The sequence below is a fragment of the Gordonia polyisoprenivorans NBRC 16320 = JCM 10675 genome, from assembly GCF_000241325.1.
GTDB classification, from domain to species: Bacteria; Actinomycetota; Actinomycetes; order Mycobacteriales; family Mycobacteriaceae; genus Gordonia; species Gordonia polyisoprenivorans.
The window spans coordinates 1-57,671 of sequence record NZ_BAEI01000060.1; the positions used below are offsets into that span (position 1 = coordinate 1).

The window sequence follows — 57,671 nt, forward strand, 5'->3', positions numbered from 1 at the left end:
TGGGTGCGCCCGGCGATGCGCAGCAACTGCTCGCGGGGGGAGAGGCCGTCCGCGGACCGCACCGACAAACCGGTCTCGTCGCGGCGTTTGAGCCCGGCGACCCGCACCATGAAGAACTCGTCGAGATTCGAGGCGAAGATCGCGAGGAACTTCGCGCGCTCGAGCAACGGCAGCGACGTGTCCTCGGCGAGTGCGAGCACACGCGAATTGAAGTCGAGCCAACTGAGTTCGCGATTCAGATAGCGGTCCTCTGGCAGATCGGCCGATTCGTCTGGTGCCAGGGTGGCCGCCGGCGGGGCGCCGGGGATCGCGGTGAGTGGCTGGGTCGAGGTGTCGTCTGCGGGGCTCACCGCTCAATCATGACGCATCGGTCCGGCGAGCCGCAGCCTCACCGCCCGGCCCGGGTCCACCACGACGCCCGACGTCGCGTCATCGGTCCGTCGAGACCGAGAACAGCTCGCGTGTGCGCTCCCACTCCCAGAGCGACCGCGGCCTCGAGGTCGGCAGCGGTGTCGACATCGGTGCGCAGATCCGGCCAGCGCCGGTGCGCCGGATCGATCTCGAGTGCTCCGTCGGCGCGATGCGCGGCGGCCGAACCGATTCCGAAGCGCGGCAGTCGAACATCGTCGGCGGGACGCAGGAGAAGCGCGGTCCCGTCGCCGCCGGCGTCGGTGACCAATGCGTACGGGATCTCGGCGCATTCGTCGAGTACGGTGCGGATGCTGGCGGCGTCTGCGGCCGGGAGATCGGCCTGCACCATCAGCACGCCTCGGATGTCGCGCCGGTGGGCGCGTATCCACTCCGCCCCCTGCGCGTAGGCATGATTCAGTGACGAGTCCGGGCGTGCGACCTCCGGCAAGGCCAGGGCCCCGGCGGCGGCGACCGCACGCAGAACGTCGTCGTCGGGGCTGACCACGACGATCGGGCCCAGTCCCGCCGACCGCACCGCCGCCAGGGTGTCGAGCAGCATCGAGAGCACCAGCTCGCCGTGCTCACCGATCCGTGTCACCGGCGATGCCGGGGCTGCTGGTCCGGGTGCCGTGCTCGGTGGGTTGCGGGACGCGGCGAGACGGGTCTTGGCGGCACGGAGGTGTTTGACGACCAGAACGGCGGCCACCGCCGGCGTCTGCACGTGATCGTTGCTGTTCTCGCCTCCCACGCTCCCATGATGGACGACGCGGCGCAGTCGGCGCCGACCGCGTGCCCACCGGACACCCCAATCACGGTGGATGGGCATCGGCCGCGGGCTAGGGTGAAGGCCACAATCGATCGGTGAAGGGGAGTGGACGTGCGCGCGGTGGTCATGGGTGCCGGGTCGTGGGGGACCGCGACGGCGAAGGTTCTGGTCGACGCGGGAACCGACACCGTGTTGTGGGCCCGCCGGCCCGAGCTCGCCGAGACGATCAACGCCGAGCACACCAACCCCGACTATCTCACCGGCATCGCCCTGCCCGAGCAACTCCGTGCCTCCAGTGACCTCGAGGAGGTATTGCCCGAGGCCGACATCGTCGTGTGCGCGGTGCCGTCGCAGTCGTTGCGCGACAACCTGACCGCGTGGAGGCCGCATCTCGGCTCGGACGCGACGCTGGTGTCGCTGGCCAAGGGGATCGAGACGCATTCGTTGATGCGGATGAGCGAGGTGATCGCCGAGGTCGGCGAGGTGTCAGAGGATCGGATCGCGGTACTGACCGGGCCCAACCTCGCGCGGGAGATCGCCGAGGGACAGCCGGCGGCAACGGTGATAGCCTGCCGCGATGAGCAACGCGCAGAAGCGTTGCAGAGCGCCTTCAACACCGGTTACTTCCGTCCGTACACCAACACCGACGTCGTCGGTTGTGAGATCGGTGGCGCGGTGAAGAACGTGATCGCCCTGGCATGTGGGATGGCCAGCGGTGTCGGATTCGGACAGAACACCCTGGCAACCATCATCACCCGAGGCCTGGCCGAGACGATCCGGCTCGGTGTCGCCGTCGGCGCGCACATCGAGACCCTCGCCGGTCTGGCCGGCATCGGTGATCTGGTGGCGACGTGCTCATCTCCGTTGTCGCGCAACCGAACCTTCGGTGCGCGACTCGGCGAGGGGGCGACAATGGAACAGGCGCAGGCCGCCACCAACGGGCAGGTCGCCGAAGGCGTGAAGTCGTGTACGTCGGTGCGTGCGCTCGCCGAACGTCACGAGGTGTCGATGCCGCTGACCGATGCAGTCCACGGAGTGTGCCATTCCGGGATGTCGGTCGCCGACGCGGTCGCGTCGTTGCTCGGCCGTACCACCAAGCCCGAGGTCTACCGGGACTGATCCGGGTACGGCTCGCCGATCACCCGAAATCCAAAGGCCCGGTGGGTAATACGCGACCGATCGCGGCCGAGACGTCGGTGATCGAGGAGTTTCCGCCACTGACCGGAACCCACAGCGCCACATAGGGTCGGTGATCGACACACACATAGGCCTGCCCACGGTTCTCGATCGTGTCGGTGATGAACCACTGCACACCGTTGACCGTCTGCAGTCGGCTCGACGGGGCGAGTTCGCTCGGTCGGTCCACACCACAGCGCACGGTCACCGGGTCGCCGCCGTCGGAACCCTTCCACGTTGCGGTGTCACCGTCGACCTGTTTGGTGCCGAACCCCTCGAACGACTCCGGTAGCGCGGCCATCAGCGTCGCGCACCGGCCGGCATCGGCGGACGTGGCCGCCGTGTACGAATCGACCGGGGTCTGCTGCTGATCCGACGACTTGAGTGCCGCATAGGTGATGAATCCGACGATGACCATGATCGGGATGGTGACGAGCGTGGCGATCAGCGCCGGGCTCAATCGCGGCCCCGAGCCGCCCTCGTATCGAGCGTGATCGGGCTCGCCGGTGGTCGTCTCGGTGGGCTCGGATTTGTCGCGCCCATCGCCGGCGGAGTCTTCGGGGCTACTCACACGCCTCACCCTAACCGTGCCGGGACCTGCACCCCGCGCTGCCCGTGCCGAGTCGTCTCAGTGCGCGGTGGTCACCACCGGGCAGGTGAGGGTTCGGGTGATGCCGTCGACCTTCTGGATCTGCGGGACCACATCGTTGCGCAGATGCGCGGCGTCGGCGGCGTCCACCCGGACGATCACGTCGTACGGTCCGCTGACCTCTTCGGACGAGGCGACCCCCGAGATCTCTGCGATGGTCGCTGCGGCCAGAGCCGCACGTCCGACCTCGGTCTGGATCAGTATGTAAGCCTGAACCACGGCCATCCTCTCCACATCTGCCACGTCGCGGGAATCGGGCTGATGACCCCGCAGGCGGTGCCGCGGCGACCGGGCTCACAACGCCCGAACCACTACACTGCTGGGACACATTGTCGCTGACAACCCCGTGGGTGGCGAGTCGGCACCGCGAGGGAGGGGAGTCGAGGTGGGCACCGAGCCCCTCGGTGGTCGGCCCGATCACGGTGTTGACCACGGCCGGCACGACGTCGGCCGGCACGAGGTCGACAGGTCGGCGGGCGACAGGTCGGCGGTAGACAGGTCTGGGACGCTCGGCGAGGTGGGGGAGCGAGCGATCATCGCGATGTTCACCTCAGCGGTTGCGCACCGGCCCGAATCGTCGTCCGGCAGCGACATCGTGATCGGGTCCGGTGACGACGCGGCGGTCTTCGACGTCGGGCCGACCGTCATCAGTACCGACACCGCGGTGCAGGACCGCCACTTTCGGCTCGAATGGTCCGGTGCCGCACAGATCGGTGCGCGTACCGTCGTGCAGAGTGCCGCCGACATCGCCGCGATGGGCGGCCGGACGACCGGAGTGGTTGTGGCGCTGGCCTGTCCGCCGCAGACCACGGTCGGTTGGCTGGCCGATCTGAACACCGGCATCGTCGATGCCGCGCACCGCCTCGGGGCGCGGGTGCTCGGCGGTGATCTCGTGGCCGCCGACGAGATCGTGGTGAGCATCACCTCGGTCGGCGCCCTCGACGGTCTCGCGCCGGTGACATTGTCCGGGGCGCGTGCCGGCGATCTGCTGGCGGTCAGTGGTCCGCTGGGATCGGCGGCGGCCGGGTTCGCGGTGGTCTCCCGATCCGGTGTCGCGCCGATGGCGCGGTGGCAGCGCGACGCCGATCCGCGTGCGACGGTGGTCTCGGCGTTCCTGTTGCCGGCGCCGGATCTCTCCCAGGGTGTCCTCGCCGCACGCGCGGGGGCCCACGCCATGACCGACATCTCCGACGGCCTGGTCGAAGAACTCCGCACGATGGCCGCCTCCTCCGGGGTGTCGCTGGCCGTCACCGGAGATGCGGTGCCCAGATGCGCGGAGGTCGACCAGGTCGCCGCCCTGCTGGGTGCCGACGCACGGACCTGGGCGCTGACCGGTGGGGAGGACCACGAACTGTTGGCGTCGTTCGCGCCCGGCGCGGTACCGCCCGGGTGGACCGAGATCGGCGAGGTGCGACCGGGACCGGCCCGCGTCACCATCGACGGCGCCGACATCGCCGGGCTCAGCGGGTGGCGCGCATTCGATCGGTGAGGCACCCGGCGGTCGGTGCTCGACGGTCGGTGCTCGACGGTCGGTGCTCGCCACGGGCATTTGCGGGGTGGCGGACCGCGACGAGTCCCGGCGGTGATTAGATCACCACCATGGCGATCTATGCGCTCGACGACCGAGAACCGGAACTGGGGGAGGACGTCTACGTTCATCCCGATGCGACCGTCATCGGCGCGGTGACACTGGCCGACGGCGTCTCGGTGTGGCCCGGCGCAGTGCTGCGCGGTGACTACGGCACGATCACCATCGGTCGGCGCACCAACATCCAGGACGGCACCGTCATCCATTGCACGCCGATCCATCCGACCGTCATCGGTGCGGGCTGCGTCGTCGGCCACAATGCCCACATCGAGGGCTCGACCATCGGTGACGATGTGCTGATCGCGTCGGGGTCGGTGGTGCTCAATGGCTCCACGGTCGGAGCGGGTGCGATCGTCGGTGCCGGCGCGGTGGTCCCCTTCGATGCCGAGGTGCCCGCACACCGGATGGTGCTCGGCATCCCCGCGAAGTTGCGTGAGGGATACGAGGTGCCGCCCGGACATCTCGAGATGAACGTCGAGATGTATTTCCAGAACGCCCAGCACTACCGGACATCGCTACGGAGGCTCGACTGATCATGGCGCCCAAGCCACTTGCCGAACTCCTCGATCCCGGTTGGGCACACGCACTGGAACCGGTGGCCGACGTCATCACCGAGATGGGGCAGTTCCTGCGTGCCGAGAACGAGTCCGGGCGCGGTTACCTGCCCGCCGGACAGAATGTGTTGCGCGCCTTCACCAGTCCTTTCGACGATGTTCGGGTACTCATCGTCGGTCAGGACCCCTATCCCACACCGGGGCACGCGGTGGGTCTGAGTTTCTCGGTGGCGCCGGAGGTTTCGCCGATTCCGCGGTCGCTGGCCAACATCTACACCGAGTACTGCGAGGACCTCGGCTATCCGCGCCCGGCCAACGGTGACCTGACACCGTGGGCCCGCAATGGTGTCCTGCTGCTCAACCGCGTGCTGACCGTGACGCCCGGAGAACCGGCCTCACACCGCGGAAAGGGTTGGGAGAAGGTCACCGAATGTGCCATCAAGGCGCTCGTCGACCGGGACGAACCGCTGGTGGCCATTCTGTGGGGGCGTGATGCCGCGGGCCTGCAGCAGTGGATGCCCGACGTGCCGGCCATCGTCTCGGCGCACCCCTCACCGTTATCGGCGAGTCGCGGGTTCTTCGGGTCACGGCCCTTCAGTCGCGCCAATGCCGAACTCGAGGATCTCGGCGGCGAGCCGGTCGACTGGCGCTTGCCGTCCTGAGCGTCTGAATCCCTGAGCCCCCGCGCCTGAGACCTCACCGACGGCGCCCTTCATTTCGCCGACGGCGCCCGATATTTCGCCGACGGCGCCTGCCGGGGTGCCGATGGCGCCCGCTGCCGTCGGTGCCGAGCGCGGTCGGCGTCGGGGAGAGCGCTGTCGGCGGAAATCCGAGCGCTGTCGGCGGGGTCGAGGCTGTTGCCCGACGCCGGCAACTCAGCGGGAGAAGCGCCGCGCACCCGGATCGGTACGTTCCTGCCAGCCGACTCGCTCGAGTTCGGGGACGTCCGTGGTGGTTTCGGGGTATCCCAGGCACAGGTAGGCGGTGAGCGACCAGGTGTCGGGCACCTCGAGAGTGCGGTGCGCCGCCGCGGCGTCGAGGATCGAGACCCATCCGAGGCCGACGCCGTGTGACCGCGCGGCGAGCCACAGCGCGGTGACGGCCGCCACCGTCGAATAGTCGAGCGTCTCCGGCATGGTCGCTCGCCCGAGACCGTGCCCTTGGGGCAGTTCATGATCGGTGAACACCGCGAGGTGGACCGGGGCGTCGTCGAGCCCGGCGAGCTTGAGCCCGGAGTAGAGCCGGGCACGTTCGCCGTCGTAGCCGTCGAGGGCGTCGGCGTTGCACCGCGCGAAGTTCTCCCGGATCTGTCCACGACACCGCGGTGATCGCACCTCGACCCATCGCCACGGCTGCGAGTTGCCCACCGACGGAGACAATTCGGCGCGATGCAGAATCGTGTCCAACAGGTCCGCATCGATCGGGTCGGTGCGAAACCGGCGTACATCACGCCGCAGGGCGAACAATCGATCGAGCTCGTCGCGGAAGTCCGGGCCGAACTCGGCTGCGATGTCAGTTGTCGCGTGCGGCAACGAAATCCGGGCTTCGCTTGGCGATGAAGGCGTCGACTCCCTCGATCCCCTCGGGCTCACCACTGCGCTCGGAGATCGACCGGGCCTCGGCGAGAAGGTGTTCCGGCAGTGACGTGGTCGCCGACGCGGTGAGCAGGTGTCGGGCCGCCGAGAGCGCAGCGCGCGAACCGGAGGCGAGGGTCTGCGCCACCGCTTCGGCCTCGGTGACGATCGCGTCGTCGTCGACGACCCGGGACAGGATGCCGATCGAGAGCGCCTCCTCGGCGCGGATCACGCGGTTGGTGAGGATGATCTCGCGAGCACGGGCCGCGCCAACCGCCCTCGGCAGGGTCCAGGACATGCCGCCGTCGGGGGTCAGACCGATTCCGCCGTAGGCGGGTCGCAGAGCCGTCGAGGTTCCGCCGATCGCGATGTCGGCGTGGAGCACGATGCTCATGCCGGCACCGGCGGCCCAGCCCTTCACGGCCGCGACGACCGGGCGGTCGGCGCCGGCGAGTGCGAGTACGAAGGCATGGAAGTTGTCGGCGACCTCGCGGAGGTAGGCCGGACGGTCCGACGCGTCGGCGAAGGCGCGGACGTTGCCGCCGGCACAGAAATTGGCGCCGGGACCGGTGAGGAGGATCGCACCGACCTCGCGCTCGCCGCGGGAGATCTCGTTGAGTGCCGCGGTGGCCTCGCGCAGTGCGGTGTCGTCGAGGGGGTTACCGGCCGAGGGGCTCGACACGGCGATGGTCAGGATGGCGCCGTCCTGGGTCACGGGAGAGCGGCCTGCGGCGTCAAGGGTGGCAGTCATGACCGTCACCTTAGCCGGGACACGAAAAAGACCCGACCCCGGCCCGAGCGTTCGCTCGGTGGGTCGGGTCTGCTCGCCGACGGTCGCAGGTCGTACGACCCGAGGGTCGGTCAGACCAGGGAGGTCTTGCCGGCCTTCAGGCAGGAGGTGCAGACGTTCTTGCGCTTCCGGTTACCCGGGGCGACCTCGACGCGGACCGACTGAATATTCGGATTCCACCGGCGGTTGGTGCGGCGGTGCGAGTGCGAAACGGACTTGCCGAAGCCCGGACCCTTGCCGCAGACGTCACAGACGGCAGCCATAACGAACTCCTCGGGGGTGAGTGGTGTGTGGTTCTCGGTCAGCCCGCCGTCACAAGCTCCGAACGGGCGCGACGACAGCGCGCGCCGTATACCGGAGCCACGTTGGCGGCAAGGCAACCGTGCAAGGATAGCGGGCCCGGCGGCCGCCGACCAAATCCGTGCCGAACCCCATGTCGGCGATCCGGGGAAGTCCCCAGCCCTGCGGAGTCCGATCCGACACCGTCGGTCCTCGCGAGTAACCTCGACCACAGTTGTCGGCGACGCCGGCAGCGGCGGTGATTCGGTGCTCTCGCGGGTCGAGGAAGCGCGTTGTCGGTGGGAGGTGGTCGTGGCGGCATTCGATGGTGGCATGACCGATGGTGTGGGCAGCGAGGGGGCTGCGACACACGGGGGTACGACACACGGGGGTACGACACAGACGATGAGCCCGGCGCTGCTGCGTGACTGGGCTGCGGCGAGCGCCGACGGGCTCGAGGCGGCGCGCGGAGAGATCAACGACCTCAACGTGTTCCCGATCCCCGATTCCGACACCGGCAGCAACATGGCCTACACGATGCGCGCCGCCGCCGATGCCGCCGCGGCACTGCCCCACGATGCCGACATCGCCGCGGTGGCCCGCACACTCGCCGACGCCGCGGTGGCCGCCGCGCGGGGCAATTCCGGGATCATCCTCTCGCAGGTTCTCGTCGGGGTGGCCGACGCCGTCGAGGTCGCGGCCCCCGGGGAGTTGTCGCTGTCCTATCTCGCGAGCGCAGGCCTGCGTCTGGCCGGGCTCGCCGCCCGCCGCGCGGTCAGTGAGCCGCGCGAGGGCACGGTCCTGACCGTCATCTCCGTGGCGGCGACGACCGCGGCCGCCCATGCCGACGACCTGCCGGGCGATCTGGTGCGTGCCGTGGCCGACCGCGCCGCCGAAGCCCTCGACCGGACCACCGATCAACTGCCCGAGCTCGCCTCTGCCGGTGTGGTCGATGCAGGTGCGCGCGGCTTCCTGGTGTTGCTCGATTCGCTGGTCGCGGTGATCACCGGGGTATCGGCGCGGCGTCGGCGCTACCGGGGTTCGCTGATGGGCGGCGGACGACCGGGCCATCCCGATGATGCGACGTGCTCGGGGTCCTCGGAGATGGATTTCGAGGTGATGTACCTGCTCGACGGCGCCGCGGGCGAACACATCGGTGCCCTGCGCGACGAACTCGACCGGATCGGCGACGCCGTCGTCATCGTCGGCGACAGCTCCAGCGGCGACGGCGAGCGGTTCTCGGTGCACGTCCACACGTGCGAACCGGGCAAGGCGGTACAGGCAGGGCTGGCCGCAGGGCAGATGTCGGACATCCGGATCAGCTGTTTCGCCCTCGACGCCATCCGGTCGCAGGTCGACTCGGCCGAACCGCCGCCCCGATACAAGCGGGCCATCGTCGCCGTGGTCAAGGGGCAGGGAGCCGCCGCCCTGTTCGCCGACGCGGGCGCCGCGGTGGTGCGCGCCGACGACGGGGTGAGCACCGACGCGCTGGCGCAGGCGATCCGCGACACCGACGCCGCGCACGTCATCGTCATGGCCAACGGCGCGATGACCAGCCAGGATCTCGTGTCCGTCGCCGCCGACGTCCGATCACAGCAGCGGTCGGTGGTGTCGTTGCCGACCCTGTCGATGGCCCAGTGCCTGGCCGCGCTGGCCGTACACGACCCGGGGGAGTCCGCCGACGCCGACGCCTACGCGATGGCCGAGGCGGCCGCCGGCGCCCGATGGGGATCCCTGCGCCGCGCCGAGGGCCGCATGATGACCCTGGCCGGCACCTGCGAGGTCGGCGACATCCTCGGACTCATCGGTTCGGACGTGCTGGTGATCGCCCCGGATCAGACCGAGGCCGCGACCGCACTTCTCGACCTCATGTTGGCCACAGGTGGCGAGATGGTGACGGTGCTCGCCGGTTCCGAGGTCGACGATGCCGCGCTGGACGCGCTGGCCGAACATGTGCGGCGCAACTATGCGGGCATCGAGTTGAGCGTGTACGCCACCGGTCAGGGCGACGACCTGATCCAGGTCGGGATCGAGTAGTGGCGGCCAGGCGCACCTCGACCGGTCGGTCCGGACGTACCCCGGCGGCGGACGACGCCGTCACGGTTCCGTCGATGACCCCCGGGACGGTCACGCTGTCCGGCGAATTGGCCGGTGTCCTCGGCCCGAAGACGGCCGCGGGTCTGGCGACCATCGGGATCTCGACCGTCGGCGAACTGCTCCGGTATCCGCCGCGCCGCTACGTGCGGCGTGGCCAGCCATCGGCGTCGGAGGAACTCGAGGAGGGCGAATGGGTCACCATCGTCGGGCGGGTCACCAAGGCGAACATGACGTCCATGAAGTCGCGCCCGGGAAAGATCCTCCGGCTGTCGGTCATGGACGAGAAACGAACCTTCGAGGTGAGTTTCTTCAATCCCTACAGCGTCGCGCGCGTGCTCACCACCGGGCGGAAAGTGATGCTGGCCGGCACGGTGAAGTTCTTCCGGAGTCAGCCGCAGCTGACCCATCCGCAGTGGCTGGTGCTGCCCGAAACCGGTGAGGACCTGGAGAAGGTCGTCGGCAGCCCGATGATGATGGAGATGTACGAGATCGAGCGCGCCGCAAGCGAATCCGATCCCTCGGCACCCAATCCGCTGCTCGCACTCTTCGATCGGTCGATCATCCCGATGTATCCGGCGACGAGTACCTGCCAGTCGTGGGAGATCTGGAGCGCCGCGCGTCGTGTCCTCGACCTCGTCGGGCCCCTGCCCGATGCCCTCGACGACGCGCAGCGTCGGGAACGGTCCCTCATCCGCATCGACAACGCGGTCCGCTCGGTCCACCTCCCGGAGTCCGACGGCGAGATCGGTCCCGCGCGTGAACGTATGAAATTCGATGAGGCACTGGCGATCCAGCTGGTCCTCGCGCAGCGGCGACTCGCCGGGCGCACCGACACCGCACCGGTCTGCCCGCACGTACCGGGCGGCCTCGAAGACCAACTGCTCGCCCGGCTGCCGTTCACTCTGACGACCGGACAGCAGGCCGTCGCCGAGGAGATCGGTACCGACCTCGGTCGCGACGAGCCGATGAGCCGGCTCCTGCAGGGCGAAGTCGGCTCGGGCAAGACATTGGTGGCGTTGCTCGCGATGCTGCGCATCGTCGACAACGGCCACCAGTGCGCACTGCTGGCGCCCACCGAAGTGCTTGCCGCGCAGCACTATCGAACGATCTCGACGATGCTGGGTGACCTGGCCTCGGCCGGCCGGCTCGGCGCCGCCGACGGTGCCACCCAGCTCGCCCTGGTGACCGGATCGATGAAGACCAAGGACAAACGCGAGACCCTCCTCGACGTCGTCACCGGGCAGGCCGGCATCGTGATCGGCACCCATGCCCTGCTCGAGGAGAACGTCAGCTTCTTCGATCTGGGCATGTTCGTCGTCGACGAGCAACACCGGTTCGGTGTCGAGCAGCGCGACACCCTCCGCGGACGTGGCCGCGACGGCATCGCACCGCACGTGTTGGTCATGACGGCAACGCCGATCCCGCGCACCGTTGCGATGACCGCATTCGGTGATCTCGACACCTCGGTGCTGACCGAACTGCCCGCCGGTCGCCAGCCGATCACCACCAACGTCGTGCCCATGGGTAAGCAACGGTGGGTCGATCGGGCCTGGGAGCGCGTCGACGAGGAGGTTGCCGCGCACCGTCAGGTCTACGTGGTGTGCTCACGCATCGGGGACGATCCCGACTCGCCGGCGCCGAAGAAGGCAGCGCCGAAAAAAGCGACAGTGCGCAAGGGCCGCACGCCCGCACGAGGTGCCGACGCCGATGGTGACGGGCCCGAGGAGGAAACCGTCGCGGTGATCGACCAGTTCCACGAACTGCTCGCGGGACCGCTCGGCAAACACCGGATCGCGATGTTGCACGGGCGCATGCCGGCAGACGAGAAGGCCGAGACGATGGATGCGTTCGGCCGCGGCGAGATCGACATCCTGGTGTCGACGACGGTCATCGAGGTCGGTGTCGACGTGAAGAATGCGACGACGATGGTGATCGTCGACGCCGACCGGTTCGGCGTCAGTCAGCTCCATCAGTTGCGCGGACGTGTGGGCCGCGGCGGACTACCCGGCTTGTGTCTGTTGATGACCAGGGTGTCACCGGGTTCGAAGTCGATGGAACGACTCGAGGCGGTCGCTGCGTCCAATGATGGATTCGAGCTCGCCCAGATCGATCTCCAACAGCGAAGGGAGGGTGATGTCCTCGGTTCGCTGCAGTCCGGCGGCAAGACGTCACTGCACTTCCTGTCGCTGCTCGACGACGCCGAGATCATCGCCGACGCGCGGGATCTCGCGCAGGACATCGTCGCTGCGGACCGGACACTGGCCGACCACCCTACGATGGGTGCTCTGGTGGACGCGATCCTGGTACCGGACAAGATCGCATACCTGGAGAAGTCGTAGCGGCCGAGCCGGTCTCGGTCGGCTCGTCGCGCCCGCAGGGATCACCTGGCCGCGGCGGCGGTGGGTGTTGCTTCTGGCGGTGGTGGCCACGGCAGTGACCGTCGCGGTGACCGTCCATCTCGACGGACCGGCGCCCGATGCGGCCCTGCACGCCGATGCCCGCCGCGCGCTGCAGTCGCTGAGCCGGATGACTGTGGTACCTCACCGACCCGATCGTGACGACTATCAACGGTCGGCGTTCGGTGTGGCATGGACCGACGCGGTCTCGGTCACCGGCGGACACAACGGTTGCGACACCCGAAACGACATCCTGATGCGTGATCTGTCGGATGTCACCGTCGGGTCGGTACGCAGTTGCCTGACGGCCGTGCTGACCGGCGAGTTCCGTAGCCCGTACACCGGTGCGACCGTCGTCTTTCGCCGGGACCGGTCCGCGATCGGCGTGCAGATCGATCACATTGTGCCGCTGTCACTGTCGTGGGATCTGGGTGCATGGTCGTGGCCGGCGCAGCGTCGCGTCGAGTTCGCCAATGACCCCGCCAATCTGGTTGCGGTCGATGCCGCATCGAATCAGGCCAAGAGTGACGGAGAGCCGGCCGTGTGGATGCCGCCGCTGCGTGCGTTCCACTGCCGGTATTCAATTCAGTTCGTCGCGGTCGCCGACACCTACCGGCTGGCCGTCGATGCGGCCAGCCGGCAGGTGCTCACCGACGTACTCGATTCCTGTTGAGGACCGATCCTGTTGGGAGTCAGTGGTTTCGATGCCGAAGCGGCGTCAGCTCGGGGGCATCAGCACCGAATCGACAAGGTAGACCGTCGCATTGGCGGTCTTGATGCCACCGCAGACGACCGAGGTGTTGTCGTTGACCTTGATGTCGTTGCCGGACCCGGTGACCGTCACCGTGCCACCTTCCAGCGACTTGTGCTGGCCGTCGATGTCGGCGGGCGGAATCTGGCCGGACACAACGTGATAGGTGAGGATCTTGGTCAGCATCGCCGAGTCGGTCTTGAGCTGATCGACGGTCGCGGCGGGGAGCTTGGCGAAGGCGGCGTCGGTCGGCGCGAAGACGGTGTACTGCCCGTTGTTCAGCGTGTCCACCAGGTTGACCTGTGGATTGAGCTTGCCGGAGATGGCCTGCGTCAGTGTCTTGAGTTCGGGGTTGGCTGCCGCTGCGGTAGCCACCGGTGCCATGGCCATCCCGTTCACCGAGGCCGGACCACTGGGGTTGGCCTGTGCGTATGCGGCGCAACCGCTTCCGACGAGATCCGCCGCCGGGGCGGCGCTTTCGCTCATGCTGGTCATGCCGCTCATCCCGGACATGCTGCTCGTCGCGGTCGACGTCGACGAGCCGGAGTCGTCACTACTGGAACATCCGGTCACCAGGCCGGCTGCGAGTACGAAACCCGATGCGGCCAGGGTGATTCGGGTTGCTGCGGTGGTTCGCATGTTCTTCCTCACTGTGGACGGAATGAGCCTGCCCGAGTGGGCGTGCTCACACAGTCATTCGCTTCCCCCGGCGCCACGGATGGGTCGCGCACCGAGAAAACTTTCCGGCGCGTCCCGCGGTGCGTGCGGCGCGGAGGCGTTGGAGATCCGTTGAGGCACGGACCCATCCGCTGGGTGACACCGTGCGAACCCTTGACGAGGCAGCCGGCTGATCGGTCGGCATGTCACCACGGCGAGAGGTCGATCAATGCGTCGAACCGCAGGACGATACCTACGGGCGATGACGGTGGGGGTGCTGTCGGTGGGGGTGGGTCTTGTCGCCGGAGAACTCATCGCGGCCCTGGCCGTCGCGCCCGCATCGCCGGTGGGTGTGGTCGGTGCGCAACTGATCGACCACACGCCGTCGGCGATCCGTGAGTGGGCCATCACCACCTTCGGCACCTCCGACAAGACCGCGTTGCTGAGCGGAATCTCGGTGGCCGTCGTCGTCCTCGCTGCGATCGCCGGAGTCCTGCAGGTCATCAGACCCCCGATGGGTGCGGCGGTGATCGGCGCCTTCGGTGTCGTGGGTGCCGTCTGTGCGGTGACCCGACCGACCGGCACCGCGCTCTACGCGGTGCCGTCGCTGTGCGCAGGCGTGATCGGCATTGTCGTGCTCGTCGTCCTGTGTCGGCGTGCCATCGGTACCCGTGGCCAGCCCGAGCACACCGAACCTGGGCAGCCCGGACCCGAACACCCGGACCCCGACGACGCCCGACCTGTCGCCACCGTCGGGTGGTCGCGCCGTCGCTTCGTCGCGGTCTCCGGTGGGGTCGCCGTCCTGATCGCGGTATCCGGCTATGCCGCCCGCCGGATCGCCGCGACCGGGGGCGCCGTCGCCGAACGCATGGGACTTCGCCTGCCCGCGGTTCGTGAGGCCGCACCGCCCATCGCTGCCTCGATGAACCTGCAAGTCCCCGGTGCCACCCCGTTCCTGACGTCCGCGGCCGACTTCTACCGCATCGACACCGCACTAGCGGTTCCGCAACTCACCACCCGGCAGTGGCGATTGCGCATCCACGGCATGGTGGCCCGTGAACTCACCCTCGACTGGGAGGATCTGATGGCGATGCCCGCGCGGGAACGCGTGGTGACGCTGACATGCGTGTCCAACGAGGTGGGCGGCGACCTCGCGGGCAACGCCCGATGGCTCGGCTACCCGATGGCCGAGATCCTCGCCCGGGTCGGTGCCGAGGCCGACGCGGACATGTTGTTGTCGACGAGCGTCGACGGGTGGACCTCGGGTACGCCGTTGTCGGCGATCACCGATGGCCGCGACGCGATGCTGGTGATCGGGATGAACGGGGCGCCCCTACCGCTCGAGCACGGCTACCCGGTACGCCAGGTGATCCCCGGACTGTACGGCTTCGTCTCGGCCTGCAAATGGGTGATCGACTGGGAGATCACGCGATTCGACCGAGCGCAGTCGTATTGGACCAAGCGTGGTTGGGGCGAGAAGGCGCCGATCAAGACGGCGTCGCGCATCGATCGGCCCGCGCCCTTCGCCTCGCTGCCGGTGGGGCCCGTGGTGGTCGCGGGAACCGCCTGGGCCCAACATCGCGGCGTGCGTTCGGTGCAGGTCCGTGTCGACGACGGGCCGTGGCAGGAGGCGACACTCGCACCGGAGTACTCCATCGACACCTGGCGGCAATGGACCTGGACCTGGGACGCGCAACCGGGCCAGCACACGCTCTACTGCCGGGCCACCGACGCCACCGGTGCCACCCAGCCCGACACACGCGTGCCACCCATTCCCGACGGCGCGACGGGCTGGCACAGCCGGGTGATGACCGTGCAGCGCTGAGGCATCGTCGGCGGGTGGGCCCGACGTGGGGAGCCGTCGGTGGCCGCACGTACTCTGGTGGTCGGCCTCTGCTGGTCGTCATAGCCGACCAGGAGGCGTGCCGACCAGGAGACATCACCGAACACGCACCGCCGCACAGCACCGGGAGAATCCATGAGCGCACCCGCCGTCAGCCCCACCGACAGCGGTGTCGAGCAGACCGTCACCGATCTGGCCACGGCCGCCAAGAGCGCATCCCGCGCTCTGGGCCGGCTGACCACCGCCGCCAAGAACGAGGTGCTCATCGCAGCCGCCGAGCAGATCGAGGCCGCGACCGAGTCGATCATCGCCGCCAACGCCGAGGATCTCGCCCGCGCCGAGGAATCGGGGATCGAGGGCAGCCTGCTCGACCGGCTGAGGCTGACACCCGAGCGGGTGGCCGGAATCGCCGCAGGTCTGCGCCAGGTCGCCGCACTGCCCGATCCGATCGGGGAGGTCGTCGCGGGCAAGACACTGCCCAATGGACTGCGACTGCGTCAGGAACGTGTCCCGCTCGGGGTGGTCGGCATCGTCTACGAGGCGCGGCCCAACGTCACCGTCGATGCCTTCGGAATCGCCTTCAAATCCGGCAACGCCGTGCTGTTGCGCGGCTCGTCGTCGGCGGCGGCGTCGAACGCCGAATTGGTGCGGGTCCTGCGGGACACCCTGCGCGCCAACGGCGTCACCGCGGATGCGGTCGCATTGCTGCCCAGTGAGGACCGGGCCAGCGTGACGGCCCTCATCCGGGCGCGGGGACTGGTCGACGTGGTCATCCCGCGCGGCGGAGCCGGGCTGATCAACGCCGTCGTCGCCAACGCCACCGTGCCGACCATCGAGACCGGCACCGGCAACTGCCACGTCTACGTGCACGCGCTCGCCGACGTCGACGTCGCCACCCGCATCGTCCTCAACGCCAAGACGCGGCGGCCCAGCGTGTGCAACGCCGCCGAGACGGTGCTCATCGACAAGGCGATCGCCGCCGAGGCGATGCCCAAGATCAGCCAGGCCCTCCGGTCGCAGGGAGTCGTCATCCACGGCGACGAGGCCGACATGGAACCCGCCAGTGACGCCGACTGGGCCGACGAGTACCTCTCACTCGACATCGCGATGAAGATCGTCGACGATCTCGACGCCGCCGTCGCCCACATCGACACCTACGGCACCGGACACACCGAGGCCATCATCACCACCGATCTGGCCGCGGCCCAGGAGTTCACCGACCGGGTCGACGCCGCCGCGGTGATGGTCAACGCCTCCACCGCATTCACCGACGGTGAGCAGTTCGGATTCGGTGCCGAGCTCGGCATCTCGACGCAGAAACTGCACGCGCGCGGTCCGATGGGTCTGCCCGAACTGACCTCCACCAAGTGGGTCGTCTGGGGCGACGGCCACATCCGCCAGGCGTGAGAGGAGTCCCTGTGAGCACAACACCCACCGACACCAACTCGACGGTGCACCCGTCCTTCACCGATGTTCCCGACGTGGCCGCCCGTCTGCGCGGCACCGGCTATCTCCCCGACGACGCCACCGCGACCGCCACCTTCCTGGCCGACCGGCTCGGCAAACCGCTTCTCGTCGAGGGTCCCGCCGGGGTCGGCAAGACCGAGCTGGCCCGGGCCATCGCCGCCGCCACCGACGCCGAACTCGTGCGGCTGCAGTGCTACGAAGGCATCGACGAGGCGCGGGCGCTCTACGAGTGGAACCACGCCAAGCAGATCCTGCACATCCAGGCGACCGGAACCCGGGACTGGGCGGAGGCCAAGACCGACATCTTCTCCGAGGAGTTCCTGCTGCCGCGGCCGCTGTTGACCGCGATCTCGCGGCCCGGTGCCACGGTGCTGCTCATCGACGAGATCGACAAGGCCGACGTCGACATGGAGGGTCTGCTGCTGGAGGTGCTCAGCGACTTCGCCGTCACCATCCCCGAGATGGGCACCGTCGTCGCCGCCCGTCGCCCGATCGTGCTGTTGACCTCCAACGCCACCCGCGAACTGTCCGAGGCGCTCAAGCGGCGGTGCCTCTACCTGTACATCGATTTCCCGGACGCCAAGCGGGAGAAGGACATCCTCGCCTCCCGGGTGCCCGCGCTCACCGAGTCGCTGGCCGCCGAACTCGTCCGGGTGGTCGGCGTCCTGCGCACCCTCGACATCCGCAAGAAGCCGTCGGTGGCCGAGACCATCGATTGGGCGAACACCCTGCTCGCCCTCGGCGCCGGGGAACCCACCTCCGTGTCGTCGGGACGTGGGCTCGACAACGGACTGATCGCGCGCACCCTCGGCGTCGTGCTCAAACATCGGCCGGATCTCACCACAGCCATCAAAGAACTCAAACTCGGCTGATGTCGGCCGTGCCGGAAACCGCGCCGCTCGTCGCACACCTCACCGACTTCGTCGACGAGTTGCGCCGACGCGGAGTGGTGGTCGGGCCGTCGAACCTGATCGACGCCGCACGTGCCGTCGAGGTCCTCGACCTGCTCGACCGCAGCAGTCTGCGGGAGGGACTCGCGGCGACACTGCTCGACGACCACCTGCACCGGCCGGCCTTCGATCGGCTCTTCGACCTGTGGTTCCCGGCCGCACCCGGAGCGCGCACCAGCACCGAGGAACTGCCGCGCACCGCCGACGGTGAGGTGGACATCGCCGCCACCCGCGACGCGCTGGCCACCCTGCTGGCCGACCCCGACTCGGAGTCCGACGGCCGTCTCGACGCGATGGTCGCCGAGATCGTCGAAATGCTCGGGCGGTACGAATCCGCCCGCGGCGAGGCGTATTCGGCGTATCAGGCGCTGTCCTCGATCGACCCGCAGACCCTGATCGCCCGGATCGCGGCGGCGATGGCCGGCGGGTCGCCGTCGGATCTCGATCTGGGTACCGAACCGATGTTCCGCCGCGCCGCCGGTGATCGGGCCGCAGCGGTCCGTGCGGCGATCGAACGCGAAACCCAACGTCGGATGTCGGCGCGCAACGGCCGCGAACGCGTCGGCGAGTACGCGGTGCCCAACCTGCCGGAGAACATCAACTTCCTCACCGCGGGCGCCAGGGAACAGGCCGAACTGCGCCGCACCATCGACCCGCTGGCCCGATTGTTGGCCTCGCGGTTGGAGATCCGCCGCCGACGCGCCCACCGCGGGCCGGTCGACGTGCGGACCACGCTGCGCGCATCGATGTCGACCGGCGGGGTGCCCATCGAACTCCGCCACCGCAAACCCCGACCCGGACGGCCCGAACTGATCGTCATCTGTGACGTCTCCGGCTCGGTCGCCGGGTTCTCCCAATTCACCCTCAACCTCGTCTACGCACTGCGCCAGCAGTTCTCGAAGGTCCGGGTGTTCGCGTTCATCGACACCGTCGACGAGGTGACCGATCTGTTCGACCCGCGCAACGACGCCGACGCCGGCTTCGGCGGTGACGCCCGGGCGGCGATGCACCGGATGATCTCGACCGCCCGGCTCATCACCCGCGACGGGCACTCCGACTACGGCAACATGTTGCGCGGCTTCGTCGACGAGTACGCCGAGACGCTCACCCACCGCGGCGCACTGCTGATCCTCGGCGACGCCCGGACCAACTTCGGCTTCCCCCGCACCGAACTGCTCGCCCAACTCGTCGAACGCGCGCGCCACGCCTACTGGCTCAACCCCGAGGCCGGCGCCGAATGGGGTACCGGTGACTCCGCCGCCGACGACTATGCGGAGGTCATCGACATGTTCGAGTGCCGCAACGCCCGTCAGCTCGCCACCGTCATCGCCGACCTGCTACCGGTGTGACGATGCGCCCGCCCGCCGTCGCGACCGGCTCGCCGGGTCCCACCGCGTAGACTCACCCTTCATGTCCACCGACCGCCCGCAGGCGCGCCGCCGCATCGGCGTGATGGGTGGCACGTTCGACCCGATCCACAACGGTCACCTGGTGGCGGCCAGTGAGGTCGCACACCGGTTCTCGCTACACGAGGTCATCTTCGTACCCACCGGCCGGCCCTGGCAGAAACTCGGCGAGGACGAAGGATCGGGGACCGACGGCGTTGATGAGCTCCACAGTGTCGATCAGCGCCGCAAGAACGACCAGCGCAGCAAAGAGGTCTCACCCGCCGAGGACCGCTATCTGATGACGGTGATCGCGACCGCATCCAACCCGCGCTTCTCGGTGAGCCGCGTCGACATCGACCGCGAGGGAAACACCTACACCGTCGACACGTTGCGTGATCTGCACGCGATCCTGCCCGACGCCGAACTGTTCTTCATCACCGGTGCCGACGCGCTCGAATCGATCCTGTCCTGGCAGAACTGGGAAGAGCTGTTCGAGCTGGCCAACTTCATCGGCGTCAGCCGGCCCGGTTACGAACTCAATGCGAGTCACCTCGCCCAGCATCTGCAGGATCTGCCGCCGGAAACACTGCAGATGCTCGAGATCCCGGCCCTGGCGATCTCCTCGACCGAATGCCGGGCGCGCGCCGCGCAGGGACGTCCGGTCTGGTACCTCGTTCCCGACGGCGTCGTGCAGTACATCGCCAAGCGCCGGCTCTATCGACCGCTGCGCAACAACTCCGCCCGGGTGTCGGCGCCGTGACCGACCCCGCCGATCGACATCCCGCCCCGCTCGGGGTGGCCGCCGTAATGAAAGGACTTGTGTGACTGCATCAGCCGAGGCATTGGCGATGGCGCGGGTGGCTGCGCTGGCGGCCGAGGACAAACTCGGTCACGACGTCGCCGTCATCGACGTCTCCGAACAATTGGTGATCACCGACCTGTTCGTCATCGCATCCGCCGACAACGAGCGTCAGGTCAATGCGATCACCGACGAGGTCGAGGACAAGATGCGCGAGGCCGGATACAAGCCGGTGCGCCGAGAAGGTACTCGCGAAGGCCGTTGGGCGCTCCTGGATTACATCGACATCGTGATCCACATCCAGCATGCCGACGAGCGCGCCTTCTATGCGCTGGAGAGCTTGTGGAAGGACTGCCCGACCGTCGACGTCACCAGCGATCAGGAGTCCGAGTGAGCGGCGGTCCCGACAGCGGCGACACCTCCGTCGAACGCCTCACGCCGATCGTGCGCCGGTTGATCCTGTTGCGGCACGGACAGACCGGCTACAACGCGACCAGCCGGATGCAGGGACAGCTCGATACCGATCTCTCCGAACTCGGTGTGCAACAGGCGAAGTCGGCTGCAGCAGCGCTGGCGGACAAGAATCCCATGGTGATCCGGTCGTCGGATCTGCGTCGCGCCCGCGACACCGCGGAGGCGTTGGCGTTGGCGACCGGACTGTCGGTCGAGACCGATGAGCGGCTGCGCGAAACACACCTGGGGCAGTGGCAGGGCTTGACCCATCTGGAGGTCGACGCGCAGGCACCCGGTGCCCGGGTGATCTGGCGCGACGACGCCACCTGGGCGCCGCCGGGTGGCGAGAGCCGCACCGACGTCGCCGCTCGGGCGGTGCCGGTCGTCACCGAACTCGTTGCCACACTGGAGGACTGGGGGACGGGCGCATCACCGGAGTCGCCGGTGGTGTTGGTCGCGCACGGCGGGGTCATCGCCGCGATGACCGCCGCCCTGCTGGATCTGCCGGTGGCGCGGTGGCCGATTCTCGGTGGCCTGGCCAACACCAGCTGGGTGCAGTTGTCCGGGCATGCGGCTCCCGGTGAGAATCCGCGATGGCGCCTGGACGTGTGGAACGCCTCGGCCGAGGTGGCCGACGCGGCAATCCAGTGAGGGTGCCTGATCCCACGGGGCCCGATCCCATACCGGCCGCGGGTGACGACGGTTGCCTGCTCGTACTGTCGGATTCACTCGCGTACTACGGTCCCGGCGGCGGACTGCCCGCCGACGATCCGCGGATCTGGCCGAACCTTCTCGGCGCACATGTTGGCCTGCCGACCCGGCTGTTCGGCCGGGTGGGCTGGACCAGCCGTGACGTGTGGTGGGCGCTGACCCAGGACCCCAACATCTGGTCGGTGGTCCCGTCGGCGCGCGCGGTCGTCCTCGCGATCGGCGGGATGGACAGCCTGCCGTCGCCACTGCCGACGGCGCTGCGCGAACAGATCCGGTACCTGCGTCCGCCCCGGCTGCGGCAGGCGGTGCGCACCGGATATCAGTGGTGGCAACCACGCGCGTCGCGCCTCGGCTGGCCGGTGGCGCTCCCGCCGAAGGTGACCGTCGAGCATCTGGACAAGGTGGCCGACGCGCTCACCCGGCTACGTCCCGATCTGCCGATCGTGGTGTGTTTGCCACCGACACACCGCAGTCCCTACTACGGGAACGTCCATTCCGGTCGCATCCCGACGACGGCGGCCATGCAACGGTGGGCGTCATCGGCGGGTCTGCCGACCGTCGAGTTCTACTCGATCACCCGGGCGCACTTCGACGACCCCGCCGCCGAGATGAACCCGGACGGGATTCACTGGGGGTTCGACTGTCACCGGCAGATCGCCGATGCGGTCGCCGGGGTCCTCGACCCGATCCTGACCGACTGAGCGCGTGGCCGACACCACCCCGGAGTGACCCGCACCGGCGTGGGACACCCGGATGCAACGGCTAACGTAGACCCGTGCCTGTCGTCGTCGTCACCGATTCCTCGGCCCGCCTCCCACCGGCGATCGCCGAGCACTATCGGATCTCGGTGGTCCCGTTGCACCTGGCCCTCGACGGTGTCGATTACCGCGAGGGCATCGACGACATCCCCGACGATCTGATCACCCGATCGGGTGTGACGACCTCGGGCGCCAATCCGCAGGAACTCGCCGCGGCATTCGATACCGCAGTCGCGGCCAGCGACGGTGCCGGCGTGGTCGCGGTGATGATGTCGAGGCGACTGTCCGGGACGTGGGGTGCGGCGCGACTGGCCGCCGAGAATCATCCCGGCCTGATCCGGGTCGTCGACAGCCGCTCGGTGGGGCTGGGCCTGGGCTTCGCGGCGATCGCCGCCGCGCAGGCCGCGGCCGCCGGAGCCGACCGCGACCGGGTCTACGAGTCGGCGATCCGGCAGGCCTCCACCGCCGAATCGCTGATCTGCGTGCAGAGTCTGGACAACCTGCGCAACAGCGGACGCATCAGTGCGGCGGGCAAACTGCTCGGGTCGGCGTTGTCGATCAAACCCATCCTCGCCATCGACGACGGCATCCTGACCCTGCGCGAGCGACAACGGACGTTCTCGCGGGCCGTGGCGAAGATGACCGACACCGCGGTCGACTTCGCCGACGGCCGGGCGGTGACCCTGGGCGTGCAGCACTGCCAGATCCCGGACGCCGCACACGATCTCGCCATCACGGTCCGCGAACGGCTGCGTGTGGTGACCTCAGCGCTGACCGTCGATCTCGGTCCCATCCTCGGCAGTCACATCGGACCGGGCGCACTCGGCCTGACCGTGACCACCCATCTGGATCCGATCGAGGGCGCCGACCAGATCGACTGACCCGCCGGCATTTCCCGATCCGCAGTCCACAGAACCGCGATACTGCACAGATCGCCGGTGACGACGGCGCAGGCGGCCGCACGGGTCTGTGCGTCGCCTTAGGCTCGCCGCCATGAGTGACACCTCACGAACACCGCGTCGGGCCGGCGCCGAGGACTCTCACGCCCGCTCCCGGCGCCGCTCGGCACTCGACCGACTCTCCGGGCTCGAGCGCGTCACCGACGGTGCGCTCGCACCCGTCGAACTCGATGATCCGGCGCCGCAGGGCAATTCCGACGCACACCCCGGCGGCGACCCGTCGCCGATGCGGACCGCGGTCGACGACGGGTGGGGTGCGGTGGCACTGCCGGGTTGGCTCGATCCGGTCGCCACCGATCCCGCCCCGGTCCGCTCCAAGCCCGCCGGGACCGTTTCCGCCCGTGTGGGCAACCCTGGGGTGGGCGGCGACCCGCACTCCGACGATGACCCAGGTGCCCATCCCGACGACCCCCATCTCGACGACCCCCATCTCGACGACGACGTCGAGGACGGACTCGACGACCGGCCGCGCCGCCGCTTCGCCGTCGCCCCGCCGGCCGCGATCGCCATCATTCTCGTCGGCGTCGTGGCATGTGTGATCGCCGGATTCGGCCTGTTCGGCGATTCCGGAGAGGCACCCGCGGTGGACTTCGGCGCACCGGGCGGGCCGGCCACGTCGTCGAACCCCTCGGATGTCACGTCCGCACCGTCGCGCGCATCCGCCGCGGGTGCGGGGCAGCCACCTGCCGCCAATGCACAGGTGGTGGTCAGTGTCGTCGGACTGGTGCACCGGCCAGGTCTGGTCCGACTCCACAGCGACGCCCGGATCGCCGACGCACTCGCCGCCGCCGGCGGCACGCGTGAGGGCGCCGACACGGTCTCGTTGAACCTGGCGCAGCCCGTTCGCGACGGTGACCAGATCCTCGTGGGTTACGCGGCGCAGGAGGGCAGGCTCGCATTGCGCAGCGCGGTCGTGGCCTCGGGCGGCGCATCCGCCGCCGGAACCCCGGTCCCGTCGGGGACCGGTGCCCCCGGAGGATCGGCCTCGGCAGGTGGGGGCTCGCCGGCCCCGGCCGCCGGCGCCGCCGGGAATCCGGGCGGTCTGGTCAATCTGAACACCGCATCGGAGTCCGAACTCGACGCGCTACCCGGCGTCGGTCCGGTCACCGCGCAGGCGATCATCGACTACCGCACGCGCAACGGCACTTTCAGCTCCGTCGATCAGCTCGGCGAGGTCGACGGGATCGGTCCGTCCCGGTTGGCCAAGCTGCGCGGCCTGGTGACGGTGTGAATGCGTGATCAGGATCTGCGCCTGCTGTCGCCGGCGGTGGTGGTGTGGATCATCACGGCGGTATGCCTCGGCGCCACGGTGCGCGTGGCGGTGATGATCGCGGTGTCCTCGACGGTGGTCGCGGTCGTCGTCGTGCTGATGTGGCGGACGCGTCGCCTGGGATGGAAGATCGCCGGCCCGGCAGTGGTGTGTGCGGTGCTCGCTGCCACGTGTGCGACGGCGATGGCGTTGCGGCTGGAAATCCGTGACCGTCATCCGGTGCACGAGATGCACGGCAAGGCGACGATGTGGCTGACGCTGCGTGAGGACCCGGTGGCGTTCGGTCCCGCCGCGGCGGGGATGGTGCGGGCCCGGGTCGAGATCGACGCCGTCGCACGGCGATCGGTGTCCACGGCAGGGGCCGAACTCGTTGGTCGGGCACAGTCATGGGCGGGTGTGCTTCCGGGGCAACGTGTGCGGGTCCTGGTGACCGTACGTCCGCCGCCGCCGGGAGAACTCGTCGTCGCGCGGGTGACGGAGTCGGGGGCACCGACGTTGCTGGGACGGCCCCCGCCGCACCAGCGGGTCGCCGGTCACATCCGGGAACGGTTGCAGCGCAGCGCCGTACGGGCGTTGTCGCCGGAGGCGTCGGGATTGTTCCCGGGTCTGGTCCTCGGAGACGAGAGCGCGCTGTCGTCGGAGGTTCGCGACGACTTCCGGGCTGCCGGTCTGCTCCATCTGACCGCGGTCTCCGGCGCCAACTTCGCGGTGGTGTGCGGCGCGGTGATCTTCGCGTTCCGGTTGGCCGGCGCGTCACCGAAGGTCGTGGCCGTCGCCGGTGCCCTGACGATCGTCGGCTTCGTCATCCTCGTGCGTCCGTCACCGAGCGTGCTGCGCGCGGCGATGATGGGTGGGGTGGGCCTGCTGGCATTGCTGAGTTCGCGGCGTTCGCAGGCGTTGCCCGCGCTCGGCGCGGCCGTCATCGGGGGCGTGTTGTGGTGGCCGGAGCTGGCCCGAGAACCGGGATTCGTGCTGTCGGTCGTTGCCACGGCGGGCCTCGTGATGGTCGCCCCGGGTATCCGGGATGCGCTGCGCGCGGTCCGGGTGCCCGCCGGGATCGCCGAGGTGACGGCGATGGCCGTTGCCGCCGCGGTGACCACCTCCCCGATGATCGCGTACCTGTCCGGCACCCTCAGTCTGGTCACCGTGCTGGCGAACGTGGCGGTTGCGCCCGTGGTGGCCGTCGTCGGGATCGTCGGCACCGCGGCAGCGCTGATCGGGGCGTTCGGAAGGGTGGACGGAATCCCGATGATGGTGTCGGAGTTGCTGATCCGCGCCATGGCACCGGAGGTGTGGTGGATGATCACGTGTGCCGATCGCCTCGGGTCGTGGCGGTGGGCGGTGATCGGGATACCGGAGGGCTGGCCCGGGGTGATGGTGTCGCTGATGTGCTCGGCCGTGATCGTCGCCGTCGCTGCGGCGGTCCGCCACATCGACGCCGACTCGGTGCGGATCGCGGTGCTGCGGTGTCGGCGGGGTCTGGCACGATGGGGCCCGTGACCGAACGTCTGCATCTGCTCCTCGGGGACGACGACTTCCTCACCGGCCGTGTCATCGACGATGTGGTGGCGCAGCGGTCGGCGGCCGCCGGGACCGACGTCCCGGTGACCAGGGTGCGTGCCGGTGACGTCACCGGCCCGGAACTCGCGGAATTGCTGAGCCCGTCGTTGTTCGCCGACGAGCGGGTGGTGGTCGTCGAGTCGGCTGCCGATGCCGGTAAGCAGCCGGCGGCGCTGATCTCCGAGACGGCACGGACGCTGCCCGAGGGCATCACCCTGCTGGTGATCCACACGGGGGGAGGCCGCGCGAAGTCGCTTGCCACGGATCTTCGCAAGGCCGACGCCACGGTGCACGAGTGTGTGGCGCCGCGGTGGCCGTCGGAGCGTATGACGTTTGTCCGCAACGAGTTCCGGACCCTGGGAGTGCGGGTCTCCAACGATGTGGTGGAGGTGATCGTCGAATCCGTCGGCGCCCAGTTGCGTGAACTGGCGGCCGCGTGCAGCCAGCTCGTCGCCGATACCGGCGGCAAGGTCGACGAGGAGTCGGTGCGGCTGTACTACCAGGGCCGCCCGGAGGTGAGTGGCTTCGAGGTCGCCGACAAGGCGGTTGCCGGAGACCGCGCGGGTGCACTCGAGTCACTGGCGTGGGCGTTGCACCACGGTGTCCCGCGGGTGCTGCTGGCCGATGCCTTGGCCGAGGCGGTGCATGCGATCGCGCGTGTGCGTGCCCTCGGGAACGTCGATGCCTCCGCGGCAGCCGAATTGGGCATGTCGCCGCGCCGGGTGAAGAACGCCCAGGCCCAGGGGCGGGCGTGGGATTCGGAGTCGATTGCCGCGGCGGTGGTGGTCGTCGCCGCACTCAACGGGGATGTCAAGGGACAGGCCGCGGACGCGGATTTCGCGTTGACCGATGCGGTGGTCCGGGTCGCGGGACTGCGACCCGCGGGTCGCCGACGCGCGGGGTAGGGGATGGGTGACGACCCACGCACTTCACCCCGGTGACCGCGTGGGGATCACCGGGGTGAAGTGCAGGAGAAGAAACGCCTCGAATCCCTCCGGGCCGCAGCAGCCGTTTCAGGCGCTCGCAGTCGGGAAGGCGTGCCGGCGAATCAGATCGCGCTGACCAGTCAGGGTTGCAGACGGTTCAGGGCTTGCTGACGGTTCAGAGCTTGTTGAGGGCGAGTGCCATCGCCGACTTCTTGTTGGCGGCCTGGTTGGCGTGGATGACGCCCTTGCTGGCGGCCTTGTCGAGCTTGCGGCTGGTGGTCACCAGCAGCTCGCCGGCCTTGTCCTTGTCGCCGGCGTCCACGGCCTCACGGAAACCGCGGATCGCGGTGCGCAGGGACGACTTGACCGACTGGTTGCGCTGCCGACGGATCTCGTTGGTGCGGTTGCGCTTGACCTGGGACTTGATGTTTGCCACGCGTGTGTACCTCGTCTGTGTAGTTCGTGTGTCTGGTGTTCGTGCTTTTCGGTCGTGTCTCGTCGGGTTGCGATGAACCCGACGAACCCCGATCGGTGATCGATGGGCTCGGGCCGGATCTCCAGACGCTCCCGAGCAGGCCGGACCCGATTCCGATGGTCGGGGTCGGGCGACACTGCGACAGCGATCGAGTTTACCAGCCGGACACCTGCCCCCAAAATCGCGGCGGGCGATCGGTTGGCGTGGCCTCGTGGACAGCTCACCGGCGAGCCGAACCGGCAGCCGATACCCAGCATCGCTTCAGCGGCATCGGAGATATCGGGCACTATCCTGACGGTCATCATGTCCGTCGTCTACATCCACATCGGGTTGCCCAAGACCGGTACCACGCACCTACAGGATCGGCTCTGGCACAACCGTGACCTCGCCCTGCAGGAGTCGGGGCTGCTGTACCCGGGCAACGAGATCTCCGACCACTTCCACGCCGCCGCACATCTGCAGCCCGACCGCTACCTCGACTGGGTCGATCCGGCCCATGCGCGGACGTGGGCGTCGATGGTCGGGCAGATGCGACCGTGGCCCCAGACCTCGTTGGTCTCCCACGAACTGTTCGCCACCGCCACCGTCGATCAGGCGCGGCGCCTCGTCGCGGAGCTGTCTTTCGCCGACGAGGTCCATGTCATCGCGACCGTCCGAGATCTGGCGCGTCAGTTGCCGTCGGTCTGGCAGGAGAACGTCAAGAACCAGCGTCGTGCCTCGTTCGACGAGTTCGTGACCTCGGTGCGGGCACACGCGGCGTCGCCGGACGGTGGGGGCGGTGAGCCCGGTGACGTGCCGGAGGAGGAGCCGTTCTGGGAGTTCCAGGATCATGTGCGCATCCTGGCCCGCTGGTCGGAGGTGGTCGGCGCCGAGCGGGTGCACGTGGTGACCGTGCCACGCATCCGTGGTGACGGCGACGGTCTGTGGGAGCGATTCCTGTCGGTGCTCGGTGTCGACCCGGCACCGTTGACGGTTCCGGTCCCGAACCTCAACACGTCTCTGTCGGCGGCCCAGACCGAGATGCTGCGCCTGCTCAACACCCGGTTGCAGCCCGACGTCGTGGAGTGGCAGCGATACGAGCGGGTCCTCAAGGAGCAGGTCGTCGCCCACATCATGTCGGGCCGGTCCGACGGTGCTCCGCACGGCCTGTCAGCCGAACAGCGGGCATGGGCTGCGGATCGGTCCGCCGAGATGATCACCGGGCTGCGATCTGCGGGCTATCCGGTGGTCGGCTCGCTCGACGACCTGCAGGTGCCGCGCGAGCGCGACGACGCCGCGGCGGCACCGCAGGCCGAGGAGGTCCTCACCGCGGCACTCGACACATTGGCCGAGATGATCATCCGGGCGCCGATGCCGGTGACACGCCCGGCCGCGCAAACGCGTGCAATGAATCTGGTGCGGCGCGCGCGCCGACGGGTCCTGGCCCTACGGCGCACGATCGGCGGCTGAGTCGCGCGTCGGCCGATCGCTCGGGTCGGCGGGGGTGTCGGGGTCCGCGGACCACCATGCCGAATCGTTGAATCTGAGGCAACATGTCAGGTTATGAGCCCTGCACCGACGGACACGCCCGCGAAGAAGGCGCGTAAGACCTCTTCGGCGAAGACGGCCGCGAATCGGACGTCGACCGCGAAACCGGACGGCAAGCCGGCGTCGAATGGGCGGACGGGCCGGGCGAAGACCGCCACCACCTCCGTAAAGCCCACGGAAACAGGGATTTTCGCGGATTACGAGGCGGCGAAGTCCTTCGGTGTGGCCTACGACGAGATGTTCGATCACCAGGGTGAGGTCCGATCGGCCTACCGGGGGATCTTCAAGGTGATGGCCGAATCCGAGCGCGCCGACATCGAGGGCCGTATCGACGCGCTCGGTCGCGCCTTCATCGACCAGGGCATCACCTTCTCCCTCTCGGGCAAGGAGCGACCGTTCCCGTTGGACGTTGTGCCGCGGGTGATTTCGGCATCGGAGTGGTCCAAACTCGAGGCCGGTATCACCCAGCGCGTGCAGGCGCTCGAGTTGTTTCTCGACGACGTCTACGGCGAGCAGGAGATCCTGCGCGACGGGGTTCTGCCCAAGCGGCTCGTGCATTCCTGTGAGCACTTCCACCGGCAGGCCGCAAACATCCGGCCGCCCAACGGCGTCCGGATCCACGTCGCCGGAATCGACCTGGTCCGTGACGCCAACGGCGATTTCCGGGTGCTCGAGGACAATCTGCGCTCACCGTCGGGTGTGTCCTATGTGATGGAGAACCGGCGCACCATGGCCCGGGTGTTCCCGGACCTGTTCTCCTCGCACAAGGTCCGCGCGGTCGCCGATTATCCGAGCCATCTGCTGCGCGCGCTACGGGCCTCGGCGGCCTTCAACGAGGCCGACCCGAACATCGTGGTCCTCACCCCGGGCGTGGCCAACTCGGCCTACTTCGAGCACTCACTGCTCGCTCGACTGATGGGCGTCGAACTCGTCGAGGGACGAGACCTGTTCTGCCGCGACAACGTCGTCTACATGCGCACCACCGAGGGCGAGCAGCGTGTCGACGTCATCTACCGGCGCATCGACGACGACTTCCTCGATCCGATGCAGTTCCGGCCGGATTCGATGCTCGGGGTCGCCGGCCTGCTCAATGCGGCGCGCGCGGGCAACGTGGTGATCTCCTCGGCGGTGGGCAACGGCGTCGGCGACGACAAGTTGATCTACACCTACGTGCCGGAGATCATCGACTACTACCTCGGCGAGAAACCGATCATCGCCAATGTCGACACGCTGCGGTGCTGGCTTCCCGAGGAATGCGAGGAGGTCCTCGATCGCATCGACGAGCTGGTGGTGAAACCCGTTGAGGGATCAGGCGGTTACGGGATCGTCTTCGGTCCCGACGCTACCCGGGCCGAACTCGACACGTTGGCCCGAAAGGTGCGTAACGATCCGCGCGGATGGATCGCACAGCCCGTGGTGCAACTGTCGACCGTGCCGACCAAGGCGGGCGACAACCTGAGCCCGCGTCACGTCGACCTGCGCCCGTTCGCGGTCAACGACGGTGAGTCGGTGTGGGTCCTGCCCGGCGGGCTGACCCGGGTGGCGTTGCCGGAGGGATCGCTGGTCGTCAACTCCAGTCAGGGCGGCGGGTCGAAGGACACCTGGGTGCTCGCGACCCGCAGCTCCGAGGGCGAACGAGAACTCGCCGGCGCCAAGGTCGTCACCAAGAGCGGTGTCGCCGCGGCCCGGCCCGCCGAGAGCGCGCCGGACCCGTTGGTGGCGCAAACCCAACAGCAGCAACAACAGCAAGGTGCCGGCATGTGCTCGGCCACACAGACACAAACTCTGGGTTCGATGACCCAGACCCAGATGACCCAGACCCAGATGACCCAGACCCAGCCGTCACCAGTGGTGCCGACCCAGGACGGTGATGCCCGATGATGTTGGCCCGCAACGCCGAATCGCTCTACTGGATCGGGCGATACGTCGAGCGTGCCGACGACATGGCACGTCTGCTCGATGTCGCGATCCACCAATTGCTCGAGGACGCCACCGCCGACGTCGACTCGTCGGTGCGGCTGGTCATTCAGGTCCTGGGACTCGACGCGCCCGCCAGTGAAACCGATCTCGATGTCTGGTCGCTGACCGAGCGTGTCGCCTACGCCAAGGAGTCGACCGGATCGATCGTCGACCTGATCCGCTCGGCCCGCGAGAATGCCAGGGGCGCACGCGAAGTCACCTCGAGCGAGATGTGGGAGTGTCTCAACACCACCTATAACGGTCTGGCCGACGCCGAGCGCCGATCCCGCCGCCTGGGTCCCCATGAATTCTTGTCGTATGTGAAGAATCGCGCCGCGATGTTCGCCGGACTCGCCGACGCCACGCTCAGCCACGACGACGGCTACCGCTATCTGCTGCTGGGTCGGTCGGTGGAGCGGGTCGACATGACCATCCGCATGCTGCTCGCGCGTGCCGGGGACCGCGCCGGTTCGCCCGCGTGGGTCAACGTGCTGGTGTCCGCCGGTGCGCACGACACCTTCCTGCGCACGTACCGTGGCGTCATCAACGCCGAGAACATCGTCGAATTCATGTTGCTGGACCGGCTTTTCCCGCGGTCGGTGTTCCATGCACTCAGCGTCGCCGAACACAATCTGGCCGATCTGGAGAAGGGCCCGAGCCGCACCGGCGCCCAGGCCGAGGCGCTGCTCCTGCTCGGGCGGGCGCGCAGCTCGCTGGAGTTTCTGGAGCCGGGTGATCTGCTCGACGGATTGCAGGAGCGGCTGCTCGATCTGCAGGACACCTGTCGTGCGGTCAACGAGGCGGTCACCGCCCAGTACTTCCATGTGTCGCCGTACGTGTCGTGGGCCGATGCCCGCGTCAGCGACGGTGAGGAACATGTCATCGAGGAGAGTGAACTGTGAGCTGGCGACTGAGGGTCGTGCATTCGACGGGCTTCGCCTACCAGAGCCCGGTCACCTCGTCCTACAACGAGGCCCGGCTGACACCGCGCAGCGACAGCAGGCAGAACGTCATCGTCAACCGTGTGGAGACCGTCCCGGCGACCCGCTCGTACCGCTATACCGACTATTGGGGAACCGCGGTCACCGCCTTCGATCTGCATGCGCCGCACGAGGAACTCGAGGTTTCGGGGATGTCGGTGGTGGAGACCGAACCCGGCGAACGCCCGGAGGACGACCGCAAACGTGAGTGGGACGGTATCCGCAACGAGGAGGTCGAGGACCGCTATGACGAGGCGCTCTCGAACACGCCGTATGTGCCCCGCAACCGCAGTCTGGTGGCGACCGCCAAGCGGCTGACCAAGGGCCTCGATCCCGAAGAGGCCGTCGAGGCGGTGTGCCGCTACGTCTACGACGAGATGCAGTATGTCCCGGGTACCACCGGTGTGCACACCACCGCGGTCGACGCGTGGAACGAGCGCAAGGGCGTGTGCCAGGACTACGCCCACCTGACCCTGCTGATGTTGCGCGGTCTGGGTATCCCGTCCCGCTATGTCTCGGGGTACTTGCATCCGAAACCCAATGCGGCCGTGGACAAGACGGTCGAAGGTCAGAGCCATGCATGGATCGAGGCCTGGACCGGTGGGTGGTGGGGATTCGACCCGACCAACTTCACCGAGATCACCGAACAGCACGTGTCGGTGGGCGTGGGTCGCGACTACTCCGACGTCTCGCCGCTCAAGGGCATCTACACCGGGGGTCAGGCCACCGACCTCGACGTCGTCGTGGAGATCACACGACTGGCGTGATCACCGCCAGCCGAACCGATCGCGCAGTTGCGTTGCGACCCTGTCGAATCGGGCTCGGTCCAGGATCGCGCCCTCGCGTCGGATGCCATCGGCGTCGACGACGAGCACGCGGTCGAGGCGGATGAAGCTCTCGCGATGGTCGGAGTCCCAGCCGCCCGCGCCGATCGAGAGCCAGTTGTCGTCGTCGCGGTGATGATCCTTGCTGGACAGCATGAGCGCGAGGACGTGCTCCGCCGTGCCGCTGCCGGCGGGGCCGGCATCGGCTGTAGGGTTCTCGGCCGGGTCGCGGCCGACGACGAGTACCGGCCGATCCTTGCCCTGTGACGGATCTTCCTCGAATTCGACCCAGGTCCAGACGATCTCACCGGGATCGGCATCCCCGTCGAGGTCGGGGGAGTAGCTGATGGATCGGGCCACCTCGGCGGTGGGACGCACGGCGCGGCGGCTCATGCGCGGATCTCCCATCATGCGCCGATCTCCCGGAGCAGGAAGTGCTCGACCGCGTCGGCGGCGAGGGGAGCCGTCGGTTTCTTCGTCGGATCGAGGCTGTGGCCCGCCTTGGCGATCTCCACCAGCCGGGTCGGGGCGGGGATCAGGTCGATCGCCGCACCGATTTCGTCGGTCGTGGCGAACGGATCGGTGCTGCCGTGCACGACGAGCGTCGGGACGGTGATCGACGGCAGATGCTCGGTGCGGGCCTTCTCGGGTTTTCCCGGCGGGTGCAACGGGTAGGAGCTCAACAACAGGCCGTCGGCCACCTGGGCGCCGTCCTCGGCGAGCACCATCGAGGCCTGCCGACCGCCGTAGGAATGGCCGCCGACGACCAGCGGGCCCGCCGACAACGACCGAAAGGCCGCGCAGGCGGCACGTATACCGTCGCGGTCGGCGGCCGCGGTCGAGGGGCTCGGCGGTCCCTTGGGGCGGCGCTGGCGGTAGGGCAGGTCGATCCGCGCCACCGCGAATCCGCGGCCGGCGAGTTCATTCGCGTAGGCCAGCAGTATCGCGGTGTCCCGGTTGCCCCCGGCGCCGTGTGCCAGGACGACGCTCGCCCGCGGCGTCTGCTCGGGATGATGGATGGTCGCCACGACCGAGCCCTCGTCGTAGGGTTCGATTCCGGTGTTCGCCGCCACAGCGACACGGTATCGCGCGGCACGCGCCGGGCGCTGTCGGCGGTCAGAAGAGCGCTGTCGAGGGTGGAGCGGGCGCTGTCGGGGGTTCCGGGGTGATCGGGTCGGGTCCGCACCGAGGTCGTGTGGAACCGAGGTCATGAGAAACTGGTACGACGCAGCACCGTGTTACCACCGAGGAGTAGTCCGATTCCCACCTTCGCCGACACCACGTTCACCGATCCCGCGCAGATCAGGAACTTCTGCATCATCGCGCACATCGACCACGGGAAGTCCACCCTCGCCGATCGGATGTTGCAGCTCACCGGGGTGGTATCGGATCGGGACATGCGGGCGCAGTACCTCGACCGGATGGACATCGAGCGCGAACGCGGCATCACCATCAAGGCACAGAACGTCCGGCTGCCGTGGACGGTGACCGGTGCCGACGGCACCGACGAGAACTTCGTGCTGCACCTCATCGACACCCCCGGCCACGTCGACTTCACCTACGAGGTGTCGCGCGCGCTCGAGGCCTGCGAGGGTGCCGTGCTGTTGGTCGATGCCGCACAGGGCATCGAGGCGCAGACCCTGGCCAATCTCTACCTCGCGATGGACAACGACCTGACCATCATCCCGGTGCTCAACAAGATCGACCTGCCCGCGGCCGATCCCGATCGCTACGCCGCCGAGATCGCCCACATCATCGGGTGCGAGGCCGACGAGGTGCTGCGGGTCTCGGGTAAGACCGGCGCGGGTGTGCCCGCGCTGCTCGACGAGGTGATCCGCCAGGTCCCGGCGCCGCAGGGCGACCCGGACGCACCGGCGCGCGCGATGATCTTCGACTCCGTCTACGACACCTATCGCGGCGTCGTCACCTATGTGCGTGTGGTCGACGGCGCGATCGTGCCGCGCGAGAAGATCGCGATGATGTCCACCGGCGCCACCCACGAACTGCTCGAGGTCGGCATCGTCTCCCCCGAGCCCAAGCCGTCCAAGGGGCTCGGCGTCGGTGAGGTCGGTTACCTGATCACCGGTGTGAAAGATGTGCGGCAGTCCAAGGTCGGCGACACCGTGACCACGGCCCGGCACGGTGCCGAAGAGCCGCTCACCGGATATCGCGAGCCTCGACCGATGGTCTACTCCGGCCTGTATCCGGTGGACGGATCCGACTACCCGGTGCTCCGCGATGCGCTGGACAAACTGCAGCTCAACGACGCTGCGCTCACCTATGACCCGGAGACCTCGGTCGCCCTCGGGTTCGGGTTCCGCTGCGGGTTCCTCGGCCTGCTGCACATGGAGATCACCCGTGAGCGACTCGAGCGCGAATTCGATCTCGACCTCATCTCGACGGCACCCAACGTGGTGTACCGGGTGGTCATGGAAGACGGCGCCGAGCACATCGTCACCAACCCGTCGGATTGGCCGGAAGGTAAGGCGCGCAACATCTTCGAGCCCATCGTCAAGACCACGATCATCGCGCCGAGTGAGTTCATCGGCGCCATCATGGAGTTGTGCCAGTCGCGGCGCGGCGAACTCGGCGGCATGGACTATCTCTCGGAGACCCGGGTGGAGATGCGCTACACCATGCCGATGGCCGAAATCATCTTCGACTTCTTCGATTCGTTGAAATCCCGGACCCGCGGATACGCGAGTCTCGACTACGAGGAGGCCGGTGAGCAGGAGGCCGATCTGGTCAAGGTGGACATCTTGTTGCAGGGCGAGGCGGTCGACGCCTTCAGTGCGATTGTGCACCGCGATGCCGCCTACACCTACGGCAACAAGATGGCGATCAAACTCAAGGAGCTCATCCCGCGCCAGCAGTACGAGGTGCCGATCCAGGCCGCCATCGGGTCGAAGATCATTGCGCGCGAGAACATTCGAGCGATCCGTAAGGACGTGCTGGCCAAATGCTACGGCGGCGACATCAGCCGTAAACGCAAACTGCTCGAGAAGCAGAAAGAAGGCAAGAAGCGCATGAAAACCATCGGGCGGGTCGACGTGCCGCAGGAGGCTTTCGTGGCGGCGTTGTCCACCGATTCGCAGGGCGACAAGCCGAAGGGGAAATGATGACCGCCGGTGGACCGAGTATGAATCCCGTTCTCGCGGAAAGCGATTTACCGCACGGACTGCCGGACTTCGCGTCGATCACCGACGAGGACTTCCTGCCCGCCTTCACCGAGGCCATGGGCACCCACCTCGACGAGGTCGCGGCGATCGCCGACAACCCGCAACCGCCGACCTTCGCCAACACCGTTGAGGCGCTCGAGTTGTCGGGCCGCGATCTGGCCCGCGCCGCGGGTGTCTTCTTCAACCTCGTCGGCCCCGACACCAATCCGCGGCGCAACGAGATCTCCCAGGAGTTGTCCACGCGGCTGACCGATCACGCGAACACCATCGCGATGAACCCGGCGCTGTTCGCCCGGATCTCGGACCTGCACGGGCGCGCCGAGGAACTCGGACTGACCGAGCCGCAGCGCCGTCTCCTCGACAAGAGTTACCGCGATGCCGTACGCGCGGGTGCGGGTCTCGATGCGTCCGGGCAGACCCAGATGCGTGAGATCTCTTCGCGCCTGGCGTATCTGACGACCACGTTCTCACAGAAGATCCTCGACGACACCAATGCCTCGGCGGTGCTCGTCGACGACGTCTCCCAGCTCGACGGGCTCGGTGCCGGCCAGATCGCCTCGGCGCGGCGTGCCGCGGCCGAGGCCGGTCACGAGTCCGGCTACCTGATCAGCCTGGAACTGCCCACGAGTCAGTCCGTGCTGACCGAACTGTCCGATCCGCGGACCCGGCAGCGGGTCTTCGACGCCTCGATCTCCCGATGCGCGCGCGACAACGAGTTCGACACGCGGGAGTTGCTGCGCGAGATCGTCGTGCTGCGTGCCCGGCGCGCACAACTGCTCGGCTATCGCGATCACGCCGACTATGTGATCGCCGAGCAGACCGCGCCCGATGCGACGGCCGTGGAGCAGTTGCTGACCGAGTTGATCGGCTCGGCGAGCACCGCGGGGGAGCGGGAGATCGCCGCGCTGACCGAGTTCGCACGCGGCGTCGACCCGGACGTCCGGATCGGTGCCGCCGACCTCACCTATTGGCTTGCGCGGCAACGTCGTTCACGTTCCGAGGTGGATCTCGACGCATTCGCCGACTACTGCGAGCTCGACACCGTGATCACGCGCGGTGTGTTCTACGCGGCGGGTGTCCTCTACGGGTTGAGCTTCACCGAGCGCCCGGATCTGCGCGCCTACCACCCCGATGTGCGCATCTGGGAGGTCTTCGACGAGTCCGGCGCCGGCATCGGACTGTTCCTGGGTGACTATTTCGCGCGGCCGTCCAAGCGGGGCGGGGCGTGGATGAACAACATCGTCGATCAGTCGTCTCTGCTCGCGACCCAACCCGTCATCGTCAACGTGTTGAACATCCCCAAACCCGATGCGGGACAACACGCTCTGCTGAGCATCGATCAGCTGACCACGCTGTTCCACGAGTTCGGCCACGCAGTGCACGGCCTGCTCTCGGCCGTGGCGTATCCGTCGCAGTCGGGGACGTCGGTGCCGCGGGACTTCGTCGAATTCCCCTCGCAGGTCAACGAGATGTGGGCGTTGCACCCCGATGTCCTCGCCCACTATGCGCGCCACCACGAGACGGGGGAGCCGATTCCCGCCGAACTCGCCGACGCCGCACGGGCAAACGCCGGTGCCGACACCGCCCACGGCACCATCGAGTATCTCGCCGCATCGGCACTCGATCTGGCCTGGCACCGACTGTCGGTCGCCGACGCCGAGGCGGTCGACGACGTCGAGGTATTCGAGAGGCAAGCCCTGCGCGCCGCCGGCATCGGGACCGACCTGATCCCACCCCGCTACCGCAGCGCCTACTTCAATCACATCTTCGGCGGCGGTTACTCGGCCGGCTACTACTCCTACATCTGGTCGGAGGTGCTCGACGCCGAGACCGAACGGTGGTTCCTCGCCGAGGGCGGTTTGCGCCGGGAGAACGGTGCCCGCTTTGCCGCCTCGACGCTGTCCCGCGGCAACAGCGTGGATCCGCTTGTGTCGCATGAGGAGTTGATCGGACACAAGCCCGAAATCGGGCCGTTGATGCGACGGCGCGGGCTGGTCACCGAGGACGTGTGACCAGCCGCCGGTGAGCTGGTGGTGGGCCGCTCACCAGAACGCCATCGCATGTTCGATCGGCATTCGCCTGCTCGACCCTCGGGGCGCCGACTCTGGGATACCCGGCGTCGAGAGGGTTTGCCATGGTCGAGAACGGTCACGCCTACAACAGTGTCTGGCAACTGCGCGGCGATCTGTGGTGCCGCCTCGACGAAGCGGCCGATCGTCTCAATCGCCCGGATACCGTCGGCGAGCGGCGTGAGCGATATCTGGAGATCTGTCGCGGTCTGATCACCGAACTGGCCACGCTCGAACCCTATTGGGCTTTTCCGGGTCCGTCGCGTTTCGCGCGACTGCAGCGCCGTTTCGGCTCCGGGGATCATCGTCACTTCGGCAAGATGGTGGCCGACATCAACAATGCGTTGACCACGGAGTCCTACCGTCACCGAGACGCAGACGCCATGGCCGACAAGGATGCGGGAATGTTCCCGACCGATCCTCGTGAGATCGAGCATCGACCGGTGAATGCGCAGGGCCAGTTGTACTTCGAGGTCCTGGTTGTCGAGTCGATGACCGAGGCGGCCGAACGTGCGTTGCGAGAAGAGGTCCGCAGCTGGCGCCGCCCCGACGATCAGTGTGCCTACGAGCTCGTCGTCGTCGGAAGCGGCGAGGAGGCGATGATCGCTGCTCGGCTCAACGCGAACCTGCAGGCGGTGGTGATCCGTCGCCGGTTCTCGCACGCGTCCGCCCGAGATCTCACCGGCCTCGACGACTTCGTCGATCGTGAGTTGTCCGAGTCGTTGGCGCAACATCTCTCACCCGAGGAACGCGCGCAGATCCTGGCCGGCGCACTGAGTGGTCTGCGACCCGAACTCGACCTCTACCTGATGACCGAGATCGAGGTCGAGGACATGGCGGGCAGGCTCGGCGCACACTTCCGCCGGGTATTCCATGCCCGCGAGGGCGTTCTGGAGTTGCACCTGAGTCTGTTGCATGGTGTTGCCGAGCGCTACCGGACGCCGTTCTTCAGCGCACTCAAGGAATACAGTCACCGACCCACGGGGGTTTTCCACGCCCTGCCCATTTCCCAGGGCAAGTCGATCGTGGGGTCGCATTGGATTCAGGACATGGTGAGTTTCTACGGGCTCAATGTGTTCATGGCCGAGACATCGGCGACGTGCGGGGGTCTCGATTCGCTCCTCGAACCGACCGGGCCGCTGCGCGACGCGCAGGAACTGGCCGGCAAGATCTACGGCAGTAGGCACACGTACTTCGTCACCAACGGCACATCGACCGCCAACAAGATCGTGACCCAGTCGCTCGTTGCGCCGGGCGACATCGTGCTGCTCGACCGCAACTGCCACCAGTCCCACCATTACGGCATGCTGCTCGCCGGCGCGCAGGTGACCTATCTCGAAGCCTATCCGCTGCCCGATTTCTCGATGTACGGCGCGGTACCGATGCAGGAGATCAAGGGCAAGCTCCTTGCGCTTCGTCGTGCCGGGAAACTGGATCGGGTCAAGCTGATCTCGCTCACCAACTGCACGTTCGACGGCATCGTCTACGATCCGATTCGCGTCATGGAGGAATGTCTCGCGATCAAGCCCGACCTCGTATTCCTTTGGGACGAAGCGTGGTTCGCGTTCGCCCGCTTCCATCCGGTCTACCGCAACCGGACCGCGATGCACAGTGCGGCCGAACTTCGTCGGCGTTTCGCCGATCCGGGGTACCGGGCGTCCTACGAGGACCACCTCTCCGCACACTCCGAGGTCACCGACGAAGAATTGCTGCGCACGAGGTTGCGGCCCGACCCAGCCCTCGCACGAGTCCGGGTGTACGCGACGCAATCCACCCACAAGACGTTGACGTCGTTGCGACAGGGTTCGATGATCCACGTCTTCGACCAGGACTTCGACCAGAAGGTTGCCGAGGCATTCCACGAGGCCTATATGGCACACACCTCGACCTCGCCGAATTACCAGATCCTCGCGTCATTGGATCTCGGTCGACGCCAGGTGGCGCTCGAAGGTGTCGAACTCGTCCAGCGGCAGATCGAGAACGCAATGCGCCTTCGCGATGCCATCGACAACCATCCGTTGCTGGCACGCTACGTCCGGTGTCTGCGCACGAGTGACCTCATCCCGGTCGCCCATCGGCCCTCACGCATCGATCAGCCGTTACGGTCGGGCCTACGGAACATGCAAACCGCATGGAGCCAAGACGAATTCGTCCTCGACCCGTCGCGGATCACCTTGTCCATCGGGCGCACCGGTTACGACGGTGACACCTTCAAGCGTGAACAACTGATGGATCGGTACGGGGTCCAGATCAACAAGACCTCGCGCAACACCGTGTTGTTCATGACCAACATCGGCACCACACGAAGCTCGGTGGCCTTCCTCGTCGAAGTGATGGTCAACATCGTCCGGGAGCTCGACGAGAACGTCGAGGAGATGGGGATCGATGAGCGCGCGCGATTCGAGCAGACGGTCCGCCGGCTGACCGAACGAGCGCCCGCAATGCCCGACTTCAGCGGATTCCACCCGGCTTTCCGCGACACCTCCGGCACCGAACAGACACCGGAAGGTGACGTGCGTACCGCGTTCTACCTCGCCTATGACGACGCCAATTGCGAATACCTCTCGGCCGACAAGATTCTCGAGCGGATCGCCTCGGGACGGGACGTGGTGTCGGCGACCTTCGTCACCCCCTACCCACCCGGGTTCCCCGTCCTCGTGCCCGGGCAGGTCTTCAGTGCGAACATCCTCGAATTCATCACCACGCTCGACACCCCCGAGATCCACGGCTACCGGCCAGACTTCGGCTATCGGGTCTACACCGAGAAGGCGATCGAGAATCTGCTGGCGACCCGTGGGGCGCCGGACCCGAGCGTCGTGAGCGGGTGAGCGCCTCGGTGCTCGTGGTCGCGGTGCTCGTGGTCGGGGTACTCGTGGTCCAATGAATCCATGGCTTCCGGGTCCGTCGAGGCACGCCAGGATCTGACGCGCTACGCGCTGCTCAGTATCGTCACCGCGATCGTGGTGATCGTCATGAAGCTGCTCGCGTGGCGGATCAGCGGATCGGTCGGTCTGCTGTCCGATGCCCTCGAGTCACTGGTCAACCTGGCGGCGGCGATCGCAGCATTCCTCGCGCTGCGGGTCGTCGCGCGTCCCGCCGATGCCGAGCACAACTTCGGCCATTCCAAGGCCGAGTACTTCTCGGCGGTGTTCGAGGGGGTGCTCATCGTCGCGGCCGCCGTGGCGATCGTCGTCGCGGCCGCCGAGCGACTCGCCCACCCGGCCGAACTCGAGTCGGTGGGGCTGGGTCTGCTGATCTCGGTGGCCGCCACGGTCCTCAACGGTGCGGTCGCGGTGCTGTTGCTGCGAGCGGGCAAGCGGTATCGGTCGATGACACTGGAAGCCGATGGCAAACATCTGCTGACCGATGTGTGGACGACGGTCGGGGTGGTCGTCGGTGTGTTCCTGGTTCTGGTGACCGGATGGCAGCCGCTGGATTCGATCGTGGCGATCCTGGTTGCGATCAACATCTTGTTCGTCGGCGGGCGCCTGGTATGGCGATCCGGTGACGGACTGCTCGATGCGGCGCTGCCCGCCGCCGACCTGGTGAAGATCTCCGGCGTCCTCGACCGATTCCGTTCGGAGAAGGTCGATTTCCACGACGTCCGCACCCGCGAGGCCGGTCACGAGCGATTCGTCCAGTTGCACATGCTCGTGCCGGGCGAATGGACGATCGATCGCGGCCACGACCTCGCCGAGGCGGTGGAGGACGAACTGCACGCGACTCTCGACCACCTTCGGGTCACGATTCACATGGAGCCGATCGACGACCCACGCGCCTACGAACCCTGGCGGCTGGACGCACCGGACTGAGTCGACCGGGTCGGGGCCTATGATGGCGAACGGCCCGGGGCAGGCGCCGAGCGAGACCGGATCGCACGATCCACGAATTCGAATCACGCTGATCAAAACCCCGGGACGATCGGCGACAGATGAGGTGATCACTGGTGAAGGGGCTACTCGCCTGGTGGGACGGAGTGGAGGAATGGCTGACCGGCCTGGCCTTCGTCCCACAGCTCCTGGTCACCCTCGTGGTGTTGGTGCCGTGCGCGATCCTCGTGGCCATCGCACTGAACGCGCTGGTCGACGGCGTGATGTCGGTGATCGATCGTCGTCGGTTCGCCGATGACGACAGGAAGGGTTTGTAGTCGGTGATCCGTTCACGTGTGACCTGGGCGTTGCTGGCGCTCATCGTTCTGGTCCTGTTGGCCTGGCTCTTGACTCGATAGCATCGTCGCTCGACGGTGTAAAGGGGTGGTGGGTGATGCTCGGCCCACCCGTCTTGCGCGTTGCTAGCGTGAGTCGGTCCGCCGGACGGCACGGACCCACCGACGTGGTGGATGTCCGCCGCCCGGCGAGCGCGATTCATGCCCAGCCCGGTCATGCCCGTCATGGCCACCTCAGTCACGGAGGAACGTGTCAGTGAGTAACGTGCCTGGGGGTCACGTGCCCGGGAGCACCATGCCTGGGAGAAGCGTGCCCAGCAGTGCTGTCACCGTCACGCGACGCAGCACACCGGTGCTGGTGTGTCTGCTGGCCCTCGCGATGGTCCTGATCTCCGGGTGCGCCGGCGGTTCCACCGACGAACCCGACGGAGTCGACATCTCCAGCGGCAGCCGACACCTCGACCTGGTGGCGTATGCGACGCCCAAATCGGGATTCGACCACATCATCCCGGCGTTCCGGGCAACCCCCGCAGGCGCCGACATCGGCTTCTCGGCCTCCTATGGGGCCTCCGGGGACCAGTCCCGCAAGGTCGCGCGCCGCGTGCCCGCCGACGTCGTGAACCTCTCCGTCGAGCCCGACATCACCCGCCTGGTGAAAGCCGGTCTGGTGGACAAGGACTGGAAGACCCAATTCCCGTACAACAGCACGCCATTCGGTTCGGTCGTGGCGCTCGTGGTGCGCAAGGGCAACCCGAAGAACATCCACAACTGGAACGACCTGCTGAAGCCCGGGGTGCAGGTGGTGACCCCGAATCCCGGTAGCTCGGGTTCGGCCAAATGGAATCTACTCGCGCCGTACGCGGCGATGAGCGACGGCGGCCGCAACCCGCAGGCCGGTCTCGACTACGTCGCCCAGCTCGTCCGTGACCATGTGCGTGTGGTCCCCAAATCGGGTCGCGAGGCCACCACGGCCTTCGAGCAGGGGCAGGGCGATGTGCTGATCAGCTACGAGAACGAAGCCATCATGCTCGACCGGGCCAACGCCACCGCGAGTCCGCGAAACCAGGTCGAGTACCTCATTCCGCCGCAGACGTTCAAGATCGAGAATCCGGTCGCGATCGTCAACACGACCTCCGACCTCGCCGGCGCCCGCGCGTTTGTCGGCTTCCTGTTCACCGATGAGGCACAACGGATCTGGGCTCAGCAGGGCTTCCGGCCGGTCGTCCCCGCGATCGCCGAGCAGACCCGCGACCTGTTCCCGGGGGCCATCGAGAAGCTGTGGACGATCAAGGAGCTGGGCAAGGTTCTCGGTGCCGGGACCGCCGCGAAGAACGACGGGGTGGATCTCACCGGGTGGAAGGCTGTCGACTCGGCGCTCTTCGGCACCAGTGGGGCGATCACCAAGATCTACGACGCAGGGGGCAGACAGTGACCTCGAACGTCTCGACGACCGATCCCGGTACGGGCGCACCGCCGCCCGACGCCGCGCCGCCCGGCGGATTCCTGGGACGTGCACGCACGTTCACCGGGGTCAGCCCGGCCACCGTGGGGTTGGCCTGGCTGTGGCTCAGCGTCATCGTGCTGCTGCCGCTGGCCGCGATCACCGTGCAGTCCTTCGACGACGGCTGGAGTGGGTTCTGGGACGCCGTCACCGCGCCCGCCGCACTCGACGCCCTGTGGATCACCGTGCTCGTCTCGGTGTTCGCGGCGCTGATCAACGTCGTCTTCGGAACCATCATCGCCTGGGTGCTGGTGCGGGATGAATTCCCCGGCAAGGGATTCGTCAACGCGATCATCGATCTGCCGTTCGCCCTACCGACCATCGTGGCCAGCCTGGTGCTGCTGTCGCTCTACGGTCCCAACAGTCCGATCGACATCCAGCTCAACGCCACCAAACCGGCGCTGGTCATCGCCCTGACATTCGTCACACTGCCGTTCGTCGTGCGACAGGTGCAGCCGGTGCTGCTCGAACTCGACGTCGACGTCGAAGAGGCCGCCGCGGTTCTCGGCGCGCGCAACTGGACGACGTTCCGCAAGATCGTGCTGCCGGCGCTGCTGCCGTCGATCCTGACCGGGGCGGGGTTGGCCTTCACCCGCGCGATCGGGGAATTCGGTTCGGTGGTCCTCATCGGCGGCAACATTCCCGGCGACACCCAGGTCGCCTCGCAATACATCCAGCAACAGATCGAGATCGATTCGCCGGTCAGCGCCGCGGCGATCTCGGTGGTGCTGTTGCTCATCGCCTTCGTGACCCTGCTGATCCTGCGCATCGCGGGCCGGCGGCAGTCCACCCGGGAGGACGCCGACCGATGAAAGTGTCGCCCCTGACCCGATACGGGCTGCGCGCGATCGCGCTGATCTATCTGTTCATCCTGTTGATCGTGCCGGTCGGCACCATCTTCTATCGCTCCTTCGAACACGGCATCGTGCAGTTCTGGGAATGGATCACCACACCGGCGGCGATCTCGGCGTTGCAGCTGAGCCTGCTGATCGTGGTGATCGTCGTGCCGCTGAACGTGGTCTTCGGTGTGCTGACCGCACTTGCGTTGGCGCGCGGACGATTCCCGGGCAAGGGCGTCCTGCAGGCCGTGGTGGATCTGCCGTTCGCGGTGTCCCCGGTCGTCGCCGGCGTCGCGCTGATCCTGCTGTGGGGGTACGGCGGATGGTTCGGCGGCGTCGAGAGCCTCGGCTTCCGGGTGATCTTCGGTTTCCCGGGATTGGTACTCGCCACCCTGTTCGTCACACTGCCGTTCGTCGCGCGCGAGGTCGAGCCGGTGCTGCGCGAGATCGGCACCGAACAGGAGGAGGCCGCGGCAACCCTGGGAGCCAATGCGTGGCAGGTGTTCTGGCGGATCACCCTGCCCGCCATCCGATGGGGCCTGACCTACGGTGTGGTGCTCACGGTGGCCCGCGCGCTCGGCGAGTACGGCGCCGTCACCATGGTGTCGTCGAACTATCCGGGTATCTCCCAGACGCTGACGCTGTTGGTCAACTCGCGCTACACCGACGACTACAACGAGTTCGGTGCGTACGCGGCGGCGACGCTGTTGATGTTCGTGGCGATCGTCGTGCTGGTGCTGATGTCGCTGATCGAGCGCCGCGCGAAATCCCGTGTCGCCGATGCCAGTGGCACCGGTGCCGACGGTCCGGCCTCGCCCGACACGGTAGTCGAGACCCAACTGACCGTGCCGCACGGTCCGGAGTCGATCGACGCCCATCAGGTGGTCACCGAGCATGTCCACCACGACGCCGCGCCACACGGTTCGGCCCCCCGAAATGCCTCTGCCCGTGAGAAAGGCGTGTGACATGTCCATCTCGGTGATCGGAGCGAACAAGCGCTACGGCGACTTCGCGGCTCTCGACGATGTCTCGATCGACATCCCCGACGGCCAATTGACCTCGCTGCTCGGTCCGTCGGGGTCGGGCAAATCGACACTGTTGCGGGCGATCGCGGGCCTGGACACCCTCGACTCGGGCACCGTGATCATCAACGGCAACGACGTGTCCAAGAAGTCACCGCAGAAGCGTGACATCGGATTCGTGTTCCAGCACTACGCGGCCTTCAAACACCTCACCGTGCGCGACAACATCGCCTTCGGGTTGAAGATCCGCAAGAAGCCCAAGGCCGAGGTGGACGCCAAGGTCGACGAGTTGCTCGAGGTCGTCGGGCTCACCGTGTTCCAGCGGCGGTTTCCCGCGCAGTTGTCCGGCGGCCAACGCCAGCGCATGGCCCTGGCCCGCGCCCTGGCCGTCGATCCCAAGGTGCTGCTCCTCGACGAGCCCTTCGGCGCACTCGACGCCAAGGTGCGCGAGGACCTGCGAAAGTGGTTGCGCCGCCTGCACGAAGAGGTTCACGTGACCACGGTGCTGGTGACTCACGACCAGCAGGAGGCCCTCGACGTCTCCGACCGGATCGCCGTGCTCAACAAGGGCCGCATCGAACAGGTCGGTGCGCCCGACGATCTCTACGACCGACCGATCAACCCGTTCGTCGCATCGTTCCTCGGTTCCACGGTGCGACTCAACGGCGAACTGGTACGCCCGCACGACATCCGGATCGGGCGCACCCCGGAGATGGCGTGGCCGTCTGCGGACCCGACCCTGGACACCGGGGTCCTCAAGGCCACGGTGCAGCGAGTGGTGAATCTGGGATTCGAAACCCGGGTGGAACTCGTGGCGGTGGCCTCGGGTGAGGAGTTCGCCGCGCAGATCACCCGCGGCGATCAGAACGCGCTGAATCTGGAGGCCGGCGAGACCGTCTACGCGCGGGCCACCAAGGTCGCGGCGCTCTCGGAGAGCTGAGCGGTCCCGGGGCCGAGCGGTTTCCGGGGCAGGGCCGTCATCGCGAGTGATCGGCGGTCAGACCGCCGAGAGGAGAGCCGGCCACCGCCGTCGTGTAGCGGTCGGCGATCGCCTCGATCACATCCGGATGGGCGCCGAGCGGACCGGCGACCAGGGCGCCCGGGGCGAGCCGGTCCAGTGCGGTTTCGACGCGCTCGGTCAACAGGCCTGCGGACAAGAAGTAGGGGCTGAGAGCGATGCGCCCGGCCCCGGCACCACGCAGGCGTCGGATCGCGGTGCGCAGGGCGGTCTCACCGGTACCGAGCCGGGTCGCGAAGACCACATCGACCGGGCGGTGCAGCCGGGTCGACAGCTCGACGGCGCGTCGCCGGACGACCAGCGCGGCAGCGGGATTCGTCGAACCGACGGCTGTGACGAGGAGGCCGTCGGAGTCGGCGAGCCCGGCCTGTTCGAGACGATCGGCCAACGCCGCCGACAACGAGGTCGTGCCGATCACACTGGTGATCACCACATCACCGGGCGCCCGTGTCGAGGCGACGATCTCGGGCAGATCGATGTCGCTGTGATAGCCGGGTGCCAGCAACAGCGGCACCACGACGACCCGCCCACGCATCTCCGCCAGCTCGTCGGCCACCAGCGGCTCATCGAGATCGAGGAACGACAGGCGCACATCGGTACCCGGGAGACGACGGGCGACGGCGTGCCGCACACGGCGAGCCGTGTCGGCGAACCGGGGGTCCCGGCTGCCGTGCGCGACGAGCAGGAGACTCGCGCTCACACCAACTCTTGGAGGTGCAGGGACGCCAGGGCGTCACCGACCAGCCCGGCAGCCAGCGTGTTGCCACCCTGCGGGTCGATCAGCAAGAAGCTGCCCGACTCCCGGTTCACCTGGTAGTCGTCGGCCGGAATCGGCTCGGCGGTCTGCACGGTGATACGGCCGATGTGGTTGAGCTCCAACGAGTCCGGTGCATCGGTCAACGCCAGGTTCTGCTCGTCGAACAACACGTCGAGGGTGCCGACGATGGCCTGGGTGGTCTTGGTGCCGTGCTTGAGTAACAGTCGGGCACCCGGGCGCAGAGGTTTGTCGGCCAGCCAGCACACCGTCGCGGAGAACTGCTGGATCGGCTCGGGGGCATCGACGGCCGAGGCGATGAGGTCACCACGCGAGATGTCGACGTCGTCGGCGAGCAGCAGGGTGACACTGCGACCGGTGTGCGCGGTCGCCAATTGACCGTCCGCGGTGTCGATCTGGGTGACGGTCGTGCGGACCCCGGACGGTGACACGACGACCTCGTCACCGACGGAGACCCGGCCCGCGGCGATCTGCCCGGCATACCCGCGATAATCCGGGTATTCCGGTGTGCGCGGCCGGATCACGTACTGCACCGGGAACCGCAGACCCACCTCCGACCGATCCGACCCGCTCGCTGCGCTCCCGGCGTCGGTGACATTCGACCCGCTCGCTGCGCTCCCGGCGTCGGTCCCGTTCGGGACCGTCTCGAGATGCTCGATGAGCGTCGGGCCGTCGTAGAACGGGGTGTTCTGCGACCGGGTGGCGATGTTGTCGCCGTGCAGCGCCGACACCGGGATCGCGGTGACCTGCTCGTCGGACCAGCCCAGGGTGCGCGTCAGGGAGCGGAATTCGTCGGAGATCTCGGCGAACACGGTGGCCGCATCCTCGACGAGGTCGATCTTGTTGACCGCGAGCACCAGCTGCGGAACACCGAGCAGGGCCATCACCGCCGCGTGCCGACGGGTCTGGGAGACCACGCCGTTGCGGGCGTCGACGAGCAGCATCACCAGCTGCGCGGTGGAGGCACCCGACACGGTGTTGCGCGTGTACTGGACGTGGCCGGGGGTGTCGGCGAGCACGAACGAGCGTGCGGGCGTGGCGAAGTAGCGGTAGGCGACGTCAATGGTGATGCCCTGCTCGCGCTCGGCGCGCAGGCCGTCGACGAGCAGCGACAGGTCCGGTCCGGCCAGTCCGCGATCGACCGAGGCGCGGGTGACCGCGTCGATCTGGTCGGCGAGCACCGATTTGGTGTCGTAGAGCAACCGGCCGACCAGGGTCGACTTGCCGTCGTCGACGCTGCCGGCGGTCGCGATGCGCAGCAGGTCGGGGACGTGTCCGAGAGTGTTGTTGGCCATCAGAAGTATCCTTCGCGTTTACGGTCTTCCATGGCCGCCTCCGACACCCGGTCGTCACCGCGGGTCGCACCACGCTCGGTGAGTCGCGATGCGGCGACCTCGGCGAGGACGGCCTCATTGTCGGCGGCCTCGGACAGCACCGCACCTGTCGACGAACCGTCGCCGACGGTGCGGTAACGGACCGAAAGACGCTGGAGCTCTTCGCCATCGCGCGGACCGCCCCAGACACCGGGGGTCATCCACATGCCGTCGCGCTCGAACACATCGCGCTCGTGGGCGTAGTAGATCGACGGCAACAGCACCTGCTCGCGGGCGATGTAGCGCCACACGTCGAGCTCGGTCCAGTTCGACAGGGGGAACACCCGGACGTGCTCGCCAGGGGCGTGGCGTCCGTTGTACAGGTTCCACAGCTCCGGGCGCTGACGCTTGGGATCCCACTGGCCGAAGGCGTTGCGCAGCGAGAAGATCCGCTCCTTGGCGCGTGAGCGTTCCTCGTCGCGGCGCCCGCCGCCGAACACCGCGTCGAAGCGGTTCTCGGTGATCGCGTCGAGCAGCGGGATCGTCTGCAGCGGGTTGCGCACCCCGTCGGGACGTTCGGTGAGCCGACCGTCGGCGAGGTAGTCCTCCACCTTGGCCACATGCAGTCGCAGGTCGTGGCGGGCCACCACCTGGTCGCGGAACTCGAGGACCTCGGGCAGGTTGTGCCCGGTGTCGACGTGCAGCAGCGAGAACGGAAGCGGCGCAGGCCAGAACGCCTTGAGGGCCACATGCAGCAGAACGGTGGAGTCCTTGCCGCCGGAGAACAGGATCACCGGACGCTCGAATTCGCCTGCGACCTCACGGAAGATGTGGATCGCCTCGGACTCGAGGGCGTCGAGGGTGGTGAAGTCGTCGCTGCTGTCCACCTCGCGGTCGGCGCTGGTGACGGGATCGGTGATGGTCATGCGTGCAGCCCACATTCTGTCTTGGCGCGGCCGGCCCAACGGCCGCTGCGCGGATCGGATCCGGGTTCGGGTTTGGCCGTGCACGGAGCGCAGCCGATCGACGGATAGCCTTCGTCGACAAGAGGATTCACGAGTACACCGTGGGCGTCGATGTAGGACTGCATCTGCTCGTCGGACCATGCGGCGATCGGATTGATCTTCACCAGCCCGAAGCCCTCGTCGAACGAGATCAGCGGCGCATTGGCCCGGGTGGGGGCCTCCACCCGGCGGATGCCGGTCACCCAGGCGTCATAGGACTGCAGACCCGACTTGAGCGGCACCACCTTGCGCAGGCGGCAGCATTCGCCGGGATCGCGGGCGAACAGGTTGCGCCCCAACAGTTCGTCCTGCTCGGCGACGGTGTGTTCGGGGGTCAGGTTGATCATGTCGACGCCGTACACCTGCTCCACGGCGTCGCGGGTGCCGATCGTCTCGGCGAAGTGATAGCCGGTGTCGAGGAACAGGACCTTGACCGGATCCCCGCCGAGGAGGTCGCGATCGATGTGTGTGACGGCGAGATCGACCAGCGCCGCATCCTGCATGTTGGAGGCGACGACGAAGTTGTCGCCGAACGTCCGGGCGGTCCAGGCGAACAGCTCCTCGGGGGTGGCGTCGGGACCCAGGTCGGCGGCACCCTGCTCGGCGATCGCGCGCAGCTCGTCCTCGCTGAAGCGCCGCCCGGTGGTCGTTGCGGTGGAGATGGTCATCGGAGTGCCTCCTCGTCGGCACGAACGGCCCACTGCGCGAACCGTTCTCCGTCCTCGCGCTGATCGATGAAGTTGCGGACGACGCGGTCGATGTAGTCGCCGAGCTCGGTGGAGGTCACCTTGTGCTGGCGCAGTTTACGGCCGAATGCTGCGTCCTGGCCGAGGCTGCCACCGAGGTGGACCTGGAATCCCTCGGTCTGTCCGCCCTGGCCGTCCTCGACGAGCTGTCCCTTGAAACCGATGTCGGCGATCTGCGATCGGGCGCAGGAGTTGGGGCAGCCGTTGATGTTCACGGTGATCGGGACGTCGAGCCGGGAATTGATGTCGGCCAGACGCTCCTCGAGTTCGGGTACGAGCACCTGCGAGCGCTTGCGGGTTTCGACGAACGACAGCTTGCAGAACTCGATCCCGCTGCACGCCATCAGGTTCCGGCGCCAGTTCGACGCCCGGGCGATGAGACCCTGCTTGGCGAGGTCGGCGATGAGCACCTCGACCTTGTCGTCGGGGACGTCGAGCACGACCAGCTTCTGGTACGGGGTGAACCGGATGCGGTCGGAGCCGACGCGCTCGGCGGCCTCGGCGACGGCGGTGAGCTTGGTGCCCGACACCCGGCCCGCGATGGCGGCGAAGCCCACCGAGTTCAGACCGTTCTTGAGCTTCTGGACACCCACGTGATCGCGCGGCTGGGTCAGCGGGGTGGGCGCCGGGCCGTCGATCAGCTTGCGGTGCAGGTATTCGTCCTCGAGGACCTGACGGAACTTCTCGATGCCCCAGTCCTTGATGAGGTACTTCAGGCGTGCCTTGGTGCGCAGGCGGCGGTAACCGTAATCGCGGAAGATCGACACGACGCCCTCCCAGACGTCGGGGACCTCGTCGAGCGGGATCCACGCACCCACCCGCTGGGCGAGCATCGGGTTCGTCGACAGACCGCCGCCGACCCAGAGATCAAGCCCCGGACCGTGTTCGGGATGTTCGACGCCGATGAAGGCGATGTCGTTGGTCTCGTGCGAGACATCCTGCAAACCGGAGATCGCGGTCTTGAACTTACGCGGCAGGTTCGAGTACTGCGGGTCGCCGATGTAGCGGCGCACGATCTCATCGATCGCCGGCGTCGGATCGAGTACCTCGTCGACGGCCTCTCCGGCCAACGGCGATCCGAGGATGATGCGCGGGCAGTCGCCACAGGCCTCGGTGGTCTTGAGCCCGACGCCCTCGATGCGCTCCCAGATGGTGGGGACGTCCTCGATGCGAATCCAGTGATACTGCACGTTCTCCCGGTCGGAGAGATCGGCGGTGTCGCGGGCGAATTCGGTCGAGATCTGACCGAGGGTGCGCAGTTGTTCGACGTTGAGGGCGCCGGCATCGCAACGGATGCGCATCATGAAGTGGCTGTCCTCGAGGATGTCGATGTTCTCGTCACCGGTCCAGGTGCCGTCGTAGCCCTCGGCGCGCTGGGTGTAGAGACCCCACCAGCGCATGCGGCCACGGAGATCCTGTTTGTCGATCGACTCGAAACCCTGCTTGGAGTAGATGTTCTCGATCCGCGCCCGCACATTGAGCGGGTTGTCGTCCTTCTTGACCTGCTCGTTGGGGTTCAGGGGCTCGCGGTAACCGAGCTTCCACTGTCCCTCGGCGCGCCGCTTGGTCGGGCGGGCCTTCTTGCGGGCCGGACGCTCGGCGGCACCGGTCTTTGCGGCACCGGTCTTTGCGGCGCCGGATGTCGCGGTGTCGGCGCGTGCCGAACGGGCGCGGGGGGCTGGGGAGGACTCCTCGGGGACGCGGGAGTTGCCCGCCTCGGTGAGGTCCGTCGTTGACGTCATGAACTCTCCTGTACCGGCGCACAGAGCACCGGCGATCGCACGGTCTGGGCTGTGACGTGGCGGCATACCCGCGTCAGATGCGGGGACTCTCCGGGGCCGGAACGTCGTCTAGAGACGACAGGTAGCGCTGCAGACGCGCTTGAGATCGACGTGGCGTCGCGCGGCGAGCCACACCCCGGGGAAATTCACGGGCTCCATAGTGCCACGACCATCCGTCTCGCGTCTACTTGGGAATACTTTGCACCACGGTGAGGCAAAGTGGCCTGCGGCGATGTCGGCATCGCTGCGAGACCGACGTCGCGAATGTGGTTGCGTACCGAGAGCAAGGCCGACGCGTTGGTGGGTATTCCCCGATTCGGGCTGCGCGATTCGGGGCTGGGCGGGGTGGGCGCGCATCATGGGGTGGTGACGTCCGTTTCCACCGCCGCCGTGCCGGCCGAGGTCGGCGACGCCTGCGGGGCCGTCGATCCCGGTGTCGGCCTGGGGCTCTACCTGCACGTCCCGTTCTGCGCGTCGAGGTGCGGATACTGCGACTTCAACACCTACACCGCGGGCGAACTCGGGTCGTCGGCGTCCCCGGATTCGTGGTTCGAGGCGGTGGGCCGCGAACTCGACCACGCCGCGGCACTGATGACCCCTGCGCGCCCGGTGTCGACGATCTTCGTCGGCGGCGGCACGCCGTCGTTGCTCGGTGGTGACGGCCTCGCCGGTCTGCTCGACGCCGTACGCAGCCGGTTCGATCTCACCGACGACGCCGAGATCACCACCGAATCCAATCCGGAGTCGACCTCACCGGAGTTCTTCGCGCGGCTGCTCGAGGCGGGCTTCACGCGGATCTCGCTCGGGATGCAGTCCGCGGCCCCCCACGTGCTGACCACCCTCGACCGCACGCATACCCCCGGCCGCGCCGTCGCCGCGGCCCGCGAGGCGGCCGCCGCCGGTTTCGCCCACATCAACCTCGACCTCATCTACGGAACACCCGGCGAGACCGACGCCGACCTCGACGCGAGCCTCGATGCGGTACTGGCCACCCCCGTCGATCACGTGTCGGCGTACGCGCTGATCGTCGAGGACGGCACCGCGCTGGCACGGCGGATCCGCCGCGGTGAACTGCCCGCCCCCGACGACGACGTGCTCGCCTCCCGCTACCAGCGAATCGATGAACGTCTGGGCGACAACGGTTTCGAGTGGTACGAGGTGTCCAACTGGGCGCGCTCGGCTGCCGCGGAATGTCGTCACAATCTGTCCTACTGGTACAGCCACGACTGGTGGGGAATCGGGCCCGGTGCACACTCGCACGTGCACGGGGTGCGGTGGTCCAACGTCAAACATCCGGCGCGTTATGCGAGCACCCTGGCCGACGGCACGCTGCCGGTGGCCACCCATGAGGTGCTCACCACCGCGGACCGCCACGTCGAATCGGTGATGCTGACCGCGCGGTGCCGCAGCGGGTTACGCCGTGAGCTCCTCTCCGGGGCGGAGGTGTCGTGCGCCGAGGAACTCGTCGCGCGAGAACTGCTTCGTCCGACCGGCGATGCGTGGGTCCTCACCGACCGCGGTCGCCTGCTCGCCGACGCCGTGGTGCGCGACATCCTCATCGCGGGCGAGGACGGCTGAAGGCGCCGGGCGATCAGGTGCCGATCCGGCCGAGCGCCTCGATCAGACCGACGTAGCCGCGTGCGCTGAGTGCGTCGGCGACGTCGCTCTCGACGGCTGCCTCGGCTTGTCGGACGGCGGCGATGCGACGCCGGCCACGGGCGCTCAGGTGGACGACGACCCGCCGCCGATCGACCGGATCGGCGCGCCGATAGGCCAGGCCCAGGGTCACGAGACGGTCAACCCCACGTGTGGTGCTCGCCGGCGGCAGGACGGCCAGCCGCGACAGCTCCGACATGGTCCGGCCGTCCTCGACGGCGAGCACCGAGAGCAGACGCCACTGCTCGGGTGACACCCCGAGCTCGGCGAGGTCGGCCGACATCTGTGACTCGACCCGGTGTGCGGCGCGTAGCAACTGCAGCAACAGTGGGTCGGTGGCGGCGCCGTGGTCGTCGCGCCGGGATCGGGTGTCGGGAGTAGCCTGGCGACTCACCGGACAACCCATCGCACGAGGTACCCATGACCGTCCGCCCCCAGACAGGCCGCCCCGAGACAGTCAGCACCGAGACAGCTCGCCCCGAGACACGCAATAGCGACGCCGTACGGCGCAGCGGACCCGTGCGGATTGCCTACGTGGTTCCGGTCCAAGGCATCGCAGGCATCTTCGGTCCGTCGTGTGAGGCCTGCGGAGAACTCGCCCTCGCCGAATTGCACTCCGCCGACGGGATTCTCGGCCGACCGGTGGAGTTGGTCGTCGTCGACGGCGGCCGCGCACCCACGCAGGTCGCCCAGGAGGTGGCGCAGCTCTGGCGGGCGGGGCGAATCGACGCGATCGCCGGCTGGCACATCTCGGCGGTGCGCAAGGAGATCCTGCGGCTCGTCGGTGGTCAGTTGCCCTACGTGTATGCGGCTCTGCACGAAGGCGAGTTTCGCACACCGGGCCTGTTCATGATCGGGGAGTCGCCGTCGTCGCAGGTGCTGCCCGCATTGGACTGGTTGCGGCGCAACCGCGGTGCCGAACGCTGGTGTGTGGTCGGCAATGACTACATCTGGCCACGTCAGCTCGCGAGCCACGCCGTCGCGCATCTGGCCGGGACCCGGATGACCCACTGCGGTTCGACTTTCCTCCCGCTGGGAACGCGGGACTTCGAGCCGACCCTGCGATGGCTCGAGACGACCGCGTGTGACGCCGTGCTGGTTCTGTTGATCGGCGACGACGCGGTGCGGTTCGGTCGCGTGTTCGCTCGACGTGGACTCGACACCACGATGGTGCGCTTCAGCCCGATCCTCGAAGAGAACCAGGTGCTGGGCATGGGTGCGACGGCCACGGCGAACATGTATGCAGCCGCAGGCTATTTCGACTCGCTGGTCACCGCGGCGACCGCCGATTTCGCCGGCCGGTACCACCGTGTCCTCGGGGACACCGCACCGGTACTCAACAGCATCGGCCAGTCCTGTTACGAGGCGATCACGCTTCTCGCGGCCCTCGCCGACCGGGCGGGTTCGCTGGCGGTGTCCCCGATACAGGCCGCCGCCGATGGGCTCGTCATGGATGCCACCCGCGGAACCTTGCGCCTGACCGACAACCGCGTCGACCAGGACATCTACCTGGCCAGCGCCGGTGCTCTCGATCTCGACGTCGTCGACCGGATTCATCACGTCTGACCGTTCACCGGGGTCGAATTGGTCGGTCCGCTGAGGGGTTCGGGGCTGACGGGTTCGATTGCGACGCTGATCTTTCCGGAGTCGACCGACGTGCGCATGCGGAGTGCGGTTCCGGGCTCGCGGTCCCAGCTGACGATCGCCTCGGCGAGTGGTGCATGCAGGTGCATCCGGAGAGTGCGCGCCAGATCGCGCGCCCCGTAGACCGGGTCGAAGCCGATCCGGGCGAGGTGGCTGCGCAGCGGGTCGTCGGGTTCCCACCGAATCTGCCGGGCGGCCAATTGTGCTGTCAGTCTGCGCAACTCGACGTCGACGATCGCCGCGGCGACCTGCGCGCCGATCGGATCGAACCGCACGATCTCGTCGAAACGGTTGTACAGCTCGGGATCGAAGAACTCCTCGACGGCCCGGTCCACGGCGTCGGAGCCTGCGTCGCGCCGTAAGGAGCCCGGCATCGGCAGCCGCCTGCGCCATCCGCGTGACCGGGCCCGATGATGGGCGGCGATCTCGGCCGAGCCGAGGTTGGAGGTGAGCAGGACGATGGCGTTGCGGAAGTCGATCGTCGAGTTGCCCGCGGCCAGGCGCAGGGTTCCCGAATCGAGGATCTGCAGCAACGAGCGCAGCACCGTCGTGTGCGCCTTCTCCACCTCGTCGAACAGGACGATGCCCGGTCGAGAGGCGTAGCCCTCCACCAGTTCCCGGTCGAAGAGGGTGAACTGTTCCTTCGCGCCCGAATAGCCCGGGGGTGCCCCGGACAGGGATGCGGCATAGTGCTCCTGGGCCAGGGTGTTCATGTCGATCCGGCACAGTTTGTCGGCGTCGCCGGTGATCTCCGCGGCGAGCCGGCGGGCCAGCTCGGTCTTGCCGACACCGGTCGGCCCGACGAACAACAACGACGCGATCGGCCGGCGCGGGTCACCGATGCCGGCGGCCGCGATGGTCAGGGCGCGGACCACCGAATCGATGGCCTCGTCCTGCCCGATGATCGCGGATCTCAGCGCCGATGAAAGCTGTCCGGGCGAGGACGCTCTGCCCATCCGGAAGGCCCGGTTCCGCGCGGGGGACAGTTGTTGACCCGAGTTGATGTCATCGACCTTGCGTGCCAGGTAACCCGACATCGGTCCTCCTCGTGTGAACGTCGCGTAATGCTTCCGAATGAAACCATAAATATCGGGAGTTCGCGGAGCGCGCGGATGGAAACCCGTGGTATCACTTCCATACGGAAGCAATAATCGGGTCGGGCAACGTGGGTGCGCGGCCACTCTCAGGAGGCGTTTCATGCGACACGGCGACATCTCATCGAGCCCCGACACCGTCGGGGTGGCAGTGGTCAACTACAAGATGCCCAGGCTGCACACCAAGGCCGAGGTCCTCGACAACGCCCGCCGGATCGCCGAGATGGTGGTGGGGATGAAGGCGGGTCTTCCGGGTATGGATCTGGTTGTGTTCCCGGAGTATTCGACGATGGGCATCATGTACGACAACGCGGAGATGTTCGAGACGGCGGCGGTGATCCCCGGGGAGGAAACCGATATCTTCGCCGCCGCGTGCCGACAGGCCCGGACCTGGGGCGTGTTCTCGCTGACCGGGGAGCGGCACGAGGATCACCCGAACAAGCCGCCCTACAACACGCTCGTGCTCATCAACGACGCGGGGGAGATCGTGCAGAAGTACCGCAAGATCCTGCCCTGGACTCCCATCGAGGGCTGGTATCCGGGGGAGCAGACGTATGTGAGCGACGGGCCGAAAGGCCTCAAGATCTCGCTGATCATCTGCGACGACGGCAACTATCCGGAGATCTGGCGTGATTGCGCGATGAAGGGGGCCGAACTGATCGTGCGGCCGCAGGGCTACATGTATCCGGCCAAGGATCAGCAAGTGCTGATGGCCAAGGCGATGGCCTGGGCCAACAACTGTTATGTGGCGGTGGCGAATGCGACCGGATTCGACGGTGTGTACTCGTATTTCGGGCACAGCGCGATCATCGGCTTCGACGGACGCACCCTCGGCGAGTGCGGTGAGGAGGATTACGGGGTGCAGTACGCGCAATTGTCGTTGTCGACGATCCGGGATGCGCGCGCGAATGATCAGTCGCAGAATCACCTGTTCAAACTGCTGCACCGGGGTTATACCGGGGTGTATGCCGGCGGGGACGGTGACAAGGGAATCGCGGAGTGCCCGTTCGATTTCTATCGCAACTGGGTCACCGATGCCGAGGCCACCCAGAACGCGGTCGAGGCGATCACCCGCGAGACGATCGGTGTGGCCGACTGTCCGGTCTATGACCTGCCGACCGAGAAGACCATGGACGCCTGAGGTCCGACTCGGCCGGCGTCGGGTTCACCAGCGCTGCGGTGGCGGGGTCCAGCCGGTACTGCGGGCCGCGCGTCGGTGCACCCCGCCGGCCGGGGACTCCGCGGGCGGCGGCGCGGCCCCGACGGCGGGCAGCTCGTCGGTCTCGGTGCCGAGTTGCTCGTCGAGCGGTGGCGCCCCCGGTCGCAGA

At 67.8% G+C, this 57,671-nt stretch carries 53 protein-coding genes and 1 pseudogene (1 of these 54 running past the window's edge); 35 read left to right on the top strand and 19 right to left on the bottom strand.

From position 1 onward, the window contains the following. Together GOPIP_RS15175 and cofC are read right to left on the bottom strand one after the other, a co-directional pair. Positions 1-350, bottom strand: a pseudogene (locus tag GOPIP_RS15175) (RNA degradosome polyphosphate kinase); the annotation flags it as partial. Between the two features lie 38 nt (positions 351-388). Further along, the gene (gene cofC / locus GOPIP_RS15180; RefSeq protein ID WP_035728139.1) at positions 389-1,159 is read right to left on the bottom strand and encodes a 2-phospho-L-lactate guanylyltransferase; all 771 of its coding nucleotides are present in this window, start codon (positions 1,157-1,159) and stop codon (positions 389-391) included. A 129-nt stretch (positions 1,160-1,288) separates the two neighbouring features. Here cofC and GOPIP_RS15185 point away from each other — a divergent pair, with 129 nt between their 5' ends. Beyond that, on the top strand, positions 1,289-2,296 hold the full coding sequence (locus GOPIP_RS15185; RefSeq protein ID WP_035728156.1) for an NAD(P)H-dependent glycerol-3-phosphate dehydrogenase: 1,008 nt from the start codon (positions 1,289-1,291) through the stop codon (positions 2,294-2,296). A gap of 19 nt (positions 2,297-2,315) precedes the next feature. Here GOPIP_RS15185 and GOPIP_RS15190 read toward each other — a convergent pair whose 3' ends face one another. Both GOPIP_RS15190 and GOPIP_RS15195 read right to left on the bottom strand, forming a co-directional pair. Then, entirely contained in the window at positions 2,316-2,924 is a 609-nt protein-coding gene (locus GOPIP_RS15190; protein ID WP_006370589.1) for a DUF3515 domain-containing protein, read from the bottom strand. A gap of 57 nt (positions 2,925-2,981) precedes the next feature. Next, positions 2,982-3,227 carry an Lrp/AsnC ligand binding domain-containing protein gene (locus tag GOPIP_RS15195; protein ID WP_014360508.1) on the bottom strand — a complete coding sequence of 82 codons (246 nt, stop codon included), beginning with the start codon at positions 3,225-3,227 and terminating at the stop codon, positions 2,982-2,984. 160 nt (positions 3,228-3,387) lie between these two features. Here GOPIP_RS15195 and GOPIP_RS15200 point away from each other — a divergent pair, with 160 nt between their 5' ends. From GOPIP_RS15200 to GOPIP_RS15210, 3 genes are all read left to right on the top strand, one after another. Further along, entirely contained in the window at positions 3,388-4,491 is a 1,104-nt protein-coding gene (locus tag GOPIP_RS15200) for a thiamine-phosphate kinase (protein WP_035728141.1), read from the top strand. A gap of 110 nt (positions 4,492-4,601) precedes the next feature. Beyond that, the gene (locus tag GOPIP_RS15205; RefSeq protein ID WP_006370592.1) at positions 4,602-5,123 is read left to right on the top strand and encodes a gamma carbonic anhydrase family protein; all 522 of its coding nucleotides are present in this window, start codon (positions 4,602-4,604) and stop codon (positions 5,121-5,123) included. Positions 5,124-5,125: 2 nt separating this feature from the next. Beyond that, a complete protein-coding gene (locus GOPIP_RS15210) occupies positions 5,126-5,806 on the top strand; it encodes a uracil-DNA glycosylase (protein WP_006370593.1) in 681 nt (226 codons plus the stop codon). A 213-nt stretch (positions 5,807-6,019) separates the two neighbouring features. On the opposite strand, the gene bluB is transcribed toward GOPIP_RS15210, so the two are convergent. The 3 genes from bluB to rpmB form a co-directional block, all read right to left on the bottom strand. Then, positions 6,020-6,676, bottom strand: coding sequence for a 5,6-dimethylbenzimidazole synthase (gene bluB / locus GOPIP_RS15215; protein WP_006370594.1), 657 nt, complete (start codon positions 6,674-6,676; stop codon positions 6,020-6,022). After that, positions 6,657-7,469: an enoyl-CoA hydratase/isomerase family protein gene (locus tag GOPIP_RS15220; RefSeq protein WP_006370595.1), complete on the bottom strand. Its 813-nt coding sequence runs from the start codon at positions 7,467-7,469 to the stop codon at positions 6,657-6,659. The genes bluB and GOPIP_RS15220 overlap by 20 nt, the downstream gene beginning before the upstream one ends. 110 nt (positions 7,470-7,579) lie before the next feature. Further along, on the bottom strand, positions 7,580-7,771 hold the full coding sequence (rpmB, locus tag GOPIP_RS15225) for a 50S ribosomal protein L28 (protein ID WP_006370596.1): 192 nt from the start codon (positions 7,769-7,771) through the stop codon (positions 7,580-7,582). Positions 7,772-8,192: 421 nt separating this feature from the next. Here rpmB and fakA point away from each other — a divergent pair, with 421 nt between their 5' ends. From fakA to GOPIP_RS15240, 3 genes are all read left to right on the top strand, one after another. Then, positions 8,193-9,824, top strand: a complete 1,632-nt coding sequence (gene fakA / locus GOPIP_RS15230; RefSeq protein WP_006370597.1) for a DAK2 domain-containing protein — start codon at positions 8,193-8,195, stop codon at positions 9,822-9,824. 74 nt (positions 9,825-9,898) lie between these two features. After that, on the top strand, positions 9,899-12,223 hold the full coding sequence (gene recG / locus GOPIP_RS15235) for an ATP-dependent DNA helicase RecG (RefSeq protein ID WP_210739540.1): 2,325 nt from the start codon (positions 9,899-9,901) through the stop codon (positions 12,221-12,223). Positions 12,224-12,287: 64 nt separating this feature from the next. After that, positions 12,288-12,953 carry an HNH endonuclease family protein gene (locus tag GOPIP_RS15240; protein ID WP_006370599.1) on the top strand — a complete coding sequence of 222 codons (666 nt, stop codon included), beginning with the start codon at positions 12,288-12,290 and terminating at the stop codon, positions 12,951-12,953. A 45-nt stretch (positions 12,954-12,998) separates the two neighbouring features. On the opposite strand, the gene GOPIP_RS15245 is transcribed toward GOPIP_RS15240, so the two are convergent. After that, positions 12,999-13,670, bottom strand: coding sequence for a fasciclin domain-containing protein (locus GOPIP_RS15245; protein WP_014360501.1), 672 nt, complete (start codon positions 13,668-13,670; stop codon positions 12,999-13,001). 247 nt (positions 13,671-13,917) lie between these two features. Between GOPIP_RS15245 and GOPIP_RS15250 the strand changes: the two genes are divergently transcribed. The 12 genes from GOPIP_RS15250 (at position 13,918) to holA (ending at position 26,751) form a co-directional block, all read left to right on the top strand. After that, positions 13,918-15,513, top strand: coding sequence for a molybdopterin-dependent oxidoreductase (locus tag GOPIP_RS15250; RefSeq protein WP_035728146.1), 1,596 nt, complete (start codon positions 13,918-13,920; stop codon positions 15,511-15,513). 153 nt (positions 15,514-15,666) lie between these two features. Next, entirely contained in the window at positions 15,667-16,938 is a 1,272-nt protein-coding gene (locus tag GOPIP_RS15255; RefSeq protein ID WP_006370603.1) for a glutamate-5-semialdehyde dehydrogenase, read from the top strand. Between the two features lie 11 nt (positions 16,939-16,949). Further along, on the top strand, positions 16,950-17,870 hold the full coding sequence (locus tag GOPIP_RS15260) for an AAA family ATPase (RefSeq protein WP_006370604.1): 921 nt from the start codon (positions 16,950-16,952) through the stop codon (positions 17,868-17,870). Next, positions 17,870-19,297, top strand: coding sequence for a vWA domain-containing protein (locus tag GOPIP_RS15265; protein WP_006370605.1), 1,428 nt, complete (start codon positions 17,870-17,872; stop codon positions 19,295-19,297). Before GOPIP_RS15260 ends, GOPIP_RS15265 begins: the two co-directional genes overlap by 1 nt. Positions 19,298-19,358: 61 nt before the next feature. Then, complete coding sequence (gene nadD / locus GOPIP_RS15270; protein WP_006370606.1) at positions 19,359-20,096, top strand: nicotinate-nucleotide adenylyltransferase; 738 nt, start codon at positions 19,359-19,361, stop codon at positions 20,094-20,096. 61 nt (positions 20,097-20,157) lie between these two features. Beyond that, complete coding sequence (gene rsfS / locus GOPIP_RS15275) at positions 20,158-20,529, top strand: ribosome silencing factor (RefSeq protein ID WP_006370607.1); 372 nt, start codon at positions 20,158-20,160, stop codon at positions 20,527-20,529. Continuing rightward, the gene (locus GOPIP_RS15280) at positions 20,526-21,239 is read left to right on the top strand and encodes a histidine phosphatase family protein (RefSeq protein WP_006370608.1); all 714 of its coding nucleotides are present in this window, start codon (positions 20,526-20,528) and stop codon (positions 21,237-21,239) included. The genes rsfS and GOPIP_RS15280 overlap by 4 nt, the downstream gene beginning before the upstream one ends. A 2-nt stretch (positions 21,240-21,241) precedes the next feature. Beyond that, on the top strand, positions 21,242-22,000 hold the full coding sequence (gene octT / locus GOPIP_RS15285) for a diglucosylglycerate octanoyltransferase (RefSeq protein WP_006370609.1): 759 nt from the start codon (positions 21,242-21,244) through the stop codon (positions 21,998-22,000). Between the two features lie 74 nt (positions 22,001-22,074). Beyond that, entirely contained in the window at positions 22,075-22,938 is an 864-nt protein-coding gene (locus tag GOPIP_RS15290; protein ID WP_006370610.1) for a DegV family protein, read from the top strand. A 112-nt stretch (positions 22,939-23,050) separates the two neighbouring features. Then, positions 23,051-24,247, top strand: a complete 1,197-nt coding sequence (locus GOPIP_RS15295) for a ComEA family DNA-binding protein (RefSeq protein WP_006370611.1) — start codon at positions 23,051-23,053, stop codon at positions 24,245-24,247. Continuing rightward, a complete protein-coding gene (locus GOPIP_RS15300; protein WP_006370612.1) occupies positions 24,248-25,786 on the top strand; it encodes a ComEC/Rec2 family competence protein in 1,539 nt (512 codons plus the stop codon). Beyond that, on the top strand, positions 25,774-26,751 hold the full coding sequence (gene holA / locus GOPIP_RS15305) for a DNA polymerase III subunit delta (RefSeq protein ID WP_006370613.1): 978 nt from the start codon (positions 25,774-25,776) through the stop codon (positions 26,749-26,751). The genes GOPIP_RS15300 and holA overlap by 13 nt, the downstream gene beginning before the upstream one ends. A 196-nt stretch (positions 26,752-26,947) precedes the next feature. Here the strand turns inward: holA and rpsT are convergent, their stop codons facing one another. Further along, positions 26,948-27,208, bottom strand: coding sequence for a 30S ribosomal protein S20 (gene rpsT, locus GOPIP_RS15310; protein WP_006370614.1), 261 nt, complete (start codon positions 27,206-27,208; stop codon positions 26,948-26,950). 342 nt (positions 27,209-27,550) lie between these two features. Here rpsT and GOPIP_RS15315 point away from each other — a divergent pair, with 342 nt between their 5' ends. The 4 genes from GOPIP_RS15315 to GOPIP_RS15330 all read left to right on the top strand — a co-directional run bounded on the left by GOPIP_RS15315 (position 27,551) and on the right by GOPIP_RS15330 (position 32,480). After that, a complete protein-coding gene (locus tag GOPIP_RS15315; RefSeq protein ID WP_006370615.1) occupies positions 27,551-28,696 on the top strand; it encodes a hypothetical protein in 1,146 nt (381 codons plus the stop codon). A 93-nt stretch (positions 28,697-28,789) separates the two neighbouring features. Next, entirely contained in the window at positions 28,790-30,655 is a 1,866-nt protein-coding gene (locus GOPIP_RS15320) for a circularly permuted type 2 ATP-grasp protein (RefSeq protein ID WP_170320214.1), read from the top strand. Continuing rightward, positions 30,652-31,635, top strand: a complete 984-nt coding sequence (locus GOPIP_RS15325; RefSeq protein ID WP_006370617.1) for an alpha-E domain-containing protein — start codon at positions 30,652-30,654, stop codon at positions 31,633-31,635. The genes GOPIP_RS15320 and GOPIP_RS15325 overlap by 4 nt, the downstream gene beginning before the upstream one ends. Then, complete coding sequence (locus tag GOPIP_RS15330; protein ID WP_006370618.1) at positions 31,632-32,480, top strand: transglutaminase family protein; 849 nt, start codon at positions 31,632-31,634, stop codon at positions 32,478-32,480. The genes GOPIP_RS15325 and GOPIP_RS15330 overlap by 4 nt, the downstream gene beginning before the upstream one ends. Here the strand turns inward: GOPIP_RS15330 and GOPIP_RS15335 are convergent, their stop codons facing one another. Together GOPIP_RS15335 and GOPIP_RS15340 are read right to left on the bottom strand one after the other, a co-directional pair. Beyond that, the gene (locus GOPIP_RS15335) at positions 32,481-32,930 is read right to left on the bottom strand and encodes a type II toxin-antitoxin system PemK/MazF family toxin (RefSeq protein WP_026920022.1); all 450 of its coding nucleotides are present in this window, start codon (positions 32,928-32,930) and stop codon (positions 32,481-32,483) included. Between the two features lie 14 nt (positions 32,931-32,944). Beyond that, positions 32,945-33,610, bottom strand: coding sequence for an alpha/beta hydrolase family protein (locus GOPIP_RS15340; protein ID WP_006370620.1), 666 nt, complete (start codon positions 33,608-33,610; stop codon positions 32,945-32,947). 162 nt (positions 33,611-33,772) lie between these two features. Here GOPIP_RS15340 and lepA point away from each other — a divergent pair, with 162 nt between their 5' ends. The 9 genes from lepA to GOPIP_RS15385 all read left to right on the top strand — a co-directional run bounded on the left by lepA (position 33,773) and on the right by GOPIP_RS15385 (position 46,252). Next, entirely contained in the window at positions 33,773-35,656 is a 1,884-nt protein-coding gene (gene lepA / locus GOPIP_RS15345; protein WP_006370621.1) for a translation elongation factor 4, read from the top strand. After that, entirely contained in the window at positions 35,653-37,728 is a 2,076-nt protein-coding gene (locus GOPIP_RS15350) for a M3 family metallopeptidase (protein WP_020170804.1), read from the top strand. The genes lepA and GOPIP_RS15350 overlap by 4 nt, the downstream gene beginning before the upstream one ends. Before the next feature lie 122 nt (positions 37,729-37,850). Further along, a complete protein-coding gene (locus tag GOPIP_RS15355) occupies positions 37,851-40,613 on the top strand; it encodes an aminotransferase class I/II-fold pyridoxal phosphate-dependent enzyme (RefSeq protein ID WP_006370623.1) in 2,763 nt (920 codons plus the stop codon). Between the two features lie 60 nt (positions 40,614-40,673). Beyond that, positions 40,674-41,597, top strand: a complete 924-nt coding sequence (locus GOPIP_RS15360; protein WP_006370624.1) for a cation diffusion facilitator family transporter — start codon at positions 40,674-40,676, stop codon at positions 41,595-41,597. Between the two features lie 134 nt (positions 41,598-41,731). Continuing rightward, entirely contained in the window at positions 41,732-41,932 is a 201-nt protein-coding gene (locus tag GOPIP_RS15365) for a hypothetical protein (RefSeq protein ID WP_006370625.1), read from the top strand. 397 nt (positions 41,933-42,329) lie between these two features. Then, positions 42,330-43,382 carry a sulfate ABC transporter substrate-binding protein gene (locus tag GOPIP_RS15370; RefSeq protein ID WP_170320215.1) on the top strand — a complete coding sequence of 351 codons (1,053 nt, stop codon included), beginning with the start codon at positions 42,330-42,332 and terminating at the stop codon, positions 43,380-43,382. Continuing rightward, positions 43,379-44,263, top strand: coding sequence for a sulfate ABC transporter permease subunit CysT (gene cysT / locus GOPIP_RS15375; protein WP_006370627.1), 885 nt, complete (start codon positions 43,379-43,381; stop codon positions 44,261-44,263). The genes GOPIP_RS15370 and cysT overlap by 4 nt, the downstream gene beginning before the upstream one ends. Then, a complete protein-coding gene (gene cysW / locus GOPIP_RS15380; RefSeq protein ID WP_006370628.1) occupies positions 44,260-45,255 on the top strand; it encodes a sulfate ABC transporter permease subunit CysW in 996 nt (331 codons plus the stop codon). The genes cysT and cysW overlap by 4 nt, the downstream gene beginning before the upstream one ends. A 1-nt stretch (position 45,256) precedes the next feature. Further along, entirely contained in the window at positions 45,257-46,252 is a 996-nt protein-coding gene (locus GOPIP_RS15385) for a sulfate/molybdate ABC transporter ATP-binding protein (RefSeq protein WP_006370629.1), read from the top strand. A 37-nt stretch (positions 46,253-46,289) separates the two neighbouring features. Here GOPIP_RS15385 and GOPIP_RS15390 read toward each other — a convergent pair whose 3' ends face one another. From GOPIP_RS15390 to GOPIP_RS15410, 5 genes are read right to left on the bottom strand one after another with little or no spacing between them, the layout of a single operon-like run. Further along, positions 46,290-47,030: a sirohydrochlorin chelatase gene (locus GOPIP_RS15390; RefSeq protein ID WP_006370630.1), complete on the bottom strand. Its 741-nt coding sequence runs from the start codon at positions 47,028-47,030 to the stop codon at positions 46,290-46,292. Beyond that, positions 47,027-48,400 (bottom strand): sulfate adenylyltransferase subunit 1, encoded by a 1,374-nt coding sequence (locus GOPIP_RS15395; protein WP_006370631.1) that lies wholly within the window; start codon positions 48,398-48,400, stop codon positions 47,027-47,029. The genes GOPIP_RS15390 and GOPIP_RS15395 overlap by 4 nt, the downstream gene beginning before the upstream one ends. Further along, a complete protein-coding gene (cysD, locus tag GOPIP_RS15400; protein WP_020170806.1) occupies positions 48,400-49,359 on the bottom strand; it encodes a sulfate adenylyltransferase subunit CysD in 960 nt (319 codons plus the stop codon). The genes GOPIP_RS15395 and cysD overlap by 1 nt, the downstream gene beginning before the upstream one ends. Next, positions 49,341-50,090, bottom strand: coding sequence for a phosphoadenylyl-sulfate reductase (locus GOPIP_RS15405; RefSeq protein WP_006370633.1), 750 nt, complete (start codon positions 50,088-50,090; stop codon positions 49,341-49,343). The genes cysD and GOPIP_RS15405 overlap by 19 nt, the downstream gene beginning before the upstream one ends. Then, positions 50,087-51,910: a nitrite/sulfite reductase gene (locus GOPIP_RS15410; protein WP_006370634.1), complete on the bottom strand. Its 1,824-nt coding sequence runs from the start codon at positions 51,908-51,910 to the stop codon at positions 50,087-50,089. The genes GOPIP_RS15405 and GOPIP_RS15410 overlap by 4 nt, the downstream gene beginning before the upstream one ends. Positions 51,911-52,213: 303 nt before the next feature. Here GOPIP_RS15410 and hemW point away from each other — a divergent pair, with 303 nt between their 5' ends. After that, positions 52,214-53,527 carry a radical SAM family heme chaperone HemW gene (hemW, locus tag GOPIP_RS15415; protein ID WP_006370635.1) on the top strand — a complete coding sequence of 438 codons (1,314 nt, stop codon included), beginning with the start codon at positions 52,214-52,216 and terminating at the stop codon, positions 53,525-53,527. 13 nt (positions 53,528-53,540) lie between these two features. Here hemW and GOPIP_RS15420 read toward each other — a convergent pair whose 3' ends face one another. Continuing rightward, positions 53,541-53,999 (bottom strand): MarR family winged helix-turn-helix transcriptional regulator, encoded by a 459-nt coding sequence (locus GOPIP_RS15420; protein ID WP_240523958.1) that lies wholly within the window; start codon positions 53,997-53,999, stop codon positions 53,541-53,543. A 26-nt stretch (positions 54,000-54,025) separates the two neighbouring features. Here GOPIP_RS15420 and GOPIP_RS15425 point away from each other — a divergent pair, with 26 nt between their 5' ends. Then, positions 54,026-55,171 carry a substrate-binding domain-containing protein gene (locus tag GOPIP_RS15425; protein ID WP_006370637.1) on the top strand — a complete coding sequence of 382 codons (1,146 nt, stop codon included), beginning with the start codon at positions 54,026-54,028 and terminating at the stop codon, positions 55,169-55,171. Here GOPIP_RS15425 and GOPIP_RS15430 read toward each other — a convergent pair. Beyond that, positions 55,162-56,286, bottom strand: a complete 1,125-nt coding sequence (locus tag GOPIP_RS15430; RefSeq protein WP_006370638.1) for an AAA family ATPase — start codon at positions 56,284-56,286, stop codon at positions 55,162-55,164. The genes GOPIP_RS15425 and GOPIP_RS15430 overlap by 10 nt on opposite strands. A 160-nt stretch (positions 56,287-56,446) precedes the next feature. Between GOPIP_RS15430 and GOPIP_RS15435 the strand changes: the two genes are divergently transcribed. Next, on the top strand, positions 56,447-57,484 hold the full coding sequence (locus GOPIP_RS15435) for an aliphatic amidase (RefSeq protein ID WP_006370639.1): 1,038 nt from the start codon (positions 56,447-56,449) through the stop codon (positions 57,482-57,484). A gap of 24 nt (positions 57,485-57,508) precedes the next feature. Here the strand turns inward: GOPIP_RS15435 and GOPIP_RS15440 are convergent, their stop codons facing one another. Continuing rightward, positions 57,509-57,671, bottom strand: partial view of a type II toxin-antitoxin system VapB family antitoxin gene (locus tag GOPIP_RS15440; protein WP_006370640.1) — the 3' end only. 299 nt of this gene lie beyond the right edge of the window; only the last 163 of its 462 coding nucleotides appear in the window; its start codon lies off the right edge, out of view — the gene reads right to left on this strand; it ends in the stop codon at positions 57,509-57,511.

Bases quoted from the DNA above. Each gene is read 5' to 3' on its own strand.
- GOPIP_RS15435 (WP_006370639.1), top strand. From the start codon at position 56,447: ATGCGACACGGCGACATCTCATCGAGCCCCGACACCGTCGGGGTGGCA.
- GOPIP_RS15255 (WP_006370603.1), top strand. From the start codon at position 15,667: ATGAGCGCACCCGCCGTCAGCCCCACCGACAGCGGTGTCGAGCAGACC.
- GOPIP_RS15370 (WP_170320215.1), top strand. From the start codon at position 42,330: ATGGTCCTGATCTCCGGGTGCGCCGGCGGTTCCACCGACGAACCCGAC.
- recG (WP_210739540.1), top strand. From the start codon at position 9,899: ATGACCCCCGGGACGGTCACGCTGTCCGGCGAATTGGCCGGTGTCCTC.
- GOPIP_RS15335 (WP_026920022.1), bottom strand. From the start codon at position 32,930: ATGAGCCGCCGCGCCGTGCGTCCCACCGCCGAGGTGGCCCGATCCATC.
- GOPIP_RS15405 (WP_006370633.1), bottom strand. From the start codon at position 50,090: ATGACCATCTCCACCGCAACGACCACCGGGCGGCGCTTCAGCGAGGAC.
- GOPIP_RS15360 (WP_006370624.1), top strand. From the start codon at position 40,674: ATGGCTTCCGGGTCCGTCGAGGCACGCCAGGATCTGACGCGCTACGCG.
- cysD (WP_020170806.1), bottom strand. From the start codon at position 49,359: ATGTGGGCTGCACGCATGACCATCACCGATCCCGTCACCAGCGCCGAC.
- nadD (WP_006370606.1), top strand. From the start codon at position 19,359: ATGTCCACCGACCGCCCGCAGGCGCGCCGCCGCATCGGCGTGATGGGT.
- GOPIP_RS15350 (WP_020170804.1), top strand. From the start codon at position 35,653: ATGATGACCGCCGGTGGACCGAGTATGAATCCCGTTCTCGCGGAAAGC.
- GOPIP_RS15355 (WP_006370623.1), top strand. From the start codon at position 37,851: ATGGTCGAGAACGGTCACGCCTACAACAGTGTCTGGCAACTGCGCGGC.
- GOPIP_RS15410 (WP_006370634.1), bottom strand. From the start codon at position 51,910: ATGACGTCAACGACGGACCTCACCGAGGCGGGCAACTCCCGCGTCCCC.
- GOPIP_RS15325 (WP_006370617.1), top strand. From the start codon at position 30,652: ATGATGTTGGCCCGCAACGCCGAATCGCTCTACTGGATCGGGCGATAC.
- GOPIP_RS15205 (WP_006370592.1), top strand. From the start codon at position 4,602: ATGGCGATCTATGCGCTCGACGACCGAGAACCGGAACTGGGGGAGGAC.
- GOPIP_RS15250 (WP_035728146.1), top strand. From the start codon at position 13,918: ATGCGTCGAACCGCAGGACGATACCTACGGGCGATGACGGTGGGGGTG.
- holA (WP_006370613.1), top strand. From the start codon at position 25,774: ATGGGGCCCGTGACCGAACGTCTGCATCTGCTCCTCGGGGACGACGAC.
- rpmB (WP_006370596.1), bottom strand. From the start codon at position 7,771: ATGGCTGCCGTCTGTGACGTCTGCGGCAAGGGTCCGGGCTTCGGCAAG.
- hemW (WP_006370635.1), top strand. From the start codon at position 52,214: ATGTGGTTGCGTACCGAGAGCAAGGCCGACGCGTTGGTGGGTATTCCC.
- cysW (WP_006370628.1), top strand. From the start codon at position 44,260: ATGAAAGTGTCGCCCCTGACCCGATACGGGCTGCGCGCGATCGCGCTG.
- GOPIP_RS15245 (WP_014360501.1), bottom strand. From the start codon at position 13,670: ATGCGAACCACCGCAGCAACCCGAATCACCCTGGCCGCATCGGGTTTC.
- GOPIP_RS15425 (WP_006370637.1), top strand. From the start codon at position 54,026: ATGACCGTCCGCCCCCAGACAGGCCGCCCCGAGACAGTCAGCACCGAG.
- GOPIP_RS15395 (WP_006370631.1), bottom strand. From the start codon at position 48,400: ATGGCCAACAACACTCTCGGACACGTCCCCGACCTGCTGCGCATCGCG.
- GOPIP_RS15430 (WP_006370638.1), bottom strand. From the start codon at position 56,286: ATGTCGGGTTACCTGGCACGCAAGGTCGATGACATCAACTCGGGTCAA.
- GOPIP_RS15265 (WP_006370605.1), top strand. From the start codon at position 17,870: ATGTCGGCCGTGCCGGAAACCGCGCCGCTCGTCGCACACCTCACCGAC.
- GOPIP_RS15320 (WP_170320214.1), top strand. From the start codon at position 28,790: ATGAGCCCTGCACCGACGGACACGCCCGCGAAGAAGGCGCGTAAGACC.
- fakA (WP_006370597.1), top strand. From the start codon at position 8,193: ATGAGCCCGGCGCTGCTGCGTGACTGGGCTGCGGCGAGCGCCGACGGG.
- GOPIP_RS15315 (WP_006370615.1), top strand. From the start codon at position 27,551: ATGTCCGTCGTCTACATCCACATCGGGTTGCCCAAGACCGGTACCACG.
- GOPIP_RS15195 (WP_014360508.1), bottom strand. From the start codon at position 3,227: ATGGCCGTGGTTCAGGCTTACATACTGATCCAGACCGAGGTCGGACGT.
- GOPIP_RS15385 (WP_006370629.1), top strand. From the start codon at position 45,257: ATGTCCATCTCGGTGATCGGAGCGAACAAGCGCTACGGCGACTTCGCG.
- GOPIP_RS15300 (WP_006370612.1), top strand. From the start codon at position 24,248: ATGCGTGATCAGGATCTGCGCCTGCTGTCGCCGGCGGTGGTGGTGTGG.
- GOPIP_RS15295 (WP_006370611.1), top strand. From the start codon at position 23,051: ATGAGTGACACCTCACGAACACCGCGTCGGGCCGGCGCCGAGGACTCT.
- GOPIP_RS15220 (WP_006370595.1), bottom strand. From the start codon at position 7,469: ATGACTGCCACCCTTGACGCCGCAGGCCGCTCTCCCGTGACCCAGGAC.
- GOPIP_RS15210 (WP_006370593.1), top strand. From the start codon at position 5,126: ATGGCGCCCAAGCCACTTGCCGAACTCCTCGATCCCGGTTGGGCACAC.